This is a genomic window from Shewanella atlantica (genome assembly GCF_003966265.1).
GTDB lineage: Bacteria > Pseudomonadota > Gammaproteobacteria > Enterobacterales > Shewanellaceae > Shewanella > Shewanella atlantica.
In genome coordinates this window covers 57,672-106,782 of the sequence record NZ_RXNV01000012.1, presented here as the reverse complement: position 1 = coordinate 106,782, position 49,111 = coordinate 57,672, and the positions used below count along the sequence as shown (strand labels likewise).

Genomic DNA, 49,111 nt, shown 5'->3' with positions numbered 1-49,111 from the left:
TGGCATTTACTCGTGGTAATTTTTGTTTGGCGATAAATTTGATCACCAAATGCCATGAATGTTCCTCACTATTTTACCTATCTCATTATTTCAGCTTACCTTTTTGTGGGGATTCGTCAGGCTCAGAGTAAAATTTCTCTAGTTCATTCGAACACCGCCGCAGGTTACAACAATTCCCCGTTGGAAGTTGCCTAAGGGCGTCGCAGAAAATAGTGTAAGACCCACACGGATGTGGGTCTAGTTTTCGGGGGGCTTGGACGCCCCATCGGAAACGTTAGCTATTTTCAAGAAAGACCGGAGGCCCGTACTTAATGCATGTAACTTCGCCGGGGCGTTAGGGTGGATGCAAGGAGGGCGAGGACGAGCAGTCCTCCTTGCCCTGGTGTGGAATGGAATTCCACGACTTTAATCGGTCGTAAGACCGAAAAAGTGGCGTCAGCCATAAATCAAAACGGAGTTTTGAATAAAGGAATAGGCCAATCTGTCTACCTAGATTGGCCTAACTATTCGCTAATCACATCCCCAGAGGGGCGTATCTTGGCAAAGTTCTCCCTTGGTTTATCGGCTCGACTAAACCTAAACACATTCTTGTCCACCTGTCGCTTAATCGTAATATCAACATAGGTGGTCTGGTTGGGGGCAAACACCTCTTCAATGGATAACCCCTCGGAGCGGAACTGGCCAGAATGGAAATAACTAAATCCCTTGTCAGGCCGCGCGTTCACCTGAATACCGAAGCAGTTGTCCTTAATATGTGACATCTTAGCCGCATCCAGGTAATACACCAGACTGTGGCTGGAGGTATTCATCTGCCTATCAACAAAGAAACCGTCGGGCAGACGGTTGGGCTTATAGCCACTTCCTGCGAGCAGGAGTATGTCATAATCCTGATGCTCAATCAGATCCCCCAATTCATCCCGCACCCGGATCACCAGCATGGCATAGCTGCTAATAGCCTCGGACTTCCCCTGCGGCACTTTGGCCTGCTCGGCTTGAGTTAGCTGCTCCAGTGCTTGATGGCGTTGTTCATAATCTGTCATTGAATCTACCTTTAGGCAGTTCAAAACCTCCGCCACCAGGACACCATGATTAGGGCTCGTTGCCTTATTGGCCATGATCCCCATCTTAGTACCGGAATGGCTGAACTGACTGAAGACCCCCATGGGCACCAATGGTGGCTTTCTTACTGCTTGCTCTGCAGGCGCTAACCGATAAACCTTGCCCTTGAGTCTGGTGAACCGCTCCTGGGTCTGGGTCAGTGACAGGTAGCGATAATTCATGTTGGCACCAGCCACTCTTATCACCCCATCTGAGCCTGACTCCACCAGATAGCCATTGAGAAAGTCATAAAACGTGGAGTCGATACCCTGACCGATAAGTACGAAAGGATAAAATTCATGTTGCGGATAGTGGTAATTTAAGGCTTGCTCATTGAGCTGCCACTGGCCCTTGCTACCCAGGCAGAGCCAATCAAGCACCCGCTGCCCTGGTTCGACACCACTGAACCAGGCCTTGATCCGCCCCACTCGCTTTTTGCCTAAGGTTGCTAGACTGGAACCGTGGTTTGCAGGAGCCAGCATCACCAAGTGTTTTAATGGCTGCAGCGCTAGTCGATCATCTCCATCTCCATCGCCAGCGGTCACACCATAATATTTTTCAACCCAAGCTCGTACCACTGGACCACCGGTAGAGTGGGTGATACAGGAGAAAGGCGCGATCCCATCTTGGGCATCGGGCCCATCTGAGCCAGGCAGTTCCTTCAATGCATAATCAAAGGCGCGGGCTATATCATCCATGGTCACTTCATCGTGAAAGCTGATGTACTTGCCGAGGTAAATATGCTCAATTTGAATTTCAAGCCCTACACCGGCAGCCTGAGAGATAATCGATTGAGGCAGCTCACCATAGGTATTAGTGTTGGTGACGCTCCAGCCGTGAACAAATATGAGTCTCATAATTCGACATCCTTGTGCTTGAGGTGCTTGAGATACGCGGGTTAATGGCACCTAATCTACGCTTTTTTCACATAAAAATCATGTAACTCTCTCCCAAATTGTCATGGAAATCATTCTGATATAGGAAGGGATAAGAAGGCTACGAGCTACGAGCTACGAGTTACTATGTAGGAGCGGCTTTAGCCGCGAAGGTTTCGGTTTAAAGAGTGGTAAGTTGTAAGTTTTAAGCGGTAAGAAATAGCTGGAGTCTTATGAGCAGGTGCTAGCTTTAGCTTTTAGACTTGTAGGTTTTGAAAGTTAGATCCCGGCCTAAAGAGTGCCGGGATGACTATGTCGCGATTGTTCTTTTCCTGAGCTTAGTCTGTCGAAACAGTGCTGTCATGATGTTCTTTTAACTTTTGAAACAACACGTCCTTCAAATTAGCGCGCTCTACCTTGAGCTGGTGCATATGCTCGTCATCGGTCGGGCTACCATCAATTTCAAGCTGACGAATATCATAATCTAACAGGTGATACTGCTTGGATAAGTTTTTGAATGTGTCGTCTTTATAATTCAGATATACGATGTCTTGTTTAAATTCCGGGAAGTCGAAAATAAGTGCATGATTCTCATTTAGCATAGGTAACCCCTGAATGGTGAACTGAAATCTTTAAGAACTAATCTAGGAACTAGAGTCACTATAGCACTATGAAGTTCAATAAAAAGTGGGCACAGAGCAAAGTTTTTCCATTTCATCTAAATGCATCAGCAGGCTACAGAAAATAGGGGGCAGAGCTGCACCTCCTCATCTCATCCAACTGCATCCGCAGTCCATACCTGTTCTCCCCTGTGGCCGCTGCTTATCATAGAGGAATGCTTATGGGGGGAAGGTGAACAGGCTTGTTAACAATTTGTAATTCACACTTGGATCATCTACCCTATTTGCTCATTTTACGGCCATTGCATCAGGTTTAATTAGTATAACTAAAGCCAAAGTACCTAATTGCAAACAGGCACAGGAGAAGCATGTCAGACTCTGATATATCACCTCATTTCAGTTCAACAATGAGCATTACAGATTATAAAAAAGTAATCCAAGATGCTGACAACTACTTTAATAAAAACTTCACCCACGTTGCTATCGATGAGATAGTGAAGTTACGCGCTGATTTTTTTGATGCCTTACTTCTCCACCTCTGGGAATGTGCCGGTCTTGCTAGTGAAAACTTATCTCTTAATGCCGTAGGCGGCTATGGTCGTCAAACGCTCCATCTACACTCTGACATTGATATTTGTGTATTATTTCCCGAAGAGTTGAGTCCCCATCAAGCCTCGCAGATTGGCCATTTTTTTACCCAACTTTGGGATGTAGGATTAGAGCTCGGCCATAGTGTTCTGGCACTGACTGAAATTGATAAGGCCTGTGAAGATATAACCATTGCGACCTCACTCTTTGAGATCCGCCATTTAACGGGGCCAGAGCTTCACGCGAATCAGGTCTTAGACAGGCTATATGGCGATGACCTCTGGAGCAGTGAAGCCTTCTTTAAGGCGAAATTCATCGAGCAAGATGAACGCCACCAAAAGGCGCAGGGCAGTGCTTTTAGCCTGGAACCCAACCTAAAAAATAGTCCCGGTGGTATGCGTGATATCCAAACGCTGATCTGGGTAACCCGTAAATATTTTGCGGCTGAAGATATGGCGGCATTAAGACGGTTCGGCTTCTTTACTGCCGACGAGTATGCAGAGCTGTTAGAGTCACAGCACTTTATATGGCGTGCTCGCTGGGCACTGCACGCCGCCGCTCAGCGCTCTGAAAACCGATTACTTATCGCGTTGCAAAGTGATGTGGCCAGGCTGATGGGCTTTGGGGACAGCAGCCACCTCGCCATCGAGAAAATGATGCGTCAGTTATACCGGGCAATGAGGCGGATTAGCGAACTTAATCAAATGCTATTGCAGTATTTTAAAGATGAAATTCTGGTACAAACAGACAGGAAGTCGACCCCGTTAAATCAACACTTCGAAATCAATGGCCGACTGATCAATGCCCGCCATGATGATGTCTTTGTTGATCGTAAACAGCTTATCGCTCTGTTTATCCATATCGCAGAAAACGCCAACGATATTGACGGTATTACGCCACAGACGATTCGATTAATACGTCAGGTAAGACGCCGATTACTGGGCGATCTGCAAGATTTTCATAGTTGCCGTAAAGAGTTTATCTCTCTGTTTCGCCACCCTCAAGGTATGGGGCTCGCGCTATCATTAATGCACAAACATGGCATCTTAGCGTCCTACCTCCCCCAATGGCGCGAAATTGTGGGTCAGATGCAATTCGACCTATATCATGTTTACCCCGTGGATGAGCATACTCATAAATTACTAAAAAACTTATATTCACTGAACGACAAGCCTGAAAATCCCTCTCTTACACAGCCTTGCGCTGTTTACAAATCGATAGAGAATAAAGAGGTATTGTTGTTAGCAGCCTTATTTCATGATTTAGGCAAGGGCCGTGGCGGTGATCACAGTGAATTGGGGGCTGTCGATGCGCTGCAATTTGCTAAATTTCATGAGCTAAAACCTTCGCAAGCTAAGGTGATCACCTGGTTAGTTAAAAACCATCTATTGTTGTCTTTATCCTGCCAACGGTTAGATATCTATGACCCTTCTGAAGTTAAGAATCTTGCTAAAGCGATTGGGACTAAAGCCAGACTCGATGCGCTCTACTGTTTAACGGTTGCCGACATTAAGGCGACCAATGATGATCTGTGGACCAACTGGAAGGCTACCTTGCTCCGGGATCTCTATTTGTCGATTAGTTTCGCACTGCGTAATGGCTTGGAAAATGTTCTGGAACAGCGAACTATCGTTCGTGAACACAAGAATGAAGCGCTGGAGCTGATGGGGGCAAGTGAAACGCCTGAGGTGATTAAACAGCTCTGGAAACGCTTACCGCTATCCTTTTTCAGCAATGCTCAACCCAGTGAAATAGCCCGTTATTCTCAAGCCATGACGCAACATCCTGCCGATCATGCTCTTATTTTGATAGATGAAAGCAGTACTAAAGGCAGCAGTGATCTATTCGTCTATATGAAGGATAAACCCGGCCTGTTTGTGACACTGTTTAATACCTTAGCCTCACTACAGATCTCAGTTCAGCAAGCGAATATCTCTAAGACTAAAGATGGTTATGTGGTGGAGTCATTAAAAATACTGGATTACGACCATCATCCAATAAGAACCTCCGGGCGACGTGACCGCATCAAGCAAAGGCTGAAACAAGTACTGTTTGAAAATAGAAAGGTGCCTAAACAACGCCATAATAGCAACATTGGCTCATTCGTCAGCGAGCCCAAAGTCGAGTTCTTACACTCTCGTAAAAAGGATAGAACCCTTATCAGCGTTACCGCACTCGATAACCCACAGTTTATGAGTCACTTCTGTGACGGCTTCAGGCAGTTTGAACTCAACATTCACTCTGCAAAAATAACTACGGTGGGCGAACAGGTCGACAATGTATTTCTTGTCTCTGACAAAGAGGGCCAATCATTAGATGATGAGAGCAAACAAGCGCTCAAATCTTTCTTTGTCGATTTTATTAAAGAGCAGGCCCCTGTTTAATCCATCATTAAACGCCGGAGCCTCAACAAGAACAGGCGGGTTAGTCGTCGCTTCCAGCCAAGGTTAAACCTTGTTTAAAGCGACGACATTCTTGATGTAGGAGCGGCCTTAGCCGCGAAGGTTTCAAGCGGTAGCCATAAGCGCTAAGTCGTAAGTAAATGCCCGCTGGCTGTTAAACACCTGGTCGTCATTCTGACCCCTTGCTAATAGTAAAGCTGCGTTCAATGTACTCACCTCACCACCTCACCACCTCACCACCTCAGCACCTCAGCACCTAAAACTTTACACCTCATCACAGTATCCTTCTTATTTTGTGGCGGGGGTTTTATGCTGTTTGGGTGAGTATTTAGTCGGTGTGAGTAGGTTTTGTTTATGCTTGGGGGATTTCTTAGTTGTTAACACGGCCTTAACTGAAACTTAATATCCTTACTAATTGTAGTGGTTAATAATGCTACAGCCCAGATGCCGTGCTGTATACCACTATATTAGAGGTTAATATATGAGCGATCGTTGAATATCCCTTTGTATATAGCTGTTTAGGCTTAATTATTTTTGTTGAATATATCATAATGGGTGCAAAAGTTGATCTAAAACCAGTAAGTGGTATACCTCTTTAGGGATATTTGGGTGGTGTGCCAGTGACCATCCTCACACAAGTGTTAAGTTAATGTTTACCAGAAGCTCTCCGTTTTGTTATAGCTTGACTCGTCTTTAGGACGCTTTGCTTACAATGATAAATTACATAAAAAGTGAATAAAATTCACTTGCAGGAGAGGTAAGATGAGATTACAAAAGCTTGCGGTTGCTATTGCGGTATCTGCTGTTTTAGTTGGTTGTAGCGATGATGATGACACACAATTAATTACCTGTGGTGAGGGCTCGCAACTCAATACAGACACAAACGTCTGTGAAGTGCTTCCCGTTGATCCAGTTGATCCAGTTGAGCCTGTTGATCCGGTTTTATGTGGTGAAGGGACTGTTTTAGATGCAGATACCAATACCTGTATCATTCCCCCATCAACAGGACCTGTTGATTTTTACAACAGTGATAACTGGCAGGAAACTTTCCCCGATCAACATGCTACCTGGGCCAGCTCCGAAGAGAACACTCCGGAATCCGGCACGCCAACAGATCTGCTGGAAGCAAACCCTAACCTGGTCAGCGCTTGGGCTGGTTATGGATTTGCGAAAGATTATAACCGCGCCCGAGGTCACCAGTTTGCATTAACCGATGTAATGAAATCCTTGCGAACCGGCAGTCCAATCGTTGGTCACGACGGTAACGTTGTTGGCGAAGCTATGGCTGCATCTTGCTGGTCTTGTAAGTCTCCTGACGTTGCTCGCATGTACGAGCTTGTCGGCGAAGATAAGTTTGCTAACAACAGCTGGTCCACCTGGGGCCATGAAATGAGTAACTCAGTTGGTTGTGCCGATTGTCACGAGTTAGGTGGAATCGACCTGCGTCTAAGCCGTCCATATGCTGAACGTGCTATGACTAAAGTTGGCCTGACGTTCGAAGAGCAAGATCACAACGGTCAAGCAAGTCAAACCTGTGCTCAGTGTCACGTTGAATACTACTTCGATGGCACAGACAGTAAAAAGGTTCGCTTCCCATGGGATCATTGGGTACCGGGTGTAGAAACCGATTACGCCAGCGTTGTAGGCTACGCGGGTGAAGATATGCTCTACAAAGGCTTCGCTGCCGAAGCTCAATTAGCATATTACGATAATATCAACTTCAAAGACTGGACTAACGCGGTATCCGGTACACCATCGCTGAAAACACAGCACCCGGAATATGAGAACTTAATGGATAGAGCCTCTCATACGATGCCTACTCACCTTGAGTTCAGCTGTAATACCTGTCACATGCCTAAAGCTGAAAATGCAGATGGTCTTGAGTACTCTAACCACAACGTTAAATTTGACCCTGCTAAGCTACCAGGCAGCTGTAAGGGTTGTCACGATGACAACGCGATTGAGTCTATGCTGGAGTCAAGAAAGACTGCGATCAATAACCTTCGCTTTACAGCCACAGGTACTGACCCGCGTCTGACTGAGGCACACTTTAAAGCACAGGCTATCTGGGCTGCTAACGGTGTTGAAGGCATAGATGCAGGCAAGACTATCGGTGAAGCCAAAGGCAACTATGAGGCTGCACTTAAAGCGGGTAATGAGTTAGCCACAGAGATGAATAGTCTGCTAGGTAAAATCCGTAATGCTCAGTGGTTCTGGGATAGCGCTACCGCATCTCACGGTATGTATGCTCATAACTTCACAGAAGCAAAACGTCTGTTGACTAAGTCTAATACAGTCTTAGACACTGCTATTGCCGAAGCCGATGTACTGCTTGCTAAATATGCGCCTGACTATGTATATGACGCAACTAAGTACGATACTAAGGCTAAAGTACAACCTGAAGCCGGTCTTAACTATGACGCCATGAAAGCTGCTAAAGATGAGTTTATCAATGAGCGTGTTAAGAAAGAGTGGCCAATCGAACTTCGTTAAGTAGACGCATCATCTCTCCTCCGGAGCGTCTCTAAGCAAAATGCCAGTCAGTAAAAACTGACTGGCATTTTTTTGTTTCGTTTTCCCTTACCAATGTAGGAGCGGCTTTTGTTAGGTGTCGAGGTTCTAGGGGCGAGATACGAGGTTCTCTATGTAGGAGCGGCTTTAGCCGCGAAGGCTCGGAAGCAGATAGTCGTAAGTCGTAAGTTTTAAGTGGTTTGTAGGAGCGGCTTCAGCCGCGAAGGTTTCAGGCTAAAGAGTCGTAAGTCGTAAGTTTTAAGTGGTTTGTAGGAGCGGCTTCAGCCGCGAAGGCTCTGAAGATTAGAGCTACGAGCTACGAGCTACGAGCTACGAGCTTGAAAGCCTGTCATACTTAACTCGTTCGTTGTAAAGAGCTGGAGCCAGCTTTAGCTTTTATACAGTAGGTTACACAAACACCTCAAGACATTCAGACTGGATACCTGTCAGATGTGGGTATGGAATACTTTCATCTCTTCGCGGCTAAAGCCGCTCCTACATCAAGATAGGCCAATTATGTGTCATGAATATGTGGGGATTGAGCAAAGCTTTTTAGTTAAACCAAACGAGGCCTAAAGCTACAGCTGTCCCCCGTTGAAAACCCTAAAGAGCATCGCCGGGATGACGGAGTTACATGTAGGAGCGGCTTTAGCCGCGAATGTTTTGGGGGGCGAGGTTCGAGCTACGACGCTCCTACATCAAGTTTGAACAATTATGTTTCACTACTTTCTTCGGTCGACAGACCGACTCTACACCGCGTGAGCGTAAAGCCGATTCTTTCGTTTAGACCTTCGGTCACCGAGCAAACAAGTTTGCTCTCCCGCTCAGGGCTGGCTCTTTCGTTTAGACCTGCGGTCACCGGACGGACAAGTCCGTCCTCCCGCTCAAGGCTGTCTCTTTCGTTTAGACCTTCGGTCACTGGACAAACAGGTTTGCTCTCCCGCTCAGGGCTGCACTCTTTCATTTAGACCTTCGGTCACCGGACGGACAAGTCCGTCCTCCCGCTCAGGGCTGGCTACTCTGGATCATAGTCAAGCACAGGTGCTAACCAACGCTCGGTCTCTTCGACGCTCATCCCCTTACGAGCCGCATAATCCTCAACCTGATCCCGGCCAATATTGGTCACGCCGAAGTAGCGTGACTTAGGGTGGGCGAAGTACCAGCCGGATACCGCTGCCGTCGGGAACATGGCGTAGCTTTCGGTGATGTTAAGATCGATCGTCTCATCGGGCTTAAGCAGATCCCAAAGCAGTCCCTTCTCTGTGTGGTCGGGACACGCCGGGTAACCCGGCGCGGGACGAATGCCCTTGTACTTCTCGCGGATCAGCGCTTCGTTATCGAGTGCCTCATCACTGGCGTAGCCCCAGAACTCCTTACGTACCCGTTCATGCATACGCTCGGCGAAGGCTTCGGCCAATCGGTCGGCGAGACTCTTGAGCATAATCGCGCTGTAATCGTCGTGGTCGGCCTCGAAACGCTCGACATGCTCATCGATGCCGTGGCCTGCGGTGACCGCGAAGCCGCCCATGTAATCGGCAACGCCGCTGTCCTTGGGCGCGACGAAGTCGGCGAGACAGAAGTTGTCGTTACCCACACGCTCTATCTGCATACGCAGATGATGGGTGGTCATTATTGGTTTCTCGCGGCTTTGGTCCGTCCCATCACAAGAGTAGAGCTCGATATCGTCATGGTTAACCGTGTTAGCCGGGAACAGGCCGATAACGGCCTTGGCGGTGAGCCACTTCTCATCGATGATCTGCTTAAGCATCGCCTTGCCGTCGGCGAATAGCTTACGTGCCTCTGCGCCGACCACCTCATCATCGAGAATTTTCGGAAAATGTCCGTGAAGCTCCCAGCTGCGGAAAAACGGTGTCCAGTCGATACGGTCGACTAAGTCTTCCAGTGGGTAGTCATCGAACACCTGACGGCCAAGCTGGTTCGGCACGAACGGGGTGTAGTTTTCCCAGTCGTGCTGACAGCGATTTTCACGGGCCGCCTCGATAGGCACTATCTGCTTACGTTTAGCCTGAGAGTTACGCTTGTCGCGCATGATTTGGTATTCGTTATAGGCCTCATCTATGGTGGCCTGACGGGTCTCATTATTGATGAGCTTAGATACCATAGGCACGGCGCGCGACGCGTCGGCGATATAGATGGCGCCTTCGGGCGAGTGGGGGGCTATCTTTACTGCGGTGTGAATTTTCGAGCAGGTGGCTCCGCCGATAATAGAGGGTATGGTTAGCCCCGCCTTATGGAAAGACTTTACGTTATGTACCATCTCATCGAGACTCGGAGTGATAAGGCCGGACATGCCGATGATGTCGACGTTCTCGGCTCTTGCCACTTCGATGATCTTCTCCACCGGCACCATTACGCCAAGGTCTATCACCTCATAGCCGTTACAGGCCAGCACTACCCCGACGATGTTCTTGCCGATATCGTGTACGTCACCCTTTACTGTCACCATCAATATCTTGCCGTTTGACTGACCCTCGACCTTCTCAAGTTCGATATAGGGGTTGAGGTAGGCCACGGCTTTTTTCATCACCCGGGCCGATTTGACTACCTGCGGCAGGAACATTTTACCCGAGCCGAACAGGTCGCCGACTATGTTCATGCCATCCATCAGGGGGCCTTCGATGACGTCCAGCGGGCGGGAGGCATTGACTCGGGCCTCTTCGGTATCTTCATCGATAAATTCGGTGAGCCCTTTGACCAGTGCGTGGGCGAGACGTTTATTGACATCCCAGCTGCGCCACTCCAGATCTTCCTTCTTGGTGGCTTGAGAGCCATCGCCGCGAAACTTCTCGGCGACCTCTAATAAAAGCTCGGTGTTGTTGGTCTCGCTACCGTCTGAGGCAAGCGCGGTGCAGGGCAGGTTCTGCACTATGGCTTCGACCTTCTCCTTGAGCTCGGCGTCGATATCGTCATAGATGGCCAACTGACCTGCGTTGACGATTCCCATGTCCATCCCCGCCTGAATGGCGTGGTAGAGGAACACGGCATGTATCGCTTCTCGCACCGGGTTGTTACCGCGGAAAGAGAAGGAGACGTTAGAGACGCCGCCGGAGATCATGGCGTGGGGCAGGGTGCGTTTTATCTCGCGGGTGGCCTCGATAAAGTCGACGGCGTAGTTGTCGTGCTCGTCGATACCTGTGGCAATGGCGAAGATGTTAGGATCGAAGATAATATCTTCCGGCGGGAAGCCTACCTTATCGACCAGCACCCGATAGGCGCGGGTACAGATCTCAACCTTGCGTGCCTTGGTGTCGGCCTGACCCTCTTCGTCGAACGCCATGATAATCGCCGCAGCGCCGTAGCGTTTAACCAGCTTGGCCTGTTCGATAAACTTCTCTTCCCCCTCCTTGAGGGAGATAGAGTTAACTATACCTTTACCCTGAATACACTTGAGGCCCGCTTCGATCACCTCCCACTTCGAGGAGTCGATCATAATAGGCACGCGTGAGATATCGGGTTCGGAGGCGATAAGGTTGAGGAACTTGTGCATCACCTCGACGCCGTCGAGCATGCCTTCATCCATGTTGATATCGATGATCTGTGCGCCATTCTCCACTTGGTCGCGCGCGACTGAGAGCGCCTCCTCATATTCACCTGTCTTGATAAGGCGCAGGAACTTAGCCGAGCCGGTGACGTTGGTGCGTTCACCCACGTTCAGAAACAGCGAGTTCTCATCTATGGTGAGCGGCTCGAGACCTGATAAACGGCAGGCCACAGGGATGTCAGGCAGGACGCGCGCCGGGTGTTTGATAACAGCTTCGCGGATGGCGCGGATATGGGCGGGGGTAGTACCGCAGCAGCCGCCGACGATATTTAAGAACCCCTCTTCGGCCCACTGGCCTATGACTTCGGCCATCTCCCGTGGCGTCTCATCGTAGCCGCCAAATTCATTGGGCAGGCCGGCATTGGGGTGCGCCGAGACATAACACTCGGATATTTTTGACAGCTCTTCGACGTAGGCGCGCAGCTCTTTCGGGCCAAGCGCACAGTTAAGACCGATAGAGAGTGGTTTTACATGACGCAGCGAGTTGTAGAAGGCTTCGGTCGTCTGGCCTGTCAGGGTGCGACCCGATGCATCTGTGATGGTGCCCGAGATCATAATTGGCAGACGCGCACCTAAGTTCTCGAACACAGTTTCTATGGCAAACAGCGCGGCCTTGGCGTTCAGGGTATCGAAGATGGTTTCCACCATGATGATATCCGAGCCACCTTCGATAAGCGCATCGATAGACTCGATATAGGCCTCGACCAGTTCATCGAAGCTGACATTACGAAAACCCGGGTCATTCACATCGGGGCTGATGGAGCAGGTGCGGTTGGTCGGGCCCAGTACGCCGGCCACATAACAGGCGCGTCCTGTCTCGGTTTCGACTTCATCGGCCGCTTCGCGGGCGAGGCGGGCACCGGCCAGGTTTATCTCTGCCGATAGCTCCTGCATGTCGTAATCGGCCATGGCGATACGGGTCGCATTAAAGGTGTTGGTCTCGATAATGTCGGCGCCGGCGAGCAGGTAGTCTTTATGAATTTGCTTAATTGCGTCTGGCTGGGTGAGCACCAGCAGGTCATTGTTGCCTTTTACATCGCTGGGCCAGTCTTTGAAGCGCTCGCCACGAAAGTCGGCTTCTTCAAACTTGCGGTCCTGGATCATGGTGCCCATGGCGCCGTCAAGGATCAGGATATTATCTTTTAGTTGTTGGCTGATCTGTAGGCCAATATCTCTTATTTTTATTGAGTTGCTTAGGGTGCCAGTGGCCATAACTTCTACCTGCCTTAACTACATAATTATTTACTGATGCTTATATCTGCTATCTGCAGTTCGAGCTCGAAAATGCGGTTTTATGAGACCAGATTCGAATTCGAGTTTTAGATGTTTATACGTATAGACGTCTATAATAGAACAGACGCACACGATAGTCGAGTCGACTTTTTATACCATTTTTATTGAGTATCTGCTCCTTTTACCAGCTTAAGGAGCCAGGTGCCTGCTGAGGATTTTTCCACTCTTTGTTGCGCTGAACTATGCTTTAGAAAGACCCTTTGCTGGAGAAACTAAGGTGTGGAGGAAAATCAATAATCAGCCAGCTTTCAGATTAATAACCTTGTTATTGGCCTTTTTTATAACCTCTTGGCCTGTAGCGACTTATATCACTCTTAGTCTGTCCGCCACGCTGCTTAGTATTACACTGATCTGGTTGGGATTAATTCTGTTTTTGCTTGCTTTGGTTAAGTAGGTTTAGTCTGTGAACAGCTTTGACAATCAGGCTCTTGCCCCGTTTATAGCAAGTTGCATAGCTGCACTTTCTGCCTCTGAAACGGTAATTGGGGGTGGCTTATGATGAGCGCCTCAAGTCTCCTGCTGGTGATTTTTTTCTATGTGGCTCTGCTGTATATGCTGGCGTCATGGGCCGAGTCCGGCAGCGAACGAGCCAAAAAGCTGACAACCAGTGCCGCCGTCTACGCGCTGTCATTGGCCATTTTCTGTACCAGTTGGACCTTCTTCGGTAGCGTAGGTTTCGCTACCCGTTCGAGCGTATTAATGCTCTCTATCTATCTGGGGCCGACACTCCTGATGATTGTTATCTGGCCCCTGATGCAACGCGTATTGCTGATAAAGCAGATCTACAGGGTCACCAGTATTGCCGACTTCCTCTCGGCCCGATTCAACCGCAGTATCTTTCTTGCCGGCCTCGCCGCAACCGTTGCCATGGTGGGGATCGTTCCCTATCTGGCGTTGCAACTCAAAGCTATCAACACTGCCATCGATCTCGTTCTCGAGACCGAGGGCGGAGTCGCTGCCAATGAGATTGCCTGGTTGGTCTGGTTGGGAGTCGCCCTGTTTACCATTATTTTCGGTATTCGCCATCTGGATCCTACCGAGAGGCACCCGGGTATGATGCTGGCGCTCGCCGTCGAGGGGATGGTTAAACTGCTGGCCATGCTGTGTGTGGGTGTGTTTGTCAGTTTCGTGATGTTTGACTCTCCCCTGGTTATCCTCGAGCAGCTGGAACAGAAGATGCCCGAGGCGGCTAAAGGGATGTCGTCCAAGCCTGAGCTTGTTACCTGGTTCAGCTACCTGTTGCTCGCAGGCTCGGCCTTTATGTTATTGCCACGTCAGTTTCATGTCATGGTGGTCGAAAATCCCGATGCCAGACATATCAAGAAGGTGCAGTGGTGGCTGCCTGTTTATTTGATATTGATGACAATTTTTATTACTCCTATCGCCGCAGCGGGCATGTTACTGCTTGGCCCGGAAACGGCAGACAGTTATATGCTCTCCCTGCCTATGCTTGCTGGGCAGGATCTGCTCACCCTATTCGTATTTATCGGTGGTTTCTCAGCCTCAATGGCCATGTTGATGGTGTCGGGCATGACGCTCTCTACCATGTTCAGTAACCACCTGGTTCTGCCTCTGTTGCAGTGGTTCAGCCCGGGAAGCATCTTAAAACGGTACCTGCTTCAGTCCAGGTGGCTTGCGGTGTTTATAGTGTTAGGTGCCGGGCAGATGTTCTATCTCTATCTTGGTGAGTCATACATGTTAGTGAACATGGGCATGATCTCCTTCGCCGCCGTATTGCAATTTCTTCCCCCGGTATTGGCCGGACTCTATTGGCCAAAGGTCACCGCTAAAGGGGCCTCTGCGGGCCTGATGGTGGGCTTCATTGTGTGGTCTTACTGCCTGTTATTGCCCGCGATAATGAAGAGTGGCTGGATAGATGCGGATATTCTTGAGTTGGGGCCATGGGGCTTCTATTGGTTGCATCCCGAACATCTGATGGGCACTGAGATGGATAAGATAAGCCATGGAGCCCTGTGGTCGTTGGCAGGGAACAGCATAGCCTTAGTTCTGGGCAGCCTGTTTTCGAAGGTGACGGGCGAGGAGCAGAGATATAACGCCGAGTTTATGGATGTTATGGCGGAGCGTGTTGCCGAGGATGAGGCGATTATGGATACCTTGCCCAGCAATATCGAACTCAAACCTAAATTGAAATTATTGAAAGGAATATTTTGTCAGTACCTTTCCGCCGAACAGGCTGAAGTTAAAGTGAAAGCCTGTTTAGCCGAGGCTGAGCTCAATGATGATGAGCGGATTAATGTGCAGGAGTTGGCCTACCTGGAGAGGGCGACAGAGAGGTTGCTCAGTGGTATTACCGGGGCGGCGGTAGCCCATATGGTGGTGAATCAATCGAACATCTATACAGAGAGAGAGAGCCTGACTCTGGAGCGCTATTATGCCCAGCTGCTGGCTCAGTTAAAGATCAGTCCTGCACAGTTGCGGCAACAACTTAACTACTCAAAAGAGAAAGAGCAGTTTGCTCAGCGCTACTCAGAGCAGATGGCAAAGTTAGTGGAGGAGAGAACCTTTGAGCTTAGCTCTACATTGGATCAACTTAAGAGTGCCCAACATCAGCTGGTTGAGACGGAGAAGCAGGCGTCGTTAGGTAAGATGGTGGCGGGGATTGCCCATGAGATCAATACTCCTATCGGTGTCTGTGTCACCGCGGCATCTCACCTTCATGCTGAGGTGCTCGAGGTCAAGAAGATGTTCTCAGAAGGCGAACTCAGTGAAGAGGAGTTTGCAGGGTTTATGCAAACCTGCAGTGAAGCCATGGATATCATTCTTAAGAATAATGCCCGCGCTTCTAAGTTAATTCAGAGCTTTAAGCGGGTTGCTGTAGATCAATCCAGTGAGGAGTTGCGGGAATTCGACATAGATGAGTATCTCGAAGAGATACTGATGTCCCTCAGGCCTACGCTCAAGAAGGTGCCCCATAGGATAAATATGGATTGTGCATTCAACTTAAGCTGTAACACATACCCCGGAGTCTTGGCCCAGGTGGTAACGAACCTGATCATGAATAGTTTGCTGCATGCATTCCTCCCCAAACAGATAGGAGAGATCACCATAGCCGTTGAAATTAAAAATGACTGGGTGATTATGGATTACAGCGATGATGGTATCGGACTCGATGAAGAGGGAGTGAAGAGCCTGTTTGATCCCTTCTATACGACCAAGCGTAATCAGGGAGGCAGTGGCTTGGGGGCGCATCTGGTGTACAACCTGGTCACGCAAAGGCTCAGGGGAGAAGTTGAGGTCGAGACCTCACCCGGTAATGGCCTCTGTTACCACATACGTTTCCCGAGTAATTTGCAGAAGCTTGAGCGGGATCTGGGTGGCAATATATAGCCGCGAGTGTTTGGTCGTTTCAGTGAAGGTGAGGGGGCTCGGTCAGACGGGGGAGAGGCAAAAGGCAGGTAAACTATTCTCTACGCTTCAAAAAGACGGTATAAATAGGTGGCCCGAACCTATTCGATAATCAGCCTGGATAGCAATTTATTATGACCAAGAGTAAAGATCACTACCAAGCAACGCCTAATCCGGGGATCACCACAACCTTCTATCTTATGCGTCATGGCGAGTGTGAGGGAGGACAGATCCTGAGGGGGCATACGGATGTCTCGTTGAGTGAGCTTGGCCGTAAGCAGATGTTTGATGCCATCGAAGCTGCGGATATCAGTTTCGAGCACATTATCAGCTCACCCTTGCGCCGCTGTTGTGAGTTTGCCCTGAGGCTCTATCTGAAGAGAGAGGTGCCCCTTAAACTCGAGGACGGGTTTAAGGAGATGAACTTTGGTGATTGGGACGGGGAATCATTAGAGAGTTTGTATCAGACCAGCGCGGGGCCTATCGAAGCCTATTGGAAGAATCCTTGGGCGAGCACGCCGCCCGATGGCGAGTCGATGCTGGACTTCGAGGCCAGAATCGACCGTGCCTGGGAGTCGATACTCAATCAACACCGGGGGGAGTCTCTGCTGCTGGTGACCCATGCGGGAGTCATACGTCACCTGATGGCCAGTGCATTGGGGGTTAGCGGGGTGGCGGGCTTCTATACTCAACTGAGTCTGGCCTACGCGGCGATAGTGAAAATTACTGTCTATACCACGCCCCAGGGCACCCACTTTCCTCAGTTACACTGGGGATAGACTGTTCTAGGTTCTAGGTTCTAGGTTCTAGGTCGCGGGTTAGGAGGCTGGAAACTGGGGAAACACTTGTAGCAGCCTCAACTGCACTGGTGATCCTTTCTTGCCCCCCTTTTCTGCTAAAGAGTGTAATTGAGAACCTTGATTTTTCATTTCAGCTAGGCGACAGGCTTTGCCTTAAGTGATAAAAGCTGCATAATAAGCGCTCTCAGAAACTCTTCACTCCTAAGCTCGTGCTTGAAGCATGAGCGTTGCAATAAGCCTTTAAACATAAGCTATTAAGTGAGTGAATAGGATCGCAAAATCAGGTGTTGAGAGCCATTGTCGATAAGACAAGGGTAACTCAAACTTAAAAGGGAACCGGGAGCTAGCAAATAGAAAGCATAAGCCCGGACTGTGCCCGCAACTGTGAGTGTTTTGAAGAAGCCGAGAGGTCCTAGGTTCTAGGTTCTAAGTCCTACAAACCTTCTTCAAACCATAAGTCAGGATACCTGCCTAATTTTGTCGCTGAAGAACTCGAGCGGGTAACTCGGGGGGATCTATCATGCTACCTTTTTTAAGCTTTTTTGCGGGTTTATTCACCGCTTTACTCTGCCGTATTGATTCACGCAAACCGTTTTGTGCAGTAGCGTCACGCCTCCAGTTTCTGCGGTATGCTGCGCGCTGCGTGATCCATTCCTCTGCTGTTTTTTCTGTTGAACCAGCTAAATCGGCTAAGCTATTTCAGTCAACTCACTCAACTCACTTGTTTAAGTCAGCTAATTCATTTCAGTCTATGAGATTGGCTAAGAGGTTATCTGTTTGAAATTATGGGGTAAAGAAGTCACGACTCTCGAGCAGATGAGTCGTGATAAAGTCAGTGGTGATAAAGTGAGTGGGGGTGAAAACCTTAGCGCTGACAATGGCTATGCGTTAACGGTTAGTGACCTTAGTTGGCATGCCGATGACCGGGCTATTCTATCTGATATCAGTTTTTCACTAGCCAAGGGTGAGATGCTGGGGATCATAGGTCCCAACGGTGCCGGAAAATCCAGTCTGTTGCGGTGTTTATATCGTTATATTAAGCCCGATAACGGAACGATAAGTCTGTTCGGGCACAATACTTCTTACTTCTCGGCAAAAGAGTTTGCCAGGCAAGTTGCTGTGGTTTTGCAAGACACTCCCCATCACTTTGAGTTAACCACTGAGCAACTGGTTGCCATCGGATTGACTCCCCATAAAGGGCCGTTTGATCTGACGACTTCATCGGATAGGCGGCTAGTTGCCGATGCGTTAGAAAAAGTGGGGTTAACCCATAAGGCTGGCCAGATCTATGAGCACCTTTCCGGCGGTGAAAAGCAGCGGGCACTGATCGCCAGAGCGATAGTGCAGCAGCCTAAGCTGCTTATTTTGGATGAACCCACAAACCATTTAGATATTCGATATCAGATCCAGATAATGGAATTGCTTCGCGCGATTGGGATCTCGGTGATCACCTCGATTCATGATCTGAATTTGGCCAGTGCCATGTGTGATCAGCTGTTACTTCTCGATGATGGTAGATGTGTCGCTCATGGGACACCTAAGTCTGTACTTACCGAACAGCGTATCAGCGAGGTATTCGATGTGTGTTGCAGCACGCAGCCTCATCCTCAACATGGCAATCCTCAGATCAGCTATTTCTATGGCTACTCATATGGTGACAGCACTCATGATAAGAGCGCTAATGATGAGGCTGCTCATGATGAGACTAATCATGATGAGAATGCGCATGGTCTGAAGGCTCTTGGTCAGAACTCTCTTGGTCAGAACTCTCTTGGTAAGAAAGCTTTTGGTCAGAACTCTCTTGATAAGACGGATTTTGAAGAGAACTCTCTTGATAGGCGCCATTGGAGCAGTATGGAGAGGCATAAACAAGATGAAGACTAGTCAGGTTAATTCAGTCTCGCCCCCTTCCGCTGGTCGAGTCGATATCGGTCATAAATGGGCGGTACCGACATTATCGATATTGAGTGTGATAACTCTGCTGGCCGCAGCCAGCTTTGGCGCGGCCAATATCTCATTCAGTGATGTGATTAATGTGGTATTGCACAACACCTTTGGTACGGCCATGTTTGGTATGACAGAGGTGTCGGGCATCGCCGAACGTATTGTTATGGAGTTACGGTTTCCCCGCATTCTGTTGGCCTTTATTGCCGGAGCAGGTCTCTCTGTTGCGGGTAGTGTGTTGCAAACGGTGACACGTAATCCGTTGGCCGATCCCTATCTGTTCGGCATCTCATCGGGCGCCTCATTTGGTGCCGTGTTGGTGATAACACTTTTTAGCGGCTCAGGGCTTTTTGCGGAATCAAGCTCAGGGCTGTTTGCTAGCTCAAGCGGAGGATCCGGCTCAGGGCTGTTCGAGCTGCTAGGCTGGATAAGCCTGCCGCTGGGTGCATTTCTAGGTGCCGGGGTGTCGGTGCTCATGGTGCTGACACTATGTGGCCGTAATATGAGTAGTCAGATAGAGCGAATGCTGCTTTCCGGGGTGGCTATCTCATTCATGTTCGGTGCGTTAACCAGTTTGCTGCTCTATTTTTCCAGTCCTCAGGCGGCCGCATCTGTGCTGTTTTGGAGCTTGGGAAGCTTCGCAAAAGCGAGTTGGGAGGGCTTGTTATTTCCGGCCGTCGTTGTCTGTGCTGCTACCGGGATCATCTTGTTGTTTAAGCGTCAGATAATGGCGATGCGGGCCGGTGATGAAACAGCCCATACCTTAGGCATCAATGTCAGTCGGTTGCGACTGCAGATGTTACTGCTCTGCTCCCTTATTACAGCCATCTTAGTGGCTAACTGTGGTGGGATCGGCTTTGTGGGCTTAATGATCCCACATACCGTACGCATGCTCTTTCCGGGTCGGTTCCCACTTATTACGACCGCATTAGTCGGTGGCCTGTTTATGGTATGGATTGATGTTTTGGCGAGAACCATGCTGAGTAGCCAGGAGTTACCCGTAGGTATCATCACCGCCGTCATCGGCAGTATCTTCTTCCTGTTTATCCTGGGAAGCAGGAGATAGCGGCTTTAGCTTTGAGGTTCGAGGTGAGAGGTTTGACATTCTCCATGTAGGAGCGGCTTTAGCCGCGAAGCTTTTGGGCTTGTCATCCTGAACTGATTCTTTGTAAAGAGCAGGCTTTGGATTTGAAGCTTGTTGCTTTCTTTGCTTATCTTGAGCTCGTGACTCGTGACTCGTGACTCGTGACTCGTGACTCGTGACTCGTGACTCGTGACTCGTGACTCGTGACTCGTGACTTAAAACTTAAAACTTAAAACTTATATTTAAAAACTTAGAACTTAGAACTTAGAGCTTATATTTAAAAACTTAGAACTTAGAATAAATCGTTAGGGTATATAGATGTTTAATATCAGTCCGGCAAACCATGAGTTTGATGATGAGATCCAAAGTAAAATTGACAATAAAACCAAACCTTTGGGAGCGCTAGGCGAATTAGAAAATTTGGCTAAACAGTTGGCCCGGGTGTTAGGAAAAGATAAACCTGAGATCACTAACCCTAAGCTATTGGTCTTTGCGGCGGATCATGGGATTGCCTCATCAGGTGTTTCAATTGCTCCCAGTGAAGTGACCACTCAGATGGTGATGAACTTTGTCGCCGGTGGCGCAGCCATCAATGTCTTTTGCCGCCAGGTTGGCTTGGAGATGGAGGTGATCGATTGCGGCATCCTTCAACCGTTAGAGGGAGTCGAAGGGGTCATAGATCAAAGATTGGGCGCGGGCACTGCAGCAATTCACAAGCAAGCTGCAATGACATTGGGAGCCGTCAAGCAAGGGATGGAGATGGCACGTGCACGCATTGAGCTTCACCATCAGCAAGGTTGTAACCTTATCGCCTTGGGAGAGATGGGCATAGGAAACACCTCCTCTGCGGCTGCCATTATGGCCACTGTCATGGGGATGAACAGCGCCGATTGTGTCGGCCGAGGCACCGGAATCGATGCTGCCACCCTTAAGCGTAAGCAGATGCTGGTGGAGCAGGCACTGCATATTCATGAGTCTGAATTAACCGACCCCTATAGTATTTTAGCCTGCCTTGGTGGCTTTGAAATTGTGCAGATGACGGGGGCTATGCTCGCCGCAGCCGAGAGAAATATGCTCGTCATCGTCGATGGCTTTATCGCAACGGCGGCTGCCATGGTTGCGGTGCAGATTAATGCGAACGTCCGAGATTATATGATATTTGGTCATAAATCGGATGAGAGGGGGCACTGCATGATGATGGAATACCTGCAAGCCAGGCCGCTACTCAGTTTATCTATGAGGTTGGGCGAGGGCAGTGGCGCCGTATTGGCGTTACCACTCATTCGAGCCGCCGCCGGTTTCTATAACGAGATGGCCAGCTTCAGCGATGCAGGAATCGAAATTTAAGAGAAGAAGGTTAGAGTATTAAGTTTTAAGTGATAAGTAAGAGCGTGGGACGATTACTTTCTTAGTTTATCTTTGTCTTACAACTTACAACTTACAACTTACAACTTACAACTTACAGCTTTCTTTGCTCTGTCTTGAACTCAGTATTTAAGGAGTTTTATAAATATGTTTCGTCGGGAACTGACACTGTTTTTTATTGCAATGGGCTTCTTTACCCGTATCCCTATGCCAGCTTGGGTGCAGGTAGATAGCGAAAACCTGAATAAAGCAAACCGCTATTTCGGACTGGTCGGCATTCTGGTGGGGGGATTAAGTGCCGCCGTCTATGCCCTTGCCGTTAACTGGTTGCCGACATCGGTAGCTATTATATTTGCGATGATCACCAGTGCCATCGCGACCGGTGGTTTTCATGAAGATGGTTTGGCAGATACCACCGATGGTTTCGGCGGTGGCTGGACGGTTGCCGATAAACTATTGATCATGAAAGACTCCCGTCTCGGTAGCTATGGCGCGTTGGCCCTGGTATTTATTCTGCTGCTGAAGTGGCAAATATTAAATGAAATGGCTGCTATCGATATCAATATGGTGAGCGTCGCCTTGATAGTGGGCCACTGTTTAAGTCGTGTTTTTGCCGCCAGCTTTATCTTTAGCGAACAATATGTCAGTGACTCAGACACCAGTAAGAGTAAGCCTTTGGCTCAGAACCAGAGTATGAATGAGCTGCTGATTTCATTGATGACGGCGCTTACTATTCTGATGCTGTTAAGCCTGAGTCAGGCTCTGCTCCTTATCGGTGCACTCTTGCTGCTGAGATGGGGATTGGTGGTGGCTTTTCGTCGTCAAATCGGAGGCTATACCGGCGATACGCTGGGGGCCGGGCAGCAAATATCTGAGATGCTCTGCTACCTTACGATTCTTGTTCTGGTCAGCAGCCTGTGATCCATCTGATATTAGGCGGTGCTCGCAGCGGTAAGACCCGGTATGCAACCGAGGCTGCCGTTACGCTCAGCGCGCAAGGATATGAGTGCATCTATATTGCCACCGCTCAGGCGCTCGACGAGGAGATGAGTTCGAGAATTGCCAGGCACCGACAAGATAGATGCGACGATGCGCTTGAGTGGATAACGGTCGAAACACCACTATTATTAGCTGAGTCTCTGACGCAATACGCAGCTAAAAACCGTGTAATCATTGTCGACTGTATGACGCTGTGGCTGACAAATCGGCTACTGGCCCATGAGCCTATGACAGATTCTTGTGGTGAACAAGACAAGACAAAGGTGAGCCAGGTCAGTGCGGGCTGTGTGGGCGGTGTGGATGGTGTGGATGGTGTGAATAGTGCGGATAGTAAAGAGATAAGTTGGTCCGAGGCCAAGGCGGCTCTGCTTAATTTACTGCCAACCCTTGCGGGTGAGATCTATCTGGTGAGTAACGAAGTGGGCTGCGGCATAGTGCCCTTGGGTGAGCTGAACCGCCGTTTTGTCGATGAAGCGGGCTGGCTGCATCAGGATATAGCCAGACTTGCCGACTCGGTGGTTCTGGTCACCGCGGGGCTGCCCATGAGATTAAAAGGCGCTTAATGTAGGAGCGGCTTTAGCCGCGAAGCTTTTTCTTATGAGCTTTTTCTTATAAAAAATGTAAAACAACGATATGAATACCGATAACAGAGATATGCCAGCTATTCCAGAAACGCGAACAGCCAAAGTGCTTATGATACAGGGCACCACGTCAGATGCGGGCAAGAGCACCTTGGCCGCGGGGCTATGTCGTCTGTTTGCCAGACGAGGGGAGCGGGTGGCGCCTTTCAAACCGCAAAACATGGCGCTCAACAGTGCGGTAACTATCGATGGCGGTGAGATTGGTCGCGCCCAAGCCCTGCAGGCCATTGCCTGTGGATTGCCCGCACATACCGATTTTAACCCTATTTTGTTGAAACCCAGCTCAGATACCGGCGCTCAGATCATAGTTCAAGGCGAGGTGCTCGATCAGATGGAGGCACAAACTTTCTTCGGCCTTCAAGGGGGGCGGGAAGAGGGGGGGCCGGGCTATCGGGTCAAGGCGATGTCTGCAGTTTTGGACTCTTTCTCCCGTTTAACCGATAACTATGAAATGGTGATTGTCGAAGGGGCGGGAAGTCCGGCCGAGATCAACCTCAGAGAGGGAGATATCGCTAACATGGGCTTTGCCGAAGCCGTCGACTGTCCAGTGATTATCATTGCCGATATAGACAAAGGCGGCGTGTTTGCTCATCTGGTTGGCACGCTGGCGTTACTGAGTGAGTCGGAGCAAGCCAGAGTAAAAGGGTTTGTAATCAATCGATTTCGCGGTGACATCGCCTTACTGCAATCGGGGCTGGATTGGTTAGAGCGCTACACCAATAAACCGGTATTGGGTGTGCTTCCCTATCTGCACGATCTGCATCTGGACGCCGAAGATGCCCTGGCTCCACCGCTGACAGCTTCATCTTCCGGGCAATTATTACAGCCGAAGCAGAGCAAGCTCAAAGTGTTAGTTCTGGTGTTCCCCCGGATCAGCAACCACACCGACTTCGATCCCTTAAGGCTTAATCCCTTAATCGAATTTAGTTACGCCTCTTTGCAGAGCGCAGAACCCGGGAGTGTTCAGGGGTTACCCGATGCCGATTTGATTATTCTGCCCGGCAGTAAAAATGTACGCGCCGACTTAGACTTTATCCGAGAACAGGACTGGGATACCGCCATCAAGAAGCACTTACGCTATGGCGGTAAAGTGCTTGGGCTCTGTGGCGGTTATCAGATGCTGGGTCTGCTTATCGATGACCCGGGTGGCGTCGAAGGCAGCCCCGGAGAGAGTGAAGGCTTAGGTCTACTGCCTCTGGTTACCGAGCTGAAAAATAAAAAAGTATTACGCCAAGTCACCGGGCACTTATCTCTGCTGGGGGAGCAGGCACCCGTCGAAGGCTATGAGATACATTGCGGCCAGTCGCAGGTGTTGAATACTCACATTCAAGCTCAAGCTCAAGCTCAAAACAGAACTGATGCTCAACCAATATCGCTGTCGGTGAAAGAGGCATTCGGTAAGTCTAAAGTTGATCCGGCTGAATTAGTTGCCGATGGCTTAGTCTTTGATGGTTTGGCCTCAGACGACGGCCTGATATTCGGCACCTATCTACATGGCCTTTTCGACTCACCTAAGGCCTGTGCACTAATACTTAAATGGGCGGGGCTGAAGCATGCAGAAGCGGTCGATATCGATGCGATACGTGAGCAGCAGCTCGATAGATTTGCCGACCAATTAGAGAAAGATTTAGATATCGATAAGTTAGAGAGAATCCTAGAAACTAGAACCTAGAACCTAGAACCTAGAACCTAGAACCTAGAACCTAGAACCTAGAACCTAGAACCTAGAAACTAGAAACTTCTTAGCTTTAAACATACGGAAACATCATGACCGAAAAAAATGCAGATGAGCTGAAAGCGCAGCGCCACAAAGAGCGTCAACAGAAACTTAAAGATGGCGTCGATGCCAAAATTGCCAAGGCTCAGGAGGAGAAAGGCATACTACTGGTGCTGACAGGCAATGGCAAAGGCAAGTCTACCTCAGGCTTCGGCACCATTGCCCGCGCCGTTGGCCATGGCAAGAAAGCTGCCGTGGTGCAGTTCATCAAGGGTAACTGGGATTGCGGCGAGCGAACCTTGCTCGAAGGTGCCGGCGTCGAGTTTCATGTTATGGGAACCGGGTTTACCTGGGAGACGCAAGACAGAGAGAAAGACACGGCAGCAGCATTAGAGGCATGGGAAGTCGCAGAGAAGCTACTCAAAGATGAGTCCATAGATTGCATCATGTTAGATGAGCTCACATACATGGTGAGCTATCACTATCTGGAGGTTGATAGGGTGCTTGAAGCATTAATGAATCGTCCGCCGATGCAACATGTCATCGTCACGGGAAGGGCGTGCCATAGAAGTATTATTGAGATGGCCGATACTGTGAGTGAGGTAAAGCCCATCAAGCACGCCTTTGATGCAGGCATCAAAGCCCAGCCCGGCTTCGACTACTAAATTTCTGCCTGTTCAGAATGAGGGGGTATTGTCATCGTTTTTCCAACCAATCACATATAAAGCATATGCTCATGGTCTGGAAAAGCTCGACGGCTTACCCCTCATCCCGAACAGTTTGAAATTGCATTTCTGCGCGTTCTTTGTTGTGACGTTATTGTCTGCGCTGCTTGCTGTTATAGAGAGCCACCCCATCACAGAGCCTTCAGCGTTTTTTTGGTAAGGAGCCGTCAGCTTCACTTAGTTAAGAGTGCATATGCTCAGGGAAGCAAAAAATCGACGGCTTAGCCCCTGCTTTTTATGAGATAGGCGATCACTTTGAAATATCCTGAGTGGCTGGGGGACTTACTCTTTGTGGCGTTATTGCCTGTGCTGGCTCTTGAGTTCATAAAGAGTCATCCCAATCACAGAGCCTTTAGCGGATTTTGGTAGAGAGTGCGTATAGCCTGTTATGAAAATAAGGGCTTGATGACCAGATAATTGCTGCGCAAAGAGATAATAGCTGTTTGTAGCTTAAGAGAATAAGGCAAAAATTAAATAGAAGGGGGAGGATTGAAAGTGTTTGATAAGATTTAAAATTTTGGTACAGATGGAGAGACTTGAACTCTCACGCCCTTGCGGGCACTAGCACCTGAAGCTAGCGTGTCTACCAATTCCACCACATCTGCATCGACAAACTATTGAATGAAGTACTAGCTAAAATATCTAGTTTTCAACTGCTTGTAGGGCGGATACTACTGCTCTATCATACAGCTATCAACCCGTTTTAGATGATTCCTTGATGAGAGTTTAAAGTGTGAGCAACTGGTGACAACCAGTTACGCTTGTCGAAATGATGTGTACTCTTCTCAGGTTAAGCTTGGCGAAACATGAAAATTATAACTTGTTATATTTAAACGAGAACCAGATGAAAAATATAAGAAACTGCCTCCCCATATTAGCCATCTTCCTTCCGGCTTTATCTATGATGGCGATACCGGTGAGTGCAGCTCCCGCAAAACGTGTAGTCGCTCTGTCACCCCACTCGGTGGAGATGCTTTATGCGATCGGTGCCGGGGAGTCTATCGTTGCCACGACAGAACATGCGGATTATCCACAACAGGCGCTGCAAATTCCCCGTATCGGTGGGTATCACGGTATACAGATAGAGAGAGTGATTGAGCTGGATCCCGATCTGGTGGTGGTGTGGGGCAGCGGCAATAAGGCCGAAGATATCGAGAAGCTCAATAACCTGGGATTTAAGGTGTATAACAGCGACCCTAAGACACTAGAGGCCGTCGCCACTGAGCTCGAAGAGTTGGGTGAGTTAACGGGTCATCAAGAACGGGCGGCAATGGTGGTCGCCGATTATCAAATGCAACTTAAAGAGTTACGCGCAACCAATTCGGTTAAACCTAAGGTAAAGGTGTTCTACCAGCTTTGGTCCAGCCCCTTGATGTCAGTCGCCAAGAATAGCTGGATTCAGCAGATCATCGATGTCTGCCATGGAGAGAATGTATTCTATGATGCCGACAGTGATTATCCTCAGCTTAGTCTGGAGAACGTGCTGTTGAAGATGCCGGAAGTGATCTTACAGAGTCAGGATAAGGGCAATATTCTCGGGGTAGACTGGAGTCCGTGGCAAGAGATCCCTGCCGTTAAGAATAACCATATCTATCCGCTGAATGCCGATCTTTTACATCGCGCAGCTCCCCGCGCTATCTTAGGTGTCAAATCTCTGTGTGATGCCTTGGACAAGGCACGCTAATTTTTAAGAGATTTAGAGCCATAAGCTGTAAGTGTTAAGCGGTAAGTAAGAGCCTGATGGTTGTGGCGATAAATTTTAGCTGTCATCCTGAACTTAAAACTTAAAACTTAAAACTTAAAACTTAAAACTTCATTTTTGAAAAGGATTTTTACTCCAATGACAACATTACTCATCTGCCTGTTTATCGCTATGTTGCTTCCCTACCTTGCCAAGGGGCCGGTTGCGGTGGCGATGGCAAAATTGGGTGGTTACGATAACGCTCACCCCAGAGAGCAGCAGTCCAGGTTAACCGGCTTCGGGGCTCGTGCCGTCGCGGCCCACCAGAATGCCTTCGAGTCTCTGTTGATATTCGGCCTTTCGGTATTGGTTGTCATCGCGACACAAAATGTCACGGACACCGTAGGGGTATTGGCGGTAGTTCATGTTATCGCCCGTATGGCATATCAGGTTCTTTATCTTATCGATAAAAGTACCTTGCGTTCTTTATCCTGGTTTGTTGCCATCTTCTGCTCGTTCGGTATCTTCTTCCAGGCATTTTAAAGCTTTATGTAGGAGCGGCTTTAGCCGCGAAGGTTTCAGCTTAAAAAGTTGTAAGCTGTAAGCTGTAAGCTGTAAGTTTTAAGTGGTAAGAAAGAGCTGGAGTCTTATGAGCTGGAGCCAGCTTTAGCTCCTCATCCCGAATATGGGGCAAATTTTCCAGGTCGCAGTGGCTTTCTTTGCCCTGGATCACCTTTTGATATATTCCTTAGCTTTTTCTAATGAAATAAATTCTCATGTACTTGGCGATGTAATAAACTAGCTGGCAATAAATTTTGCTTACTATGTTATTAGGTTAAGTATGAAGAAGTTACTGATTATTGGTGGTGTTGCCGGAGGTGCCTCTGCAGCAGCGCGTGCCAGACGATTAAATGAAGAAGTAGAAATTATCATGTTTGAACGTGGTGAGTTCGTCTCCTTCGCAAATTGTGGATTGCCCTATCATATCAGTGGTGAAATAGCCGAGAGAAAGGCCCTTATTCTTCAGACCCCTCAAAGCTTCAAGTCTCGTTTTAATGTCGATGTACGTGTGCGCCAAGAGGTGACAGCCATCGACAGAATGGCTAAAACTGTTACCGTAAAAAATCATGTGACCGGTGAACAGTACCTCGAAAGTTATGACGCCTTAGTGCTCTCACCGGGTGCCGCGCCTGTCGTTCCGCCAATTCCCGGACTGGATACTCCGCTGACGTTTTCACTGCGCAATATTCCCGATATGGACAGGATCTTAACCTTGCTTAAGGAGAGTAAACCGGTTCATGCCACGGTTGTCGGTGGTGGTTTTATTGGCCTGGAGATGATGGAGGCGCTTAATGAACTGAATATCGATGTCACTTTGCTTGAGATGTCGCCACAGGTGATGGCACCCGTCGATATCGAGATGGCGAATATGTTGCACAAGGAGATTGTAGACAAGGGCATAGACCTGCGTCTCAACTGCGGCCTGAGTAGCGTCGAACAGGTGGGCTCCGGCTTGGAGCTCTTCTTGAGTAACGGTGAGTCATTAAACACAGGTATCTTGATATCTGCGGTGGGCGTGAAGCCGGAAACCACTTTGGCGGTTAACGCCGGTCTGGCCATCGGTGCGCTTGGCGGTATTGTGGTCGATGAGCAGATGAGAACCAGCGATGCCTCCATCTATGCCGTAGGCGACGCCGTTGAGGAGTTTGATTTTCTTACCGGTGAGAAGGCGCTTATACCACTGGCCGGCCCGGCTAATCGTCAGGGGCGAATCGCTGCGAATAATATCTTCGGCGCAGGTGATAGCTATAATCGAACCCAAGGTACCGCAATTTGCCGGGTTTTCGATCTGGCGGTGGCAAGCACCGGACTGAACGAGAAACGTCTGGAGCGCAGTGGTATTCCCTATGAGAAGATCTATGTACATGGTGCGAGCCATGCCAGCTACTTTCCTGGCGCACACCCGGTGTCACTGAAGCTGCTGTTCAGTACCGATGACGGCACAATTTTGGGCGCTCAGGCCATTGGCCGTGATGGTATCGATAAGCGTATCGATGTAATGGCCGTGGCTATCAGGGCCGAACTTACCGTGTACGATATGCAGGATATGGAGCTGACCTATGCTCCACCTTTTGGCTCGGCAAAAGATGTGCTGAATCAGGCGGGTTTTGTCGCATCCAATAGCTTGAAAGGTGAGACTCGGTTGTGCCACACGGCCGATATCGATGCATTGAGCGACCAGCAAATTCTACTCGATGTCAGAAATCCCGGTGAGCTGATGAAATCAGGAGCGGTTGAGGGGGCTGTTAATATCCCCGTGGATCAGCTCAGAGGACGACTCGATGAACTGCCGAGAGACAAGGAGATATTGATTATCTGTCAGGTCGGTTTACGCGGCCATGTAGCCTATCGCATGTTGGTAAATCATGGGTTTATGGCGAAAAACCTCACCGGTGGCTATAAGACCTATCAGGCGGTTCACGCCAAATTTTAGCTATCTGTATTGTCGTTGCTTCAACTCTAAGGGGACGTTTTGGAATTTTCATCGTTTGCCGCCGCATTGGGTGGTGGTGTACTTATCGGCCTTTCAGCCATCTTACTCATGATATTCAATGGACGAATAGCAGGGATCAGCGGCATTGTATCGTCGGCATTCTTTGCGGATAAAAAGTTAACCGATAAAGGTTCTTCGGAAAAAGCGTCCGGTCTTGCCTGGCAGTGGTTTTTTATTGCCGGTTTAGTGCTGACGGGCGTGATATATGCGCTTGTATATGAGCAGTTAGGCTTACCGGCTTATGAGTTCGATATGGTATCAGAGCCTATGCTGTTAATCGGTGGCCTCCTCGTTGGACTAGGGTGTAGTTTAGGGCGCGGTTGTACCAGCGGACATGGAATATGTGGCATAGGACGATTATCGCTTCGCTCTATCGTAGCCACTTGCGTGTTCATTGCTGTTGCCGCCTGTACGGCAGTATTTATTCATTGATGTTGCTGTTCGTTTGGCTGAGTCATAACAAGAAAGATAGTGAGTAGTTCCAGATGAAAACCAGTTCCATAAAGAAAACTAGTTTTATAAAGAGTAAAGTCGTAGCCCTATTGTGTGGCGTGCTATTTGGTACCGGGTTATTGGTATCGGGCCTTGCCGACCCCGCCAAGGTGATAGGGTTTCTCGATGTCAGTCGTATCTCAAACGGTACCTGGGATCCGTCGCTTATGGTGGTGATGACAGGTGCTTTGGCCGTTTATATGTCACTATTTTATCTTGTGGTTAAGCCTAATATCAGAGCCGGTCGAGCGCCCGTCTGTGACACTCAGTACCATTTTCCTGAAAAGAAAACTTTAGATACTCACCTGATTTTAGGGGCGGGTCTGTTTGGGCTAGGTTGGGGAATCGTGGGGATCTGCCCGGGCCCTGCTATCGTCAATATTGCCACTCTCGATATGAGTCTTGGCCTGTTTGTCGTGGCCATGCTGTTCGGTCTCTACCTGGGTAAACTCATCAAGTCTACCCAACCCGATATGGTAAAGGCGGGTTAAAAGTTATCTGGGCTCTAGGAACTAGGGCCTGGAACCTAGAACCCTAAAAAGCTTCGCGGCTAAAGCCGCTCCTACATGGGTCATATCAAGCTTATCTCGTATCTCGTATCTCGTATCTCGAAACTCGCTACTCTTGCCTTAAAAAACCGGACACTTTCCCTATATCGGACATCTCCTCCTGAAAACCGGACACTTCCCCCTGTGTCCGCGGACACTTTTTGCTGTTTAAATTCCACCTTAAAATCCTAACCTGCTGTTATGTATATGTTAATTGTTTTTGGCACGCTACTTGTAAAGTAAGTGTTAATTCAGCGCTATTTAACCAATAGTGACCAAGCGGACAGTTAGGGATAGATGATGATTCAGGATACGAGCGGACAGGACACAGTAATACAGGCCAGCCTGACAAAGAAGTTGAAATTGCCCCTGATGGCAGGCGTCGCCGTGTTATTGGTATCAGGCCTCGTTTGGTCAAGTGTCGGTGGCAGTCAGGTCAGTGAGTCAATTAGCCGAAGCGAGCTTAGGTTTGCCACTCTGGAGAAGGGCACACTCACACGAGATATCGCCACAACGGGTAAAATTGTCGCCGCCAATGCCCCCATCCTATATAGCAACGACCAAGGTACGGTCACCTTGATGGCAAAGCCCGGAGATCGCGTCGAAAAGGGTGACGTGGTTGCGACTATCGAGAGTCACAAACTCACCAATAGTCTGAAGCAGCAGGAAGCCCTGTTAGAGGGGATGAAAAGCGCATTAGAGCGTGCCCGTCTCGATGCCCGCCGTCAACAGCTTAAGGCACAGCAGACTATCGATATGGCTAAGGTCGACCTTGCCGCCGCCGATCGTGAGAGCCGTCGTGGTGATGAGCTTATCCATAACAAGCTCATCTCTAAGATAGATTTTGAGAAAGGCAAAGACGACCTCCATAAAGCCAAGCTGCTTTCGGCTCATGCAAAGCAGGAAGCCGAGTTGATGAAAGACACACTCACCTTCGAAATTAAAAATAAAGCCGCTGAGGTTAATCGTCAGGCATTGGTTGTGACAGAACTTGAGCGCCAGGTTGCTGCCTTGAGTATCGAGGCTCCGGTGGGCGGCATTATCGGTAACTGGTTAACGGAGCAAAAAGCCCGCGTCGCTCAGAGCCAACCCATTCTGACCGTAGTGGATTTGAGCGCCTTCGAGGCAGAACTGGCCGTCCCCGAGTCTTACGCCGATGAACTGGGCTTAGGTATGGATGTGGAACTGAGTTTCGGCTCTCTGACATTGATGGGCCAACTCTCCTCTATTTCACCGGAAGTAAGAAACCGTGAAGTGACCGCCCGAGTGCGGTTCGAGCAAGATGAACGCCTTCATTTACGTCAAAACCAAAGGTTATCGGCGCGGGTATTACTGGAAAACAGACCTAATGTCCTGATGGTTAAGCGTGGCGCTTTTGTTTCAACCGGTGGTGGCCGAGAGGTGTATGCCATAAACGGTGATATCGCTGAACAAACTTCAATTCAACTCGGCGCCCGCAGTATGAGCCATATCGAGGTGCTACAGGGCGGTAAGGCTGGTGATGTCTGGGTTATCTCAAGCATTCAACCATTTAACAAAGCACAGCAAGTGCTGGTTCGCTAAGGAGAGCAAGATGAACAGATTAAATCAAAGTATGAATGAGCACGAAGCCCTTAGTGTAGACAGAGACTATGGCGAGCAAAGCGCCCTTAGCGTACAGAGAGCCTTCGGCCTGCAAGGAACCTTCAGCATAGAGAGAGTCATAACGATTACAGCACTTTTGCTGCTGCTCGTTGCGGTTCAGGTCTCGACTCAGAATGTTGGTGACTGGTTCGTGTTTGGACTGAATATTTTAGAGGTCACCGAGCCACTATCTGAAGTCTCGAATGTCGGCACTAATGTAACGACTAATGCTCCGGATTTTGTACAGAAACTAGTGATGGCGTTGGTCTTGTAGGACCGGCTTTAGCCGGGAAGGAAGAAACAGATACATGTAGGACCGGCTTTAGCCGGGAAGGGCCATTGCCGCAACATCAGCCCCTACAGTCGCAAACAATGAACATCAAAGAATTAAACGATAAAAAATAGGGAATATTGAACATGTTATCGATGAAGAATATCAGCAAAGTATTTAAAACCGATCTGGTGGAAACTCATGCGCTGCGTGAATTTAATCTGGAGGTAAATGAAGGCGAGTTTGTGGCGGTTACCGGCCCATCCGGTTCGGGTAAAACGACCTTCCTCAATATTGCAGGTTTGCTCGAAGGCTTTACTCAGGGGGATTACTTTCTCGATGGGGTGAATATTTCAAATCTGAGCGATAACAAGAGTGCTGCGATTCGTAATGAAAAGATTGGCTTTATCTTCCAGGGCTTCAACCTGATCCCGGATCTGAACCTGGCGGAAAATGTGGAAGTGCCGCTGCGATATCGCGGTTTCAATGCCAAAGAGCGTAAGCGTCGCGTACAGCATGCACTTGAGCAAGTCGGTCTTGCTGCCCGTATGAAGCACCTGCCATCTCAGCTTTCAGGTGGTCAGCAGCAGCGTGTAGCTATTGCCCGTGCCTTAGCCGGAGAGCCTAGATTCCTGCTTGCCGATGAGCCAACGGGTAATCTCGATAGCATGATGGCGCGTCAGGTGATGGAGCTGTTAGAGGAGATTAACAAGGCGGGTACCACCATTATCATGGTGACTCACGACCCTGAGCTTGCTCGCCGTGCTCAGCGCAATATTCAGATTGTCGATGGCCAAGTATGTGATTTTACCATGTATCAGGGCGGAGAACGCACCATCGAGAAGCCACATCTGGTGACAGGATCTCAAGAGCCTTCGAATCAAGACAAAGTGGCGAGCTAAGGAGAGTACCTATGTTTTTTTATTATCTTGATCTCGCCTGGCGCAGCATAAAGAAGACGCCATTTTTGTCACTACTAATGGTGCTCGCTATCTCTATCGGTATCGGTATTACTATTACGACCTTGAACATCTATCAGATGGCTTCGATTAACCCGGCGGGTGAGCGTTCTTCTAAGTTATTTGAGGTGCGGTTATGGAGTCAAGGGATTGATACCTGGTCACGCCTTAATCAGCAGATCACCTATCAAGATGGTTTTAACTTGCGTAAAAGCCCGGTGCCCGTTCGCCAGACCCCCATGTTCATGACAGGGTTTGCGGTGCAAACAGATGACCCGGAATTTACCCCTGTTTTAGAAAATGCTCGCGTCACTGATAGAGATTTTTTTGGGCTATTCTCTGTGCCATTCCTCTATGGCGGTGCATGGGATAAGCAGGTGGACAGTGAGCCTGCCTATCAGGTAGTGATCAGTGAAGAGCTCAATAAACAAGTGTTTGCAGGCGAAAATAGTGTCGGTAAAACACTGTATTTGAACCGTAAGCCTTATCAAATTGTGGGCGTGACTAAGACCTGGAATCCAAGCCCTAAATATTACGATGTGAACAATGGCGCCTTTAACGATGCCGAGAAGATCTTTGTTCCATATTCATTAGCGCCCACCGAGGAGTATCAAAGCTGGGGTAACAATCAGAGTTGGCGTAATGAACCCATGGATACTTATGCCCAGCGGCTGGCGTCAGAAGCACACTGGAATCAATATTGGGTAGAGTTGGATAATCCTGAGCAAATTCGCGCTTATGAAGAGTGGCTTGCCAACTATATTGAACAGCAAAAGCTGCTCGGTCGCTTCGAGATGCCGGATGCAAAAGCTGAGATAGCCGATGTCGCACAATGGCTGAAAGTGAATAAGGTGGTTCCGGAAGACAACAAGATCCTTGTTGGCTTGAGCGCTCTATTTCTTATCGTGTGCCTGGTTAATATGTTGGGGCTGTTGCTGGCTAAGTTTCTCAAACGTGCCCCAGAGATTGGCGTTCGCCGCGCTATCGGCGCAAGTCAAACTCAGATTTTTTCTCAGCATATGGTTGAGGTCGGACTAATTGGCTTCTGTGGCGGGGTACTGGGCCTCCTTTGGGCCTGGGGCTCGCTATCTCTGCTATCGGCTCACTTTGAGCTGGAAGATGCACTGACTCAACTGGGTTACAGCATGTGGGTGTTAGCGCCTAGCATCGCAATTATTGCAGCACTGCTTGCCGGTATATATCCCGCCTGGCGCATCTGTTCGACTAATCCAAGCGTTCATCTGAAAAGCCAATAAAGAAAGGGAGAGCTTAGCATGTTACAGATTAAACCCATTTTAAGTACGCTTATGCGCAATAAGAGTGGCCCGATATTGCTGCTTATTCAGATAATTTTATCTGTGTCCATAGTTGCGAATGCCAGCTTTATCATCAGTGAGCGAATTGATTTAATGAGCCGGGATTCAGGCTTAGCCGAATCGGAAGTGTTCGATTTTAGAGTCTATAACTTCAACCCTGAGACAGATTACGGTGCGCAAAATGGCCGTGATATGACTACTCTGCGCAACTTACCTGGTGTTATCGGTGCAACGAGTACCAGTATGACTCCCTTAAGTGGTGGTGGCTGGATGTCAGTGTTCACTTTAGGAGAGAGCGAGGAGACGGCCAAGGAGACCGAAGGCGCAGCCATCTATTATGGTGATGAGCAGATGCTCAAAACCTTAGGTGTAAAGCTTATTGCCGGGCGTAATTTCTTCGAAGAGGAAATTCTTCAGGGCAGCCCGAATCAGGCGAACTTAGGCATTGTCAGTCAGGCGTTTGCTAAGGCGACCTGGGGAGATGAGCCAGCTGTTGGTCAAGTTTTCTATGCCGCCGATTTTGGTCAAGAACCTGTTGAGATCATAGGTGTAGTGGAGACACTGCAGGGGGCTTGGGTAAATAACTCTAGTCTGGAGAACAGTGTCATACTTAATGTTGAGTTAGCGTTTCCATTCACTAAGTTTTTAGTCAGGGCGGAAGAGGGGACCTTAGCACAGCTAAAAGAAGCTATTCCGGCTGCACTGCATAGAGATAATCGAGAGCGTGTAGTCAGTGGTTTTAAATTGATCAGTGAGCATAGGAAAAGCGCCTATCGTAACCATGAATTGATGGCAACGGTGCTGTCTATGATGGTGATACTGCTGCTACTTATTACCTCACTGGGTCTGGCAGGTATGGTGATGTTTAACATCGAACGCCGCACTAAGCAGATAGGTACCCGCCGTGCATTAGGCGCGAAGAAGCGTGACATTATCAGCTTCTTTCTGGTGGAAAATTATATAATCTGTATTGTTGGTGGTGTTATTGGTGCTTTGGTCGCTGTGCAATTAGGGCAACAACTGATGAGCCTATACAGCTTACCTCAACTAGAGCTCATCTATCCGCTATCGACTGTGGCAGGGCTCATTGTGCTAACTACCATTGCGGTTATTTTGCCGGCTCGAAAAGCGGCAAGAATATCGCCTGCAATCGCGACGCGAAGCGTATAGGGATATAGACTCGAAGCGTGTAAGCATATAAATGTTAAGCGAATGAGAAATAGTCTTTAATTCTCATTCGCTTTCAGTTAGTTTTAGTCTCAGTTTTAAGCGACATTAAAAAACAAATTTCAGACAACTATTGACTATTTAGCTCCCGAGATTAGGAGCTCTTGTGACGACTAGCATTCGGTTACTAGCCCTCAATAACTCACTATCAAACGGGTATACAGATTATAAAAGAAGATATGGATACGATTCTTATTGTCGATGATAACCAAGCCGTGTGTAATGCATTGGCCTTGATGTTGGAACTTCACGGTTATCATTCGCTTACTTGTTTATCACCCGATACTGCGCTGGAATTGATACACCTGCATGATATCTCTCTGGTGATCCAGGATATGAACTTCACTCAAGACACCACGTCCGGTGAAGAGGGCAAAGCGCTATTTTACGCCATCAGGGGAATTCAGCCTGACTTGCCCATCATACTGCTTACCGCATGGACTCAGTTAGAGATCGCGGTAGAGTTGGTTAAAGAGGGGGCGGCAGATTACATGGGGAAGCCTTGGGAGGATGCCAAGTTACTGACCAGTATCAATAACCTTATCTCGCTGCATACACTTTCAAAAGCCAATACTCAGCTCAAGCGCGTCGAAAATGAGCGTATGTCTGCCATCAAGGGAGCCGATCTGTGTGGCATAGTCTTCGGCAGCGGCGCTATGCAGCGCTGTGTCGATTTAGCCCTGCAGATAGCGCGCTCCGATGTGTCGGTGCTTATTACCGGACCTAACGGTGCTGGCAAAGATAAGTTGGCCGATATCATTCATGCTAACTCGCCTCTTAAGGGGAAACCTTTTATCAAGGTGAACATTGGCGCTCTGCCGATGGAGCTATTAGAGGCGGAACTGTTTGGTGCAGAAGCGGGAGCCTTTACCGGGGCGAACAAGACCCGTATCGGTCGTTTCGAAGCTGCGGATGGCGGCACCCTGTTTTTAGATGAGATAGGTAATCTACCTCTCTCGGGTCAGGTTAAGTTATTGCGGGTGCTACAAACCGGTGAGTTTGAGCGCTTAGGTAGTCATCAGACCCGTAAGGTGAATGTGCGGGTGCTGAGTGCCACTAACGCCGATCTGGCAGTCGATATTCGTGAGGGGCGTTTTCGTGAAGATCTGTTTTATCGACTCAATGTGATCGAGCTGCCTCTGCCTCCACTTAATGCTCGCTGTGATGATATTCTTCCTCTGGTCGACCACTTTATTGGCCCGGGTTTCTCACTCAATAAACAGACTCAGCAGGTGCTCGTTGAGCATCAATGGCCGGGTAATGTCAGAGAGCTGGAAAATGTCTGCAAGCGTGCGGTGATACTGGCGCAGGATAATGTGTTAACTGTGGAAGATTTCGGCTTGATAGCGACTTCGGCTGCCAGCCTTACTCCAAGACAGGCTGAGCATAAGCAGCCTGAGCATAAGCAGCCTGAGCATAAGCAAGCAGCGGATATCGATAAACTCACTGAGGATGAGACTCATAGCGTTGACTCATCTCAGACATTTGCTGAAACTGGTTCTGGCAAAGAATCGGAACCAGTGGGCAAGGAGCCCCTGGATAAGGCAAGCATCGAGGCGGCTTTAGTCGAGCATCGCGGAGTTATTGCCAGAGTCGCCAAGTCATTCGGTCTCAGCAGGCAAGCCTTGTATCGTCGTATGGAAAAGTTTGGTATTGATAAGTAATGATTCATCCGTTTATTTATTAAAGAATACGCCGACAAGCCCTCTGTTGATAGGAGCATGGACGCATGGAAAAGTTTGGTATTGATAAGTAAAGGAGTGGTCTGCCGCTTATGGCTATAAATTTACCTTTTAATGTGTCTCTTAATGTAAGAGTGGCATTACGCACTAAATTGATATTAGGAACCGTGATTGCCAGCGTGTCCGGTGTTTTACTCTCTTTTTTGCTCTTGTCTGAGCCACTCTCTGAATCACTGACTGAGCCGGTTCAAGGTCAAGGTAGGCAGTGGGGAGAGTTGGCACTCATTATATTGGCCACCATCTCACTTTCCTGGGCGATGAGTTACTTTGTTACCCGTAAGTTGGCGACGAGTCTGATGGCATTGGAAGTTGGCTTGCTCAACTTTAAAGATAATGATTTCAGCATCAGTATTCCCGTGAGCGGCGATGAGCAACTCAGTGCATTGGCGACCCTTTTCAATGAATCTGCCGCCAGCCTGCGTCAGGAACGTCAATATATCTACCAACGTGAACTCCTGCTCGATAAAGTTATCCAGAGTTCACCCAATGTTATGCTGCTGCTCGATGATGCACAGCGGATCATTTATGCCAATGATGCGGCAAGGCACCTGTTTAATCAGGGCTCCCGTATCGAAGGCTTAAGCCTGCTAACGCTTTTGGAATCTGTTAGCGATGAACTTTCCAGAGCATTACAAAACCCCAAGGGGGGGCTGTTTAGTCTTGCTGCCAGTGATGATGGCGAAGATGAAACCTGGCACCTGTCTAGGGGGCAGTTCCTGCTTAATGGTCAATATCATCATCTGTTGCTGCTGAAGCAGATGACTCATGAGCTCAACAGGCAGGAAGTGGCAGTGTGGAAGAAGGTGATACGCATCATCAGCCATGAGCTGAATAACTCGGTGGCGCCAATCGCCTCTATGGTGAACTCGGGGCGCATGATCACCAGTGAGCTGAATGACCCTAAACTTAAGATGATCTTCGATACCATTGAGGATCGCACTAATCATCTGAGCCAGTTTATCTTCAACTATGCACGTTTCGCCAAGTTGCCTTTGCCCAAAAAGTCTGTCGTAGATTGGCATAAACTCACGGAGCAGCTCGGTCAGCATTACTCATTTAAACTGGAGGGAGAACTTCCCGGATCTCAGGGGAGTCTCGATCTTATCCAGATGGAGCAAGTACTGCTTAACTTGCTTAAGAATGCCCACGAATCGGGGTCTGCTGCAGATGGCGTGACTCTCAGCATTGAAGAATCTACCTTGGTCGATGGCACCTCCGGGATCAGCATAGAGATCAATGATGAAGGAGCGGGAATGTCACCTGATGTGCTCAAGCAGGCCCTGTTACCTTTCTACTCGACCAAGCAGTCCGGCACAGGCTTGGGCTTACCCCTTTGCCGAGAGATCATCGAGGCCCACGATGGCAGAATTAGCATGCATAACCGCGATAATGTAGGTCTGTGTGTAAGGGTGTGGTTACCCCAATAGTTGATACCTTCGAATGAAGGTTGATTACATTTTCTATTTCAGTTCATTGGTATTGGGTAAGGTTGTTGAAGGTCGTACCTTCATTTCCGTTTATCACCTGCGGTGAGCTTATGTGCAGATACTTCAGTGAGTCGCCGCAAGCACAATCCCTGTGGGCTCTGCGATGACATCTGATGTGAATGGATTCACAAATGCCGTGGTGACATGGATGTCATTGAACGGCCCTGTCATCGAAGCTCGCAGCTGCATCTACACTGGTTGATTTACAAGACGGTTGTCTCTTCGATTTGGCTTTTGCTCGAAACTCGATACTTTCTTTGCTTTGCCTTGAGCTCGCAACTTCTCAGCCCTTAGCCATCGCATTCCAAAACAGGGCAAAGCTGGCTTGTTTGTGTTCAGGCTCCTGCCACTTGCCTGGATTATCTAAGAAGTAACGGGTGGCGGCGAGGTATTGTCCGTGACAGTTATCTTGCATTAAAGCCAGCGGATAGTTCGCGAGTAACCCCTGTGCTTGGCCTTGCTGTAACAGAGTGCCCATGAAACCTAGTATGCCATTCATGGCCTGCTCTCTGATCTCTATGGCGATAGAGGGTGACATGGAGTACTGCTGAAAGAATTCCTGCTTAAGTGGATTATCCATGGCCCATTGTATGGCGCTGCACCAGAGGTGCTCGGCGTCATTCTTGAGATCGCCGCTATCTTTTATTTGGGCCTGGATTTCATTGGCGAACTCTTGTTTTATGGTTAAAAAAAGATGATTCATCAGTTCATCCTTGGAGGGGAAATGATGAAACAGAGTGCCGGTAGCCACACCCGCTTTTTTAGCTATCGAGGCGGTCGAAGTCGCATAAAAGCCTTGGCTGACGAACAAGGTCAGTGCGGTGTCTAAGATGGCTTGTTTTTTATCTTTTCGGGTCATGTGTATCCTAAGCCAGACTCTCATCTGGCTCTCTGTTTTTATGCGTGTCTTAACGTAAAAAGAGTTTATAAAGCAGTGCTTGAATCGCATTGCCATAGGGCGGGTGAACAAATTTTCCTGTGTTCAACTTGCCTCGGCTTAATACCGTTTTTGCATGGCTGAGTGTCAGGAACCCCTCCTTGCCATGATAGTGTCCCATGCCCGACGGTCCAATTCCACCAAATGGCGCGTCATCGGCGGCGACGTGGAAAACTGTCTCGTTAATACAGACGCCACCTGAGTGTGTCTGGTTAAGGATGCGTTCCTGAACCTGATCATCGAAGCTCATGATGTACAAGGCTAAGGGTCTAGGGCGTTCGTTGATATAAGTGACGGCATCATCGAGTGTGTCATAACCGATGATCGGCAGCAGAGGGCCAAATATCTCATCTTGCATCAGCAGCATATCATCATCGACGTCGGTGATAAGCTGAGTCGGGATTTTTCGCTTAGCGGTATTGATGGCTTCATCGTTGGCCGAAATCACCTTGGCTCCCTTAGACTTGGCATCTTCGAGTACCGAAGTCAGGCGGTCGAACTGACGTTGATTGATGATGGCGCCGTAATCATTATTGTCGCTAACCTTGCCATACATTGCGGTGAACTTAGCCTGATAGGCCTTGATGAATTCGGCCTGTTTCTCTTTAGGAACCAAAACATAATCCGGTGCGACACAGATCTGGCCCGAATTTAAACATTTACCATAGATCATGCGCTCGACAGCGGTCGCTATCGGCATATCTGGTGCAATGACTACCGGTGACTTACCACCGAGCTCCAGAGTTACCGGAGTCAGGTTCGCCGAGGCTGCTCGCATCACATGACGTCCCACGGTTGTGGAGCCCGTGAAGAGCAGGTGGTCGAAGGGTAAGGATGAGAACTCTGCTGCGATATCCGCTTCGCCTTCCACCACGGCAACCTGGCTGGTATCGAAGATACTTGCCAGCATCTCACCTATGACCTTATTAGTTTGGGGAGTGAATTCAGATAGTTTCAACATGGCACGATTTCCCGCGCTGAGGGCTGTTATTAATGGCCCGACCGAGAGCATTACCGGGAAGTTCCACGGTACTATGATGCCGACAACGCCTACAGGTTGATAATGTACTTTCACCTTTGCCGGAGCGAGCAGCAACCCTGCGTGACGCCGGCTTGGCTTCATCCACTTCTTCAGGTTTTTCAGGCTGTAGTTGATGTTGTTGATACAGGGCATGATGTCAGAGATTAGTGTATCGTCGGTCGATCTGGTGCCGTAATCGCGATTGAGTGCTTCAGCCAGAGGCTGTCGATACTTGAGCAACGCCGTTTTTAGCGTTTTGAGCATCTCGACTCTTTGCTGGTAAGTCGGAGTGCCTTGAGACTTGTAGCCATCTCTCTGTAGTGCTAACAGCTCTGTTAATCCGCTTTCTGGACTGATCTCTGTCGTGATGGGCATATTCATTGGTTCACTTCTCCGGCTTAGGTATCGGTAGGGCCGCATGCTCTCTATGTAAAAGCGCTTTATTACAAGCTCTCTATCTATAAAACTCGCAAAACCGACTGATTAGTCGGTCCGTGTTTTTTATATTAGTGTAATTTAATCATAAGGTCTACTGCTGTTTGATATTTGTGCAGATTAGGGGCGCAGTGTGATCCCGATCAACTTCCACTCTCATACAAAAAACTAGACTTGGTTAGTCAGCGATGCTTTTAGTGGGAGGGGGCATCACTACTTTCCGGGATAAAGGAGTGATATATGAGTAACGAGCGACATGGAATTTCGATTGGAATTGAACGTAATGGTGATGACTTTTATCTGTCATTTATTGCGACTGGCAGTCTGACTCATGAAGATTACGAGCAGATGGTCCCTCTGTTAGAGTCCGCCTTAATTGGGATAAGAGAACCTGATATTCACGCGCTCGCCGATCTGAGGGCGTTGAAAGGGATGTCTATTCATGCTGCATGGGACGATCTTAAGCTAGGCTTTTCTCATGGCAAAGAGTTTAAAAAGATGGCGATATTAGGCAAAGGCAGCCTACAGGAGTGGATGTCTAAAATGGCTGATTGGTTTACGCCCGGGGAGATTAGGTTCTTCGAAGACAGGGAAGAGGCCCTTAATTGGCTTAAGTAAATAGTTTATTAGACTGTTAACAAATAGAAAATTGGTAAAAATCACCAATATATTTGTGTGCATAGGTGTAAATTTCAATATGAAAGCTATGCTTTAATTAATGGAGGTATTATGAGAACTCGTCAAATTTTGTGTCCAACAGATTTTTCAGAAACTGCGTCTCACGCACTTCGTTATGCGATTGAGATGGCTAATTTTTATCATGTCGGTTTTCGCTTACTGCATGTGATAGATCAGCCTTATGGTGATGCGAACTTCCAAATCTTAGCCATTACTCCGGAAGAGTTGGCTCAGAATATGGAAGAGGACGCCGCCGAGAACATGCGACAGCTACTTGCAAATCTTAAGAGTGAGCTGAGTATTGAAACTGTAATACGGCGTGGTGTGCCCGTGGAGCAGATTCTGGAAGAGGCGGAAGAGAACGATGTTGGAATGATAGTGATGGCCTGCCATGGCCGCACCGGGATATCACACTTTTTGCATACCAATGTTGCCGAAGGGGTGGCCAATGGCGCTAAGTGCCCTGTGCTGGTAGTGAAATAAACCCAGCTCACTCGCCTGAACTACCTGGCCGTTATGTGCTGCCTCATAATATGAGAAGGAAATTAATTCATGAGTAAAAAAAGAAGGAGTAAATAATTATGCGTACTCGTCAGATTTTATGTCCTACTGATTTTTCAGAGACAGCTTCGCATGCCCTTAGTTATGCCATCGAGATGGCAAATTTATACCAGGTAAATATAAGACTTGTACATGTTATGAGTAAGCCTTACGGCGAACACAATTACGGGATTATTGTTGAGAGCCCTGAAGAGCTCGAGACACAATTAGAAGCCTATTCAGAAGAAAAATTAACTGAACTGGTCGCTCAAATTGAACCTGCTTTAGATGACAAATTGAGTGTGGTGCCAGTGATCAGAAGTGGCGATATTTTCGCTAACATCTTAGAAGACAGCGTTGAAAATGAGGTCGGCATGATTGTCATTGCCAGCCATGGCCATACAGGCTTGTCTCATATGCTGAACCCTAATGTGGCAGAGGCGTTGGCGAATAAGGCTAAGTGCCCGGTACTGGTCGTTAAATAAGTGACCTGACCTCTACACTAAGTTGAGTCACTTGGATTAGGTTGTGCCTGAAAGAAGAGTGTCTCTTAAATATTAATATGCCTGAGGGTAAAGCCCTCAGGCATCAGGTTGGAATGGCCCGAAGAGACGGTTTTACTCATTTCAAGATTAACTCCCTTCAATATTAAATGTTTTAAGTATTAAATCTAATAAGTATTAAATTGCTATTTAATCAATGCGTTGTTGGTGCGTTGTCAATGGCTGGACATCGCCTATAGCTAGCTCTTGTAAATCGCTATGTCTGCCTTGCCGTAGATTTACATACAGATATCACCGAGGCTATCAGTGGCTCTTCCATCCTACCGGCATTATAAGCCAGCCCTATTCGTTTCATGAGTTTCTCGTTGGCAATAGGACGTAACACCAAGCCATCGTTATGTTTTATCTCCTGCCAGTCCGGCAGTAGGGCGGCGCCGACACCTGCACTGACCATAGGCCAGGTATATTCTATGGTACGGATATTGGCTCTGGGCTGAAACTGAACGCCCTGAGCCGCCATAGTTTGTTTTAATCTGTCCAGCGCATCGCATGGAGTGCGGTTAATAAAGGGGATACCGTCGAGATCTTCGATAGAGATAAGAGGTTTACCGGCTAAAGACCAGCCGTTAGGTATGGCAAGTTGATAGCTATCTTCCCAGATGGGAATAAAGTCCTCACAGCTCGATGCTGACTGAGATAAGACCACTCGCGCATCACAAGGTTCATCGGGTTCAACCAGAGTCAGCTCAAGATTATCTATGCGCTTAGTCAGCTCGGTGAGTAGCTCACTCATTCGCTGTGCTCCCAGAGAACGCATCAGTCCCAAGCGCAAGGGAATAGGGGTTGGGCCATCGCTGAACAGATGCAGAATTGACTGTTCGTTATCACTCATCTCCCTTGCCAGAGGGTAGAGTTTATCGGCTGCCGAAGTCGGCCTGACGCCACCCGCATGGCGAACGAAAAGCTCGATGTTGAGCTCTTGTTCCAGCTGTGAAATCGCTGCGGTGATAGAAGGTTGAGAAACGAAGCACTGCCTCGCCGCGCTGGTGATGCTGCCCTGTTCGTACACAGATTGAAAGTACTTAATCGATCTCAGTTTCATTTTAAAATCCTATTAAGCGTAAGCTACGGGCTACGGGCTACGACATTCTTTATGTAGGAGCGGCTTTAGCCGCGAATGTTTCAGAGCTAGAGTGAACGCAGCTTCTCTTCGTCTATACTCATTCCTCATTCCTCGGACCTCGCTCCTTTCTTAGCCTTGTCTTATTCTCGCGGCTTCTCTGTCTTTCAAGTCTACTCAGACTTTTCTATGCAAACAAGCTTAGGTCATAGCTTTTAACTATGAGCGGCATAAAAAGATTGTATTTCATCAATACCCATAAAATATGTATGGTTAATAATTAACCGTCGAGAGCTGTGGTTTTACTGTCTGCTTTACTCTTTCTGTTTAAAAACGTTTGTTTAAAGGCACTTGTTTAGCGGCTCTTGTTCAGCAATCTTTTATTAAAAACTCTTGTTAACACTCCAATTAAAAAAGGGGTTAAGAAGAGCATCATGCCCCTTTCGATAGGGGAGATAAGTCACTGACAGGACATAATAATGAGCAATCAGAACTCTGCCGAAAGTATTATCACCACCTCAGCCCCTCAAAAGCATTTAGTCGTTAACACTGCCGCTGTCGAACAGACAATGACCCGATACGGGTACAGTGACGAGACGATGAATATCATCAACCGGGAGAGGTTACTGCCGGCGGGATTGCTTAGCAGATTGCATGCCTCCTATCCGCAGCACTCGGGTCTGCTCGAAAGCCGCGAATTTCTCTTTAATGAAAAAGAGCACTACACCGGCTTGTCCGGGTTTCGTGAAGTCTGCTCGATACTGAATAAGAATGGCATAGATATCGGTGCCATCGACGAGCGTGAACTGTTTGTCGAGGTGTATCGCTTCCTGGCGACGCGTCACACACTCAATAGTATCAACTGGGATGATTACCCAACCGATTCAGTGTTCCAGCTGGTGTTCCCACAGCCCGGGATGATAGATGAGCAGACAACGCAGCAATATATCGACAGTGAGGATGCCAAGGCCCGTACTCAGGTGGCTGTCGATTATATGGAGAAGACCAATCCCCACGACGGTAATCAGCAGCTAAATAAGCCTTGGTTTGTGAACGATGAAGGCGTACTTGAGTTTCTCGATGGCAGTCAGCATAAGTATCCTCAGTGTCAGCTGGTGTTTGATAAAACCACCCAAAACTGTTTCTCTTTCTGTACTTACTGTTTCCGTCACGCACAGGTTCGTGGCGATGAAGATATGTTTATTCAGAAAGACATCGCTCAGCTCCATGAATACCTGAGACGGCATACCGAAGTGACCGATATTCTTATCACCGGCGGTGATGGCGGCTATATGCCGGTGAGCCGTTTACGCCAGTATGTGATGCCTCTTATCGAAGATCCCTCTTTGCTGCATGTAAAAAATGTCCGCCTGGCTACCCGGGCGCTGACCTTCCAACCAGAGATGGTGCTAACTGAAAAGTATGAACCTATGCTTGAGTTGTTCGACACCATGCGTGATAACGGCGTACAACTGGCTTGGATGGCACACTTCTCTACGCCTCGTGAACTGCTTAACCCAAGCACCATAGCGGCTATTCGTCGTTTGCAAAATCACGGAGTGAATATTCGTAGCCAGAGTCCGATGATGAATCACATCAGCCTGTTCAAAGATGAAGCCGGCAATGTAGATGTCGAACGTTCCTCTCAAAACTGGATCGATCTGGCCACTATTCTGGGCATGATGTGTGTGGGCTTCCACTCCATGTATTGCGCACGCCCAACCGGTGAACATCATTACTACACGGCACCGTTAGCAGATATGGGCAAAATTTTTAATCGCATCTATCGCTCACTCGCCTCTATCAACCGCCCATCCCGCCATATCTCCATGACTATATCGGCAGGTAAGTTGGCCATTTTGGGAACCTCTGTGGTGAATGGCGAGAAGTGTTTTGCCTTGCAGTTTACTGAGGCCAGAAATATGGAATGGATGGATAGAGTGATATTGGCTAAATATGACGAGAAGGAGAATAAGATCGACTGTCTAACCCCATTGGATACCGATAAGTTCTTTTTCGAAGATGAACTCAAGCAGATTGAGACGGATCTGGCAGATGCACTGCAGCAGCGTTTAGGCTAATAAGGGGTTGTAAATATGATAGATAAACGTATAGCTTCGTGTCGCGACGCGGTGGCGGACATTTTCGATGGCGCGACTGTGATGATTGGTGGTTTCGGTGAGGCCGGTAGTCCGATAGAGCTTATTCATGCCCTGATCGATCACGGTGCCCGCAACCTGACCGTGATTAATAACAATACCGGTAGCGGTCATGTGGGTTTGGCAGCCCTGATCGAGAATGGTCAGGTTGGTAAGATGATCTGCTCATTCCCCCGCACCGCCAACTCGACGGTATTTCCCGACCTGTATCGTGCCGGCAAGATTGAGCTCGAGTTAGTGCCTCAGGGCACGCTTGCCGAGCGGATCCGCGCAGGAGGCGCCGGGATCCCCGCCTTCTACACGGCGACGTCTGTGGGAACACCACTAGCCGAAGGCAAGAAGCATGAAATATTCGATGGGCAGGAGTTTGTTCAGGAGCGTGGCCTGACTGCCGATTTTGCCCTGATAAAAAGTCTAAATGCCGACCGTTATGGCAACCTTATCTACAACAAGACGGCACGCAATTTTGCCCCCATCATGGCGATGGCGGCTAACTGCACCGTAGTGCAGACACAGGAATTTGTCGAAGCGGGCGATATCGACCCCGAGATTGTCGTCACCCCAGGTATCTTTGTTAATCGTATCGTGACCGTCGCAAATCCGGCTCAAGAGTCGCAGTTAGTCAATGCCGGAGTCTCCTATCCATGAGCAATCTAACCATGAGTAGTCTATTTATGAGCAAAATAAGTCAACATAATCATGCATCAGACAAGATCGGCTGGGATCGTGAGCAGATGGCTCAGAAGGCCGCTCAGGATATTCCCGATGGCGCCTATGTCAACTTAGGGATAGGGATCCCGGAAAAGGTTGCCCGTTATGTTCCCGAGGGACGTGAAGTGATTTACCACACCGAGAATGGCTTGCTCGGCATGGGGCCAACGCCAGAGGAGGACGAGATAGATTCCGAGCTTATCAATGCGGGTAAGAAACCTGTAAGCGCGATAGCTGGTGCGGCCTATTTTCATCATGCCGACAGTTTCGCCATGATCCGTGGCAAGCATATCGATGTTTGTGTGTTGGGGGCGATGCAGGTCTCGGCTAAGGGGGATCTGGCGAATTGGTCGACGGGTGCCGTCGATGCCATTCCGGCAGTGGGTGGCGCCATGGATCTGGTCGCCGGGGTTAAGACTATATTTGTCATCACTCAACATACGACCAAGCAGGGGGAGCCTAAGTTAATCGAGCACTGCAGTTACCCGCTGACAGGACAGGGAGTTGTCAGCCGCATCTATACCGATCTGGCCGTTATCAAGGTCACAGAGCGAGGTTTAGAGGTGGTGGAGTTGGCGCCGGGTGTCGATTTTGACTACGTGCAGCAGCGCACCGGTTGTGAACTGCTTCGGTCATAGCCTTGGTGTTATGGTTTAGATCGAAAGCCTAGAACTTAGAACTTAGAACCTAGAACCTAGAACTTAGAACTTAGAACCTAGAACTTAGAACTTAGAACCTAGAACCTAGAACCTTAGTGCCAGTTAATAGCAAGAACCCTACAAAGTTAGTAAATTGGAATATGAAAGATGGAAGATAACCAGAACAATATTCATAGAACTAATAGCAGCAGTACTGATAACAATAGCAAGAAAATGCCTTCCAACCGCAGCGCCGAACTCTATGAGAAGGCATTAACCTTGATGCCGGGCGGTTGCAGTCGTAATACTGTGCTCAGAAGCCCTAACCCTCTGTATGCCGAGTCGGCAAAGGGCTGTTATGTCACCGATATCGAAGGTGTCACCCGCGTCGATTTTGCCAATAACATGGCGGCCCTTATCCATGGGCATGCTCACCCTAAGGTTGTCGCCAATGTCACCGATCAACTCAATAAAGGCAGCGCGTTTACCTTAGCGACAGAAGTTGAGATCGATTATGCCGAGCACTTGTGTAGCCGCAATAAGGGCTTCGAGAAGATCCGTTTCGTAAACTCAGGTACAGAAGCTGTGATGAGCTGTTTGAAGGCGGCAAGGGCCTATACAGGAAGGCCAAAAATAGCCAAGGTCGAGGGGGCTTATCACGGTCTCTATGATCACGCCGAGGTGAGTCAAACTGCCAGTCCTGCTAATTGGGGGGATGAGTCAAATCCCAATAGTGTACCTGTCGCATTCGGTACACCCGAAGCCACACTCAATGATGTGGTAGTGATCCCTTTTAACGATGCAGAACGAGCCATCACCATCTTAGATAAGCACAAGGATGAGTTAGCCTGTGTGCTGGTGGATCTTCTCCCTCACCGT

Annotated in this window: 38 protein-coding genes, 1 tRNA gene and 1 riboswitch (1 of these 40 running past the window's edge); of the genes, 30 read left to right on the top strand and 9 right to left on the bottom strand. The window is 48.6% G+C overall.

Annotated elements, in window-relative coordinates; genetic code table 11:
- Positions 1–503: 503 nt before the first annotated feature.
- Both EKG39_RS18845 and EKG39_RS18840 read right to left on the bottom strand, forming a co-directional pair.
- Positions 504–1,955, bottom strand: coding sequence for an esterase/lipase family protein (locus EKG39_RS18845; protein ID WP_126507524.1), 1,452 nt, complete (start codon positions 1,953–1,955; stop codon positions 504–506).
- A 356-nt stretch (positions 1,956–2,311) separates the two neighbouring features.
- Positions 2,312–2,575 (bottom strand): HP1242/YdcH family protein, encoded by a 264-nt coding sequence (locus EKG39_RS18840; RefSeq protein WP_126507523.1) that lies wholly within the window; start codon positions 2,573–2,575, stop codon positions 2,312–2,314.
- Between the two features lie 386 nt (positions 2,576–2,961).
- On the opposite strand from EKG39_RS18840, the gene glnD reads away from it, so the two are divergent.
- Together glnD and EKG39_RS18830 are read left to right on the top strand one after the other, a co-directional pair.
- Positions 2,962–5,565: a [protein-PII] uridylyltransferase gene (gene glnD, locus EKG39_RS18835; RefSeq protein ID WP_126507522.1), complete on the top strand. Its 2,604-nt coding sequence runs from the start codon at positions 2,962–2,964 to the stop codon at positions 5,563–5,565.
- 780 nt (positions 5,566–6,345) lie between these two features.
- On the top strand, positions 6,346–8,076 hold the full coding sequence (locus EKG39_RS18830) for an ammonia-forming cytochrome c nitrite reductase subunit c552 (RefSeq protein ID WP_126507521.1): 1,731 nt from the start codon (positions 6,346–6,348) through the stop codon (positions 8,074–8,076).
- A gap of 730 nt (positions 8,077–8,806) precedes the next feature.
- On the opposite strand, the gene EKG39_RS18825 is transcribed toward EKG39_RS18830, so the two are convergent.
- Both EKG39_RS18825 and metH read right to left on the bottom strand, forming a co-directional pair.
- On the bottom strand, positions 8,807–9,058 hold the full coding sequence (locus EKG39_RS18825) for a hypothetical protein (protein WP_126507520.1): 252 nt from the start codon (positions 9,056–9,058) through the stop codon (positions 8,807–8,809).
- A 51-nt stretch (positions 9,059–9,109) separates the two neighbouring features.
- Entirely contained in the window at positions 9,110–12,769 is a 3,660-nt protein-coding gene (gene metH, locus EKG39_RS18820; protein WP_425470191.1) for a methionine synthase, read from the bottom strand.
- Positions 12,770–13,444: 675 nt separating this feature from the next.
- Here metH and EKG39_RS18815 point away from each other — a divergent pair.
- From EKG39_RS18815 to cobO, 9 genes are all read left to right on the top strand, one after another.
- Positions 13,445–16,297: an ATP-binding protein gene (locus tag EKG39_RS18815; protein WP_126507518.1), complete on the top strand. Its 2,853-nt coding sequence runs from the start codon at positions 13,445–13,447 to the stop codon at positions 16,295–16,297.
- A gap of 152 nt (positions 16,298–16,449) precedes the next feature.
- Entirely contained in the window at positions 16,450–17,094 is a 645-nt protein-coding gene (locus tag EKG39_RS18810; protein WP_126507517.1) for a histidine phosphatase family protein, read from the top strand.
- A 286-nt stretch (positions 17,095–17,380) separates the two neighbouring features.
- A riboswitch (cobalamin riboswitch) is annotated at positions 17,381–17,604 on the top strand.
- Between the two features lie 327 nt (positions 17,605–17,931).
- Positions 17,932–18,999 (top strand): ABC transporter ATP-binding protein, encoded by a 1,068-nt coding sequence (locus EKG39_RS18805; RefSeq protein ID WP_126507537.1) that lies wholly within the window; start codon positions 17,932–17,934, stop codon positions 18,997–18,999.
- Positions 18,989–20,125, top strand: a complete 1,137-nt coding sequence (locus tag EKG39_RS18800; RefSeq protein ID WP_246028560.1) for a FecCD family ABC transporter permease — start codon at positions 18,989–18,991, stop codon at positions 20,123–20,125. Before EKG39_RS18805 ends, EKG39_RS18800 begins: the two co-directional genes overlap by 11 nt.
- Positions 20,126–20,461: 336 nt before the next feature.
- Complete coding sequence (gene cobT, locus EKG39_RS18795; RefSeq protein WP_126507516.1) at positions 20,462–21,490, top strand: nicotinate-nucleotide--dimethylbenzimidazole phosphoribosyltransferase; 1,029 nt, start codon at positions 20,462–20,464, stop codon at positions 21,488–21,490.
- 165 nt (positions 21,491–21,655) lie between these two features.
- A complete protein-coding gene (locus EKG39_RS18790) occupies positions 21,656–22,429 on the top strand; it encodes an adenosylcobinamide-GDP ribazoletransferase (protein ID WP_126507515.1) in 774 nt (257 codons plus the stop codon).
- Positions 22,426–23,070, top strand: coding sequence for a bifunctional adenosylcobinamide kinase/adenosylcobinamide-phosphate guanylyltransferase (gene cobU / locus EKG39_RS18785; RefSeq protein WP_126507514.1), 645 nt, complete (start codon positions 22,426–22,428; stop codon positions 23,068–23,070). Before EKG39_RS18790 ends, cobU begins: the two co-directional genes overlap by 4 nt.
- 70 nt (positions 23,071–23,140) lie before the next feature.
- Entirely contained in the window at positions 23,141–24,820 is a 1,680-nt protein-coding gene (locus EKG39_RS18780) for a cobyric acid synthase (protein ID WP_126507513.1), read from the top strand.
- 95 nt (positions 24,821–24,915) lie between these two features.
- The gene (cobO, locus tag EKG39_RS18775; protein WP_126507512.1) at positions 24,916–25,530 is read left to right on the top strand and encodes a cob(I)yrinic acid a,c-diamide adenosyltransferase; all 615 of its coding nucleotides are present in this window, start codon (positions 24,916–24,918) and stop codon (positions 25,528–25,530) included.
- A gap of 578 nt (positions 25,531–26,108) precedes the next feature.
- Here the strand turns inward: cobO and EKG39_RS18770 are convergent.
- Positions 26,109–26,195, bottom strand: a tRNA-Leu gene (locus EKG39_RS18770).
- 296 nt (positions 26,196–26,491) lie between these two features.
- Between EKG39_RS18770 and EKG39_RS18765 the strand changes: the two genes are divergently transcribed.
- The 12 genes from EKG39_RS18765 (at position 26,492) to EKG39_RS18710 (ending at position 39,430) form a co-directional block, all read left to right on the top strand.
- Positions 26,492–27,274 carry a cobalamin-binding protein gene (locus EKG39_RS18765; protein ID WP_246028561.1) on the top strand — a complete coding sequence of 261 codons (783 nt, stop codon included), beginning with the start codon at positions 26,492–26,494 and terminating at the stop codon, positions 27,272–27,274.
- A 156-nt stretch (positions 27,275–27,430) separates the two neighbouring features.
- The gene (locus tag EKG39_RS18760) at positions 27,431–27,814 is read left to right on the top strand and encodes an MAPEG family protein (RefSeq protein WP_126507510.1); all 384 of its coding nucleotides are present in this window, start codon (positions 27,431–27,433) and stop codon (positions 27,812–27,814) included.
- A gap of 298 nt (positions 27,815–28,112) precedes the next feature.
- Positions 28,113–29,765, top strand: coding sequence for an FAD-dependent oxidoreductase (locus tag EKG39_RS18755; RefSeq protein ID WP_126507509.1), 1,653 nt, complete (start codon positions 28,113–28,115; stop codon positions 29,763–29,765).
- Between the two features lie 39 nt (positions 29,766–29,804).
- A complete protein-coding gene (locus EKG39_RS18750) occupies positions 29,805–30,257 on the top strand; it encodes a YeeE/YedE family protein (protein WP_126507508.1) in 453 nt (150 codons plus the stop codon).
- Between the two features lie 53 nt (positions 30,258–30,310).
- A complete protein-coding gene (locus EKG39_RS18745; protein ID WP_126507507.1) occupies positions 30,311–30,808 on the top strand; it encodes a DUF6691 family protein in 498 nt (165 codons plus the stop codon).
- 357 nt (positions 30,809–31,165) lie between these two features.
- On the top strand, positions 31,166–32,428 hold the full coding sequence (locus EKG39_RS18740) for an efflux RND transporter periplasmic adaptor subunit (RefSeq protein WP_126507506.1): 1,263 nt from the start codon (positions 31,166–31,168) through the stop codon (positions 32,426–32,428).
- A 10-nt stretch (positions 32,429–32,438) separates the two neighbouring features.
- Positions 32,439–32,762, top strand: coding sequence for a hypothetical protein (locus EKG39_RS18735; RefSeq protein ID WP_126507505.1), 324 nt, complete (start codon positions 32,439–32,441; stop codon positions 32,760–32,762).
- A gap of 143 nt (positions 32,763–32,905) precedes the next feature.
- Positions 32,906–33,661: an ABC transporter ATP-binding protein gene (locus EKG39_RS18730; protein WP_126507504.1), complete on the top strand. Its 756-nt coding sequence runs from the start codon at positions 32,906–32,908 to the stop codon at positions 33,659–33,661.
- Positions 33,662–33,672: 11 nt separating this feature from the next.
- Entirely contained in the window at positions 33,673–34,974 is a 1,302-nt protein-coding gene (locus EKG39_RS18725) for an ABC transporter permease (RefSeq protein WP_126507503.1), read from the top strand.
- An 18-nt stretch (positions 34,975–34,992) separates the two neighbouring features.
- Positions 34,993–36,204, top strand: coding sequence for an FtsX-like permease family protein (locus tag EKG39_RS18720; RefSeq protein WP_126507502.1), 1,212 nt, complete (start codon positions 34,993–34,995; stop codon positions 36,202–36,204).
- Positions 36,205–36,440: 236 nt separating this feature from the next.
- The gene (locus EKG39_RS18715; RefSeq protein WP_126507501.1) at positions 36,441–37,925 is read left to right on the top strand and encodes a sigma-54-dependent transcriptional regulator; all 1,485 of its coding nucleotides are present in this window, start codon (positions 36,441–36,443) and stop codon (positions 37,923–37,925) included.
- A 110-nt stretch (positions 37,926–38,035) separates the two neighbouring features.
- A complete protein-coding gene (locus tag EKG39_RS18710) occupies positions 38,036–39,430 on the top strand; it encodes a sensor histidine kinase (RefSeq protein WP_126507500.1) in 1,395 nt (464 codons plus the stop codon).
- 123 nt (positions 39,431–39,553) lie between these two features.
- On the opposite strand, the gene EKG39_RS23770 is transcribed toward EKG39_RS18710, so the two are convergent.
- The 3 genes from EKG39_RS23770 to EKG39_RS18700 form a co-directional block, all read right to left on the bottom strand.
- Positions 39,554–39,679, bottom strand: a complete 126-nt coding sequence (locus tag EKG39_RS23770) for a hypothetical protein (RefSeq protein WP_281276264.1) — start codon at positions 39,677–39,679, stop codon at positions 39,554–39,556.
- Positions 39,680–39,773: 94 nt separating this feature from the next.
- Positions 39,774–40,349, bottom strand: a complete 576-nt coding sequence (locus EKG39_RS18705; protein WP_126507499.1) for a TetR/AcrR family transcriptional regulator — start codon at positions 40,347–40,349, stop codon at positions 39,774–39,776.
- A gap of 49 nt (positions 40,350–40,398) precedes the next feature.
- On the bottom strand, positions 40,399–41,829 hold the full coding sequence (locus EKG39_RS18700) for a coniferyl aldehyde dehydrogenase (protein WP_126507498.1): 1,431 nt from the start codon (positions 41,827–41,829) through the stop codon (positions 40,399–40,401).
- Positions 41,830–42,123: 294 nt separating this feature from the next.
- Here EKG39_RS18700 and EKG39_RS18695 point away from each other — a divergent pair, with 294 nt between their 5' ends.
- From EKG39_RS18695 to EKG39_RS18685, 3 genes are all read left to right on the top strand, one after another.
- Positions 42,124–42,501 carry a SpoIIAA family protein gene (locus tag EKG39_RS18695; protein WP_126507497.1) on the top strand — a complete coding sequence of 126 codons (378 nt, stop codon included), beginning with the start codon at positions 42,124–42,126 and terminating at the stop codon, positions 42,499–42,501.
- Between the two features lie 111 nt (positions 42,502–42,612).
- Entirely contained in the window at positions 42,613–43,044 is a 432-nt protein-coding gene (locus EKG39_RS18690) for a universal stress protein (protein WP_126507496.1), read from the top strand.
- A gap of 98 nt (positions 43,045–43,142) precedes the next feature.
- Positions 43,143–43,586 (top strand): universal stress protein, encoded by a 444-nt coding sequence (locus EKG39_RS18685; protein ID WP_126507495.1) that lies wholly within the window; start codon positions 43,143–43,145, stop codon positions 43,584–43,586.
- 274 nt (positions 43,587–43,860) lie between these two features.
- On the opposite strand, the gene EKG39_RS18680 is transcribed toward EKG39_RS18685, so the two are convergent.
- On the bottom strand, positions 43,861–44,706 hold the full coding sequence (locus EKG39_RS18680; RefSeq protein ID WP_126507494.1) for a LysR family transcriptional regulator: 846 nt from the start codon (positions 44,704–44,706) through the stop codon (positions 43,861–43,863).
- A gap of 497 nt (positions 44,707–45,203) precedes the next feature.
- Between EKG39_RS18680 and EKG39_RS18675 the strand changes: the two genes are divergently transcribed.
- The 4 genes from EKG39_RS18675 to EKG39_RS18660 form a co-directional block, all read left to right on the top strand.
- Positions 45,204–46,805 (top strand): hypothetical protein, encoded by a 1,602-nt coding sequence (locus EKG39_RS18675; protein WP_246028559.1) that lies wholly within the window; start codon positions 45,204–45,206, stop codon positions 46,803–46,805.
- A gap of 15 nt (positions 46,806–46,820) precedes the next feature.
- Positions 46,821–47,531 carry a 3-oxoacid CoA-transferase subunit A gene (locus EKG39_RS18670; protein WP_126507493.1) on the top strand — a complete coding sequence of 237 codons (711 nt, stop codon included), beginning with the start codon at positions 46,821–46,823 and terminating at the stop codon, positions 47,529–47,531.
- Positions 47,532–47,557: 26 nt separating this feature from the next.
- On the top strand, positions 47,558–48,232 hold the full coding sequence (locus EKG39_RS18665) for a 3-oxoacid CoA-transferase subunit B (protein ID WP_126507492.1): 675 nt from the start codon (positions 47,558–47,560) through the stop codon (positions 48,230–48,232).
- A 168-nt stretch (positions 48,233–48,400) separates the two neighbouring features.
- Positions 48,401–49,111: the 5' portion of an aspartate aminotransferase family protein gene (locus tag EKG39_RS18660; RefSeq protein ID WP_126507491.1), read on the top strand. It continues 684 nt past the right edge of the window; 711 of the gene's 1,395 nt are visible here — the first part of the coding sequence; the start codon lies at positions 48,401–48,403; its stop codon lies off the right edge, out of view.

Bases quoted from the DNA above. Each gene is read 5' to 3' on its own strand.
- EKG39_RS18690 (WP_126507496.1), top strand. From the start codon at position 42,613: ATGAGAACTCGTCAAATTTTGTGTCCAACAGATTTTTCAGAAACTGCG.
- cobO (WP_126507512.1), top strand. From the start codon at position 24,916: ATGACCGAAAAAAATGCAGATGAGCTGAAAGCGCAGCGCCACAAAGAG.
- EKG39_RS18670 (WP_126507493.1), top strand. From the start codon at position 46,821: ATGATAGATAAACGTATAGCTTCGTGTCGCGACGCGGTGGCGGACATT.
- EKG39_RS18765 (WP_246028561.1), top strand. From the start codon at position 26,492: ATGATGGCGATACCGGTGAGTGCAGCTCCCGCAAAACGTGTAGTCGCT.
- EKG39_RS18720 (WP_126507502.1), top strand. From the start codon at position 34,993: ATGTTACAGATTAAACCCATTTTAAGTACGCTTATGCGCAATAAGAGT.
- EKG39_RS18725 (WP_126507503.1), top strand. From the start codon at position 33,673: ATGTTTTTTTATTATCTTGATCTCGCCTGGCGCAGCATAAAGAAGACG.
- EKG39_RS18840 (WP_126507523.1), bottom strand. From the start codon at position 2,575: ATGCTAAATGAGAATCATGCACTTATTTTCGACTTCCCGGAATTTAAA.
- EKG39_RS18695 (WP_126507497.1), top strand. From the start codon at position 42,124: ATGAGTAACGAGCGACATGGAATTTCGATTGGAATTGAACGTAATGGT.
- EKG39_RS18705 (WP_126507499.1), bottom strand. From the start codon at position 40,349: ATGACCCGAAAAGATAAAAAACAAGCCATCTTAGACACCGCACTGACC.
- EKG39_RS18715 (WP_126507501.1), top strand. From the start codon at position 36,441: ATGGATACGATTCTTATTGTCGATGATAACCAAGCCGTGTGTAATGCA.
- EKG39_RS18700 (WP_126507498.1), bottom strand. From the start codon at position 41,829: ATGAATATGCCCATCACGACAGAGATCAGTCCAGAAAGCGGATTAACA.
- EKG39_RS18740 (WP_126507506.1), top strand. From the start codon at position 31,166: ATGATTCAGGATACGAGCGGACAGGACACAGTAATACAGGCCAGCCTG.
- EKG39_RS18805 (WP_126507537.1), top strand. From the start codon at position 17,932: ATGAGTCGTGATAAAGTCAGTGGTGATAAAGTGAGTGGGGGTGAAAAC.
- metH (WP_425470191.1), bottom strand. From the start codon at position 12,769: ATGGGCACCATGATCCAGGACCGCAAGTTTGAAGAAGCCGACTTTCGT.
- EKG39_RS18665 (WP_126507492.1), top strand. From the start codon at position 47,558: ATGAGCAAAATAAGTCAACATAATCATGCATCAGACAAGATCGGCTGG.
- EKG39_RS18830 (WP_126507521.1), top strand. From the start codon at position 6,346: ATGAGATTACAAAAGCTTGCGGTTGCTATTGCGGTATCTGCTGTTTTA.
- EKG39_RS18780 (WP_126507513.1), top strand. From the start codon at position 23,141: ATGAATACCGATAACAGAGATATGCCAGCTATTCCAGAAACGCGAACA.
- EKG39_RS18815 (WP_126507518.1), top strand. From the start codon at position 13,445: ATGATGAGCGCCTCAAGTCTCCTGCTGGTGATTTTTTTCTATGTGGCT.
- EKG39_RS18825 (WP_126507520.1), bottom strand. From the start codon at position 9,058: ATGAAAGAGTGCAGCCCTGAGCGGGAGAGCAAACCTGTTTGTCCAGTG.
- EKG39_RS18755 (WP_126507509.1), top strand. From the start codon at position 28,113: ATGAAGAAGTTACTGATTATTGGTGGTGTTGCCGGAGGTGCCTCTGCA.
- glnD (WP_126507522.1), top strand. From the start codon at position 2,962: ATGTCAGACTCTGATATATCACCTCATTTCAGTTCAACAATGAGCATT.
- EKG39_RS18675 (WP_246028559.1), top strand. From the start codon at position 45,204: ATGAGCAATCAGAACTCTGCCGAAAGTATTATCACCACCTCAGCCCCT.
- EKG39_RS18710 (WP_126507500.1), top strand. From the start codon at position 38,036: ATGGCTATAAATTTACCTTTTAATGTGTCTCTTAATGTAAGAGTGGCA.
- EKG39_RS18735 (WP_126507505.1), top strand. From the start codon at position 32,439: ATGAACAGATTAAATCAAAGTATGAATGAGCACGAAGCCCTTAGTGTA.
- EKG39_RS18680 (WP_126507494.1), bottom strand. From the start codon at position 44,706: ATGAAACTGAGATCGATTAAGTACTTTCAATCTGTGTACGAACAGGGC.
- cobT (WP_126507516.1), top strand. From the start codon at position 20,462: ATGTTTAATATCAGTCCGGCAAACCATGAGTTTGATGATGAGATCCAA.
- EKG39_RS18760 (WP_126507510.1), top strand. From the start codon at position 27,431: ATGACAACATTACTCATCTGCCTGTTTATCGCTATGTTGCTTCCCTAC.
- EKG39_RS18730 (WP_126507504.1), top strand. From the start codon at position 32,906: ATGTTATCGATGAAGAATATCAGCAAAGTATTTAAAACCGATCTGGTG.
- EKG39_RS18745 (WP_126507507.1), top strand. From the start codon at position 30,311: ATGAAAACCAGTTCCATAAAGAAAACTAGTTTTATAAAGAGTAAAGTC.
- EKG39_RS18685 (WP_126507495.1), top strand. From the start codon at position 43,143: ATGCGTACTCGTCAGATTTTATGTCCTACTGATTTTTCAGAGACAGCT.
- EKG39_RS18810 (WP_126507517.1), top strand. From the start codon at position 16,450: ATGACCAAGAGTAAAGATCACTACCAAGCAACGCCTAATCCGGGGATC.
- EKG39_RS18790 (WP_126507515.1), top strand. From the start codon at position 21,656: ATGTTTCGTCGGGAACTGACACTGTTTTTTATTGCAATGGGCTTCTTT.
- EKG39_RS23770 (WP_281276264.1), bottom strand. From the start codon at position 39,679: ATGCAGCTGCGAGCTTCGATGACAGGGCCGTTCAATGACATCCATGTC.
- EKG39_RS18800 (WP_246028560.1), top strand. From the start codon at position 18,989: ATGAAGACTAGTCAGGTTAATTCAGTCTCGCCCCCTTCCGCTGGTCGA.
- EKG39_RS18845 (WP_126507524.1), bottom strand. From the start codon at position 1,955: ATGAGACTCATATTTGTTCACGGCTGGAGCGTCACCAACACTAATACC.